The sequence below is a fragment of the Bradyrhizobium sp. CCBAU 11430 genome (assembly GCF_028128855.1).
Classification (GTDB): Bacteria; Pseudomonadota; Alphaproteobacteria; order Rhizobiales; family Xanthobacteraceae; genus Bradyrhizobium; species Bradyrhizobium ottawaense.
Map to the genome: position 1 here is coordinate 1 of NZ_LBJV01000046.1, position 55,769 is coordinate 55,769.

Annotated in this window: 53 protein-coding genes, 1 tRNA gene and 4 pseudogenes (1 of these 58 running past the window's edge); 25 read left to right on the forward strand and 33 right to left on the reverse strand. The window is 64.3% G+C overall.

Annotated elements, in window-relative coordinates; all coding sequences use genetic code 11:
- Positions 1 to 210: HGGxSTG domain-containing protein (locus XI04_RS12160; RefSeq protein ID WP_271623698.1), on the forward strand; the 210-nt coding region annotated here is incomplete at its 5' end.
- 157 nt (positions 211 to 367) lie between these two features.
- On the opposite strand, the gene XI04_RS12165 is transcribed toward XI04_RS12160, so the two are convergent.
- The 3 genes from XI04_RS12165 to XI04_RS12175 form a co-directional block, all read right to left on the reverse strand.
- The gene (locus tag XI04_RS12165) at positions 368 to 550 is read right to left on the reverse strand and encodes a hypothetical protein (RefSeq protein ID WP_028143145.1); all 183 of its coding nucleotides are present in this window, start codon (positions 548 to 550) and stop codon (positions 368 to 370) included.
- A 178-nt stretch (positions 551 to 728) separates the two neighbouring features.
- Positions 729 to 968: a DUF3606 domain-containing protein gene (locus tag XI04_RS12170; RefSeq protein ID WP_049801728.1), complete on the reverse strand. Its 240-nt coding sequence runs from the start codon at positions 966 to 968 to the stop codon at positions 729 to 731.
- A 252-nt stretch (positions 969 to 1,220) separates the two neighbouring features.
- A complete protein-coding gene (locus tag XI04_RS12175) occupies positions 1,221 to 2,639 on the reverse strand; it encodes a TAXI family TRAP transporter solute-binding subunit (protein WP_271610141.1) in 1,419 nt (472 codons plus the stop codon).
- A gap of 275 nt (positions 2,640 to 2,914) precedes the next feature.
- Here XI04_RS12175 and XI04_RS12180 point away from each other — a divergent pair, with 275 nt between their 5' ends.
- The 4 genes and pseudogenes from XI04_RS12180 (at position 2,915) to XI04_RS12195 (ending at position 7,986) form a co-directional block, all read left to right on the forward strand.
- Positions 2,915 to 4,156: an MFS transporter gene (locus tag XI04_RS12180; RefSeq protein ID WP_152103330.1), complete on the forward strand. Its 1,242-nt coding sequence runs from the start codon at positions 2,915 to 2,917 to the stop codon at positions 4,154 to 4,156.
- A 32-nt stretch (positions 4,157 to 4,188) separates the two neighbouring features.
- Positions 4,189 to 5,380: pseudogene (locus tag XI04_RS12185) on the forward strand (M20/M25/M40 family metallo-hydrolase).
- A 144-nt stretch (positions 5,381 to 5,524) separates the two neighbouring features.
- Complete coding sequence (locus XI04_RS12190; RefSeq protein ID WP_152103331.1) at positions 5,525 to 6,610, forward strand: mandelate racemase/muconate lactonizing enzyme family protein; 1,086 nt, start codon at positions 5,525 to 5,527, stop codon at positions 6,608 to 6,610.
- Between the two features lie 227 nt (positions 6,611 to 6,837).
- The gene (locus XI04_RS12195) at positions 6,838 to 7,986 is read left to right on the forward strand and encodes an amidohydrolase (protein ID WP_028143149.1); all 1,149 of its coding nucleotides are present in this window, start codon (positions 6,838 to 6,840) and stop codon (positions 7,984 to 7,986) included.
- Between the two features lies 1 nt (position 7,987).
- Here XI04_RS12195 and XI04_RS12200 read toward each other — a convergent pair whose 3' ends face one another.
- Positions 7,988 to 8,203, reverse strand: coding sequence for a hypothetical protein (locus tag XI04_RS12200; RefSeq protein ID WP_018322666.1), 216 nt, complete (start codon positions 8,201 to 8,203; stop codon positions 7,988 to 7,990).
- A gap of 91 nt (positions 8,204 to 8,294) precedes the next feature.
- Between XI04_RS12200 and XI04_RS12205 the strand changes: the two genes are divergently transcribed.
- Positions 8,295 to 9,017 carry a DUF72 domain-containing protein gene (locus XI04_RS12205; protein ID WP_038946928.1) on the forward strand — a complete coding sequence of 241 codons (723 nt, stop codon included), beginning with the start codon at positions 8,295 to 8,297 and terminating at the stop codon, positions 9,015 to 9,017.
- On the opposite strand, the gene XI04_RS12210 is transcribed toward XI04_RS12205, so the two are convergent.
- Together XI04_RS12210 and XI04_RS12215 are read right to left on the reverse strand one after the other, a co-directional pair.
- Positions 9,014 to 10,201 (reverse strand): CaiB/BaiF CoA transferase family protein, encoded by a 1,188-nt coding sequence (locus XI04_RS12210; RefSeq protein WP_271610129.1) that lies wholly within the window; start codon positions 10,199 to 10,201, stop codon positions 9,014 to 9,016. The genes XI04_RS12205 and XI04_RS12210 overlap by 4 nt on opposite strands.
- 84 nt (positions 10,202 to 10,285) lie before the next feature.
- Positions 10,286 to 11,638: a ferredoxin reductase family protein gene (locus tag XI04_RS12215; protein WP_271610130.1), complete on the reverse strand. Its 1,353-nt coding sequence runs from the start codon at positions 11,636 to 11,638 to the stop codon at positions 10,286 to 10,288.
- A 282-nt stretch (positions 11,639 to 11,920) separates the two neighbouring features.
- On the opposite strand from XI04_RS12215, the gene XI04_RS12220 reads away from it, so the two are divergent.
- Positions 11,921 to 12,397: a hypothetical protein gene (locus XI04_RS12220; RefSeq protein ID WP_244429084.1), complete on the forward strand. Its 477-nt coding sequence runs from the start codon at positions 11,921 to 11,923 to the stop codon at positions 12,395 to 12,397.
- 19 nt (positions 12,398 to 12,416) lie between these two features.
- On the opposite strand, the gene XI04_RS12225 is transcribed toward XI04_RS12220, so the two are convergent.
- The 5 genes from XI04_RS12225 to XI04_RS12245 form a co-directional block, all read right to left on the reverse strand.
- Entirely contained in the window at positions 12,417 to 14,702 is a 2,286-nt protein-coding gene (locus XI04_RS12225) for a heavy metal translocating P-type ATPase (protein ID WP_271610993.1), read from the reverse strand.
- Between the two features lie 33 nt (positions 14,703 to 14,735).
- Entirely contained in the window at positions 14,736 to 15,254 is a 519-nt protein-coding gene (locus tag XI04_RS12230) for an EF-hand domain-containing protein (protein ID WP_370156841.1), read from the reverse strand.
- A gap of 151 nt (positions 15,255 to 15,405) precedes the next feature.
- Positions 15,406 to 15,600 carry a DUF2783 domain-containing protein gene (locus XI04_RS12235; protein ID WP_028143156.1) on the reverse strand — a complete coding sequence of 65 codons (195 nt, stop codon included), beginning with the start codon at positions 15,598 to 15,600 and terminating at the stop codon, positions 15,406 to 15,408.
- Positions 15,597 to 17,234 (reverse strand): FAD-dependent oxidoreductase, encoded by a 1,638-nt coding sequence (locus XI04_RS12240; RefSeq protein ID WP_028143157.1) that lies wholly within the window; start codon positions 17,232 to 17,234, stop codon positions 15,597 to 15,599. Before XI04_RS12240 ends, XI04_RS12235 begins: the two co-directional genes overlap by 4 nt.
- Positions 17,235 to 17,262: 28 nt before the next feature.
- Positions 17,263 to 17,805, reverse strand: a complete 543-nt coding sequence (locus tag XI04_RS12245; protein WP_038946921.1) for a VOC family protein — start codon at positions 17,803 to 17,805, stop codon at positions 17,263 to 17,265.
- A gap of 124 nt (positions 17,806 to 17,929) precedes the next feature.
- Between XI04_RS12245 and XI04_RS12250 the strand changes: the two genes are divergently transcribed.
- Entirely contained in the window at positions 17,930 to 18,418 is a 489-nt protein-coding gene (locus XI04_RS12250; protein ID WP_038946918.1) for a MarR family winged helix-turn-helix transcriptional regulator, read from the forward strand.
- Positions 18,419 to 18,428: 10 nt separating this feature from the next.
- Here XI04_RS12250 and XI04_RS12255 read toward each other — a convergent pair whose 3' ends face one another.
- Positions 18,429 to 19,328 carry an MBL fold metallo-hydrolase gene (locus XI04_RS12255; protein WP_028143160.1) on the reverse strand — a complete coding sequence of 300 codons (900 nt, stop codon included), beginning with the start codon at positions 19,326 to 19,328 and terminating at the stop codon, positions 18,429 to 18,431.
- A gap of 38 nt (positions 19,329 to 19,366) precedes the next feature.
- Positions 19,367 to 19,992: pseudogene (locus XI04_RS12260) on the reverse strand (DsbA family protein).
- A gap of 113 nt (positions 19,993 to 20,105) precedes the next feature.
- On the opposite strand from XI04_RS12260, the gene XI04_RS12265 reads away from it, so the two are divergent.
- Positions 20,106 to 21,017: a LysR family transcriptional regulator gene (locus XI04_RS12265; protein ID WP_271610131.1), complete on the forward strand. Its 912-nt coding sequence runs from the start codon at positions 20,106 to 20,108 to the stop codon at positions 21,015 to 21,017.
- Between the two features lie 32 nt (positions 21,018 to 21,049).
- Here XI04_RS12265 and XI04_RS12270 read toward each other — a convergent pair whose 3' ends face one another.
- The gene (locus tag XI04_RS12270; RefSeq protein ID WP_028143162.1) at positions 21,050 to 21,229 is read right to left on the reverse strand and encodes a hypothetical protein; all 180 of its coding nucleotides are present in this window, start codon (positions 21,227 to 21,229) and stop codon (positions 21,050 to 21,052) included.
- A complete protein-coding gene (locus XI04_RS12275) occupies positions 21,226 to 21,450 on the reverse strand; it encodes a hypothetical protein (RefSeq protein WP_038946914.1) in 225 nt (74 codons plus the stop codon). The genes XI04_RS12270 and XI04_RS12275 overlap by 4 nt, the downstream gene beginning before the upstream one ends.
- A gap of 325 nt (positions 21,451 to 21,775) precedes the next feature.
- Between XI04_RS12275 and XI04_RS12280 the strand changes: the two genes are divergently transcribed.
- Both XI04_RS12280 and XI04_RS12285 read left to right on the forward strand, forming a co-directional pair.
- Positions 21,776 to 22,231 carry an Hsp20 family protein gene (locus XI04_RS12280; RefSeq protein WP_271623699.1) on the forward strand — a complete coding sequence of 152 codons (456 nt, stop codon included), beginning with the start codon at positions 21,776 to 21,778 and terminating at the stop codon, positions 22,229 to 22,231.
- Positions 22,232 to 22,335: 104 nt separating this feature from the next.
- Positions 22,336 to 22,653: a hypothetical protein gene (locus tag XI04_RS12285; protein WP_038946913.1), complete on the forward strand. Its 318-nt coding sequence runs from the start codon at positions 22,336 to 22,338 to the stop codon at positions 22,651 to 22,653.
- 349 nt (positions 22,654 to 23,002) lie between these two features.
- Here XI04_RS12285 and XI04_RS12290 read toward each other — a convergent pair whose 3' ends face one another.
- Positions 23,003 to 23,314, reverse strand: a complete 312-nt coding sequence (locus tag XI04_RS12290) for a hypothetical protein (protein WP_028143165.1) — start codon at positions 23,312 to 23,314, stop codon at positions 23,003 to 23,005.
- 43 nt (positions 23,315 to 23,357) lie between these two features.
- Positions 23,358 to 23,483, reverse strand: coding sequence for a hypothetical protein (locus XI04_RS12295; protein WP_256379438.1), 126 nt, complete (start codon positions 23,481 to 23,483; stop codon positions 23,358 to 23,360).
- Between the two features lie 674 nt (positions 23,484 to 24,157).
- On the opposite strand from XI04_RS12295, the gene XI04_RS12300 reads away from it, so the two are divergent.
- Positions 24,158 to 24,496 (forward strand): hypothetical protein, encoded by a 339-nt coding sequence (locus tag XI04_RS12300; RefSeq protein WP_271610132.1) that lies wholly within the window; start codon positions 24,158 to 24,160, stop codon positions 24,494 to 24,496.
- A 26-nt stretch (positions 24,497 to 24,522) separates the two neighbouring features.
- A pseudogene (locus XI04_RS12305) lies at positions 24,523 to 24,648 on the forward strand (signal transduction histidine kinase); the annotation flags it as partial.
- A 115-nt stretch (positions 24,649 to 24,763) separates the two neighbouring features.
- Here XI04_RS12305 and XI04_RS12310 read toward each other — a convergent pair.
- The 6 genes and pseudogenes from XI04_RS12310 to XI04_RS12340 all read right to left on the reverse strand — a co-directional run bounded on the left by XI04_RS12310 (position 24,764) and on the right by XI04_RS12340 (position 30,177).
- Positions 24,764 to 25,398 (reverse strand): annotated as a pseudogene (locus XI04_RS12310) (Crp/Fnr family transcriptional regulator).
- Positions 25,399 to 25,429: 31 nt separating this feature from the next.
- On the reverse strand, positions 25,430 to 25,813 hold the full coding sequence (locus XI04_RS12315) for a hypothetical protein (protein WP_028143167.1): 384 nt from the start codon (positions 25,811 to 25,813) through the stop codon (positions 25,430 to 25,432).
- Positions 25,814 to 26,944: 1,131 nt separating this feature from the next.
- A complete protein-coding gene (gene groL, locus XI04_RS12325; protein WP_271623700.1) occupies positions 26,945 to 28,594 on the reverse strand; it encodes a chaperonin GroEL in 1,650 nt (549 codons plus the stop codon).
- 141 nt (positions 28,595 to 28,735) lie between these two features.
- Positions 28,736 to 29,053: a co-chaperone GroES gene (locus XI04_RS12330; protein ID WP_028144218.1), complete on the reverse strand. Its 318-nt coding sequence runs from the start codon at positions 29,051 to 29,053 to the stop codon at positions 28,736 to 28,738.
- A 104-nt stretch (positions 29,054 to 29,157) separates the two neighbouring features.
- Positions 29,158 to 29,418 (reverse strand): DUF1488 domain-containing protein, encoded by a 261-nt coding sequence (locus tag XI04_RS12335; RefSeq protein ID WP_080670259.1) that lies wholly within the window; start codon positions 29,416 to 29,418, stop codon positions 29,158 to 29,160.
- Between the two features lie 684 nt (positions 29,419 to 30,102).
- A tRNA-Gln gene (locus XI04_RS12340) sits at positions 30,103 to 30,177 on the reverse strand.
- A 256-nt stretch (positions 30,178 to 30,433) separates the two neighbouring features.
- Between XI04_RS12340 and XI04_RS12345 the strand changes: the two genes are divergently transcribed.
- Positions 30,434 to 32,212: an acyl-CoA dehydrogenase gene (locus XI04_RS12345; RefSeq protein WP_028144217.1), complete on the forward strand. Its 1,779-nt coding sequence runs from the start codon at positions 30,434 to 30,436 to the stop codon at positions 32,210 to 32,212.
- Positions 32,213 to 32,377: 165 nt separating this feature from the next.
- Here XI04_RS12345 and XI04_RS12350 read toward each other — a convergent pair whose 3' ends face one another.
- Positions 32,378 to 33,616: an MFS transporter gene (locus XI04_RS12350; protein WP_271610133.1), complete on the reverse strand. Its 1,239-nt coding sequence runs from the start codon at positions 33,614 to 33,616 to the stop codon at positions 32,378 to 32,380.
- A gap of 215 nt (positions 33,617 to 33,831) precedes the next feature.
- Between XI04_RS12350 and XI04_RS12355 the strand changes: the two genes are divergently transcribed.
- The 8 genes from XI04_RS12355 (at position 33,832) to XI04_RS12390 (ending at position 43,071) form a co-directional block, all read left to right on the forward strand.
- Positions 33,832 to 34,590 (forward strand): enoyl-CoA hydratase-related protein, encoded by a 759-nt coding sequence (locus XI04_RS12355; RefSeq protein WP_271610990.1) that lies wholly within the window; start codon positions 33,832 to 33,834, stop codon positions 34,588 to 34,590.
- Between the two features lie 229 nt (positions 34,591 to 34,819).
- Positions 34,820 to 36,475 carry a bifunctional metallophosphatase/5'-nucleotidase gene (locus tag XI04_RS12360; RefSeq protein ID WP_038972683.1) on the forward strand — a complete coding sequence of 552 codons (1,656 nt, stop codon included), beginning with the start codon at positions 34,820 to 34,822 and terminating at the stop codon, positions 36,473 to 36,475.
- A 133-nt stretch (positions 36,476 to 36,608) separates the two neighbouring features.
- The gene (locus tag XI04_RS12365; protein WP_028144213.1) at positions 36,609 to 37,538 is read left to right on the forward strand and encodes a histone deacetylase family protein; all 930 of its coding nucleotides are present in this window, start codon (positions 36,609 to 36,611) and stop codon (positions 37,536 to 37,538) included.
- Between the two features lie 74 nt (positions 37,539 to 37,612).
- On the forward strand, positions 37,613 to 37,864 hold the full coding sequence (locus XI04_RS12370; protein WP_038950541.1) for an exodeoxyribonuclease VII small subunit: 252 nt from the start codon (positions 37,613 to 37,615) through the stop codon (positions 37,862 to 37,864).
- Between the two features lie 605 nt (positions 37,865 to 38,469).
- Positions 38,470 to 40,398: a 1-deoxy-D-xylulose-5-phosphate synthase gene (gene dxs / locus XI04_RS12375; RefSeq protein WP_028144212.1), complete on the forward strand. Its 1,929-nt coding sequence runs from the start codon at positions 38,470 to 38,472 to the stop codon at positions 40,396 to 40,398.
- A gap of 116 nt (positions 40,399 to 40,514) precedes the next feature.
- A complete protein-coding gene (locus tag XI04_RS12380) occupies positions 40,515 to 41,069 on the forward strand; it encodes a nucleoside 2-deoxyribosyltransferase (protein WP_028144211.1) in 555 nt (184 codons plus the stop codon).
- 27 nt (positions 41,070 to 41,096) lie between these two features.
- On the forward strand, positions 41,097 to 41,831 hold the full coding sequence (locus XI04_RS12385) for a TlyA family RNA methyltransferase (protein ID WP_038972681.1): 735 nt from the start codon (positions 41,097 to 41,099) through the stop codon (positions 41,829 to 41,831).
- Positions 41,824 to 43,071: a class I SAM-dependent RNA methyltransferase gene (locus XI04_RS12390; RefSeq protein ID WP_212476192.1), complete on the forward strand. Its 1,248-nt coding sequence runs from the start codon at positions 41,824 to 41,826 to the stop codon at positions 43,069 to 43,071. The genes XI04_RS12385 and XI04_RS12390 overlap by 8 nt, the downstream gene beginning before the upstream one ends.
- Positions 43,072 to 43,105: 34 nt before the next feature.
- Here XI04_RS12390 and XI04_RS12395 read toward each other — a convergent pair whose 3' ends face one another.
- Genes XI04_RS12395 through XI04_RS12415 form a run of 5 tightly spaced genes read right to left on the reverse strand, consistent with a single transcriptional unit; the run spans position 43,106 to position 48,039 of the window.
- Positions 43,106 to 43,957 (reverse strand): ABC transporter permease, encoded by an 852-nt coding sequence (locus tag XI04_RS12395; protein ID WP_028144208.1) that lies wholly within the window; start codon positions 43,955 to 43,957, stop codon positions 43,106 to 43,108.
- 2 nt (positions 43,958 to 43,959) lie between these two features.
- Entirely contained in the window at positions 43,960 to 44,808 is an 849-nt protein-coding gene (locus tag XI04_RS12400) for an ABC transporter ATP-binding protein (protein ID WP_028144207.1), read from the reverse strand.
- Entirely contained in the window at positions 44,805 to 45,851 is a 1,047-nt protein-coding gene (locus tag XI04_RS12405) for an ABC transporter substrate-binding protein (protein WP_271610136.1), read from the reverse strand. The genes XI04_RS12400 and XI04_RS12405 overlap by 4 nt, the downstream gene beginning before the upstream one ends.
- A gap of 41 nt (positions 45,852 to 45,892) precedes the next feature.
- A complete protein-coding gene (locus XI04_RS12410) occupies positions 45,893 to 47,107 on the reverse strand; it encodes a CaiB/BaiF CoA transferase family protein (RefSeq protein ID WP_212476194.1) in 1,215 nt (404 codons plus the stop codon).
- A complete protein-coding gene (locus XI04_RS12415; RefSeq protein WP_271610989.1) occupies positions 47,104 to 48,039 on the reverse strand; it encodes a hydroxymethylglutaryl-CoA lyase in 936 nt (311 codons plus the stop codon). Before XI04_RS12415 ends, XI04_RS12410 begins: the two co-directional genes overlap by 4 nt.
- Before the next feature lie 194 nt (positions 48,040 to 48,233).
- Here XI04_RS12415 and XI04_RS12420 point away from each other — a divergent pair, with 194 nt between their 5' ends.
- Complete coding sequence (locus tag XI04_RS12420; protein ID WP_244429205.1) at positions 48,234 to 49,040, forward strand: GntR family transcriptional regulator; 807 nt, start codon at positions 48,234 to 48,236, stop codon at positions 49,038 to 49,040.
- 95 nt (positions 49,041 to 49,135) lie between these two features.
- Complete coding sequence (locus XI04_RS12425) at positions 49,136 to 50,230, forward strand: Acg family FMN-binding oxidoreductase (protein ID WP_152103348.1); 1,095 nt, start codon at positions 49,136 to 49,138, stop codon at positions 50,228 to 50,230.
- On the opposite strand, the gene XI04_RS12430 is transcribed toward XI04_RS12425, so the two are convergent.
- Entirely contained in the window at positions 50,227 to 50,859 is a 633-nt protein-coding gene (locus XI04_RS12430; RefSeq protein ID WP_038950553.1) for a hypothetical protein, read from the reverse strand. The two genes, XI04_RS12425 and XI04_RS12430, sit on opposite strands and share 4 nt — an antisense overlap.
- Before the next feature lie 129 nt (positions 50,860 to 50,988).
- A complete protein-coding gene (locus XI04_RS12435; RefSeq protein WP_244611293.1) occupies positions 50,989 to 51,321 on the reverse strand; it encodes a VOC family protein in 333 nt (110 codons plus the stop codon).
- Positions 51,322 to 51,564: 243 nt separating this feature from the next.
- On the opposite strand from XI04_RS12435, the gene XI04_RS12440 reads away from it, so the two are divergent.
- On the forward strand, positions 51,565 to 52,338 hold the full coding sequence (locus XI04_RS12440; protein ID WP_271610138.1) for an enoyl-CoA hydratase/isomerase family protein: 774 nt from the start codon (positions 51,565 to 51,567) through the stop codon (positions 52,336 to 52,338).
- A 38-nt stretch (positions 52,339 to 52,376) separates the two neighbouring features.
- Here XI04_RS12440 and XI04_RS12445 read toward each other — a convergent pair whose 3' ends face one another.
- The gene (locus XI04_RS12445; RefSeq protein ID WP_028144198.1) at positions 52,377 to 53,012 is read right to left on the reverse strand and encodes a hypothetical protein; all 636 of its coding nucleotides are present in this window, start codon (positions 53,010 to 53,012) and stop codon (positions 52,377 to 52,379) included.
- Between the two features lie 198 nt (positions 53,013 to 53,210).
- A protein-coding gene (locus tag XI04_RS12450) for an autotransporter outer membrane beta-barrel domain-containing protein (RefSeq protein ID WP_271623701.1) crosses the window boundary here: on the reverse strand, positions 53,211 to 55,769 show its 3' portion. Its footprint extends 300 nt past the window's final position; 2,559 of the gene's 2,859 nt are visible here — the last part of the coding sequence; its start codon lies off the right edge, out of view; the stop codon is at positions 53,211 to 53,213.

A 55,769-nucleotide genomic window follows, 5' to 3' on the forward strand; every position in this document is an offset into this window, starting at 1 on the left:
CGCGGCGGCCTCGCCTGCCGCGCGCCGGCGGTGCGCGGCAAGCTCCGCTGCCGCATGCACGGCGGCGCGGCCGGATCGGGCGCGCCATGGGGAAACCGCAATGCCCAGAAGCATGGCGCCTTCACGCAGGAGCGGATCGCGGAACGAAGGACGATCCGAGAGCTGTTGGACGAGGCGGGGAAGCTGCTGGGGGAGCTGGATCCGGACTAAAAGGAAAGCAGGTAGATCGGAAGCGTCGAGGCGACAGATCGTTCAGAAGGACATGAGCGACACCGCCGCGCCCCCTGCCCACGACAATTCCAGGACGCACTCGCCCGCGCGAAGTGCTGCAGCGTCGGGCCGTATCACCGGCTCGCCGGCCGAAAGCTCAGTGCGGCGCGTTTGTCGGATCGACTGCAGAAATCTGCAGCCCTGCCTCATCCAGCGCCTGGGCAATCTGCTTCGCCAGCAGCTTGGCCTCTTCGGTCCCGATCTGCGTGTCGGGATGTCCCTTGAAGAACGCGCAAATGGTCGTGGCGATGATGGTATTCACCTGGTGCAAATCATCCATTTGATGCACGCGAAGTTGCGAACGGATTCACCCGGAAGAGGTGGCGCATCGCGAACGCACAGGAAGAGCGGTCAACGCAAGCCGAAGAACGACAGAATGGCTGCGATCACGACGACTAATCCTATGAGGTAAATCAGGCCGTTCATCGGAGTTCTCCTTTTCGATGGGGTAACCGAATCTATCCGGGGGACGTGAGTCCACCCTTGAGTCCATCCTTGGCGCTGCTCTGCTCCACGAGCTCGAGCTTTTCGAGCTGAACTTCCTTCTCTATGGCCGTCAGGGAGTTGCCGATCTTTTCGACGATCCTGACCAGATCGGCATCGGAGATCTTGAGGCGCTTTCGAACGGACTTGACCTGCTTTGCGTTCGCAAGATCAAGCGTCGTGCGAATGACCCGTGGCGGCCTTGAGCACAGCATGAGCAGGTCTCCTGACCAAGGTAAGAGCCGTGACGTCTCTTTTGTTCCGAATCTTCGTCAGACAACGCGTACTGAATGACGGAATAGACGAGACGACGACGATAGGAGGCGCGATAGACAAGGGATGCGTGTCGGCGCAGAGAACTTCGACCGCGTCGACAGCGGGTCTCACAAGCGTAAGTTGATCTTCCCGGCTACGCCCTCGGTCCCGCCTTGGCATTGTAGACGAATTACGTCGCAGTGCCGGTCGTCTCAACCTCGCGGCGCGCTCGCCGCGCCTCGAACGGTCTCGAAGTTGGCGGGCTGCAGCGCGGCTCGTCTCTCCGCGATGGCGTTGCTCAACAGGCCGAGCACCAGACCGAATGCTGCGAGCTCCTCTTCCTCGATAGCGCCGTCGTCGTAGCATTCGAGCGTTTCAGCTATGATGGCGTCGGCCTCGCGCTGCAGAACCAGAAGCTCCTGGCTCGATCCCGCGGTTCGCGCGCTGGACACCATGGCCAGGATTCTCTTGCGGTGGTCGGTGGTCTCCTCTCTTTCGTCGCGATTCAAATAGCGACGCAACCAGGCAGCGGCCGAGCCGATCCCGGAGAGAAGCAGGAGCCCGAACCAGAAGTAATCGCCGTATCGGTCGAGGAAAGTACGTTCGTTTCCGTCGATGACAGCCGCCGCTCCCCGATGCACCGGCAGCTCCGTGTCCTTGTCGACATCAGGCTTGGTGATGTGCGCAGCGCCCGGGACCTGCCTTGCAATCGCCTGGCGAACGGCAAAGAGCTGACGGAAAAAGGCGGCGACTGTCGTTTCAGGCAGAGACTTTCTCGCGACGATGAGGTGGCTGACGCTGACCGTTTCAACCTTGTCACCCGGCCAGGCCGGATCCGCATTGAAGACGCTGGGCGGAATTTCCTCCGATTCATACCGTGGATGCTTCAGGGCGATCGCTTCCGACGTCTCGATGGCGAGAAATTTCGGCTCGCCGCGCAGGCGCGCCGTTGCAGCCACGGCATCGGACGTGACTTTGCTGTCGAGCGGCCCGACCGCCATGAATGCATCGATGGTAAGATCGCGTGCCAGCTCCTCAGTCTGGTCCGTGCCGAAGTGTGTCACGACCACCTTGTCCGCTTCGACTCCGGAGGCGCTCAGGATGACGCGTAGCAACGCGGCGTTCACCGGGGTCCGGCCGATCACGCCGACGCGGCGCCCTGCGAGATCGGCGACCTCCTTGATTCTCGGCGCGAGCTTTCTTTTCGAGCCCTTGCCCGCAGATCCAGACGGAGCCCACAGCACGACGAAGTTCTTGCGCACGACGGCGACGGTCTGCGCCTCGGCAGGCATGTCCAGGTCGCCCCGGCCGACGGCGAGGTCGGTCTTGCCAGCCCCAAGCAGCGCGAGAGCCTCCACCGCTCCGTTGGTCTCGATCGGAAGCAGCCTGATCGTCCGACTTTCGTCGCCGAACGCATCGGCCATCGCCTGAATGACTTTGTAGTCGTCGCTGCCTGGTGGTCCAACGGCAATGCGGAGGGTGTCCGGCCGCAACGTATAATAGAGAGCGCCCGCCGCGGCGCCAAAGACAAGGAATCCCACGGCGAGAACCAAGAGCAAGGAATTGCTCCTCCTCCGCTCTCGGCGGGCCGCCTCGCTGGTCGTTTGACTTGTACTCTCGGATGAAGACATTGCCGCCGCTGGCCGCAGGTGAAGGCGCGTCCTGCCTGGCAGGATGCCACGTTTCCCCAAGGACAACGTCTGGCGGCCGTCCTGGTTCATAACCGCCGCCTGAGGCCGGCAATGCGATCAGGCGCGTCGTCGTGACGGCCCGCAGACAGGCGGCAAACGCCGTGCTGATTGCCGGCTGAAGCCACAATCCGGAATGAGGGGGGCGCGCTGCCGCCATTGGCGCCCGCCCCGCCATCATGTATCCCCACCCGAAACCCCCTCGGGACGGGACGCCCATGGCCACCAACGACGACGCGGGCATCGCCACCCGCGCGCTGATCTTCGCGCTGCTCGCCCTCGCCTGCGGCCACATGCTCTCCACCTTGCTGCGCACCATTCCGGCGGTCAGCCTCGACCTCATGGCGGCCGATTTCCATATCGAGCCGCAGGCGCTGGCGAGCCTCACCTCGATCTATCCCTTTGCCTTTGCCGCGGCTCAGATCCCGGTCGGGGCGGCGATGGACCGGTTTGGCGTGCGGCCGGTCTCGCTGAGCCTGCTCGCGGGGACCGTATTCGGCGCGGTGGCGTCGGGCTTTGCCACGGGGGCTGCGAGCTTTGCGGTCGGGCAGTTCATGCTGGGCGTTGCCACGTCCGGCATGCTGATGTGCCCGATGACGCTGGCGGCCAAGCAATTGTCGGCGGCACGCTTCGGGCTGTGGTCGGGCGCGATCCTCTCGATCGGCAATATCGGCATGCTGTTGTCGTCGAGCCCGCTCGCTTTCGTCGTCGACGCTTACGGCTGGCGCGCCGGGTTCTGGATGTCCGCGGCTGGCGGCGTCGCAGTCGCGCTCGCCGTGTTCGCGCTGGTGCCGCAGCAGCCGGCCGAGCACAAGGACGATTCCTCGCCGTTGTCGCAGATGATCGAGGTGCTCAGGCTCGGCCTTTCACGTCCGTTGCGAGGGCTGATTGCGCTCGCGCTGGTGTCGCTGGCAACTTCGCTGGTGCTGCGCGGCCTGTGGGGCGGACCGTGGCTGATGGACGTCAAGGGCTTGTCGCGGGTCGAGGCCGGCAACCAGCTCGGCGCGTTCACGCTGGCGATGATCGCAGGGCCCCTGTGCATCGGCATGATCGACCGCAGGCTCGGTCGTCGCCGCGCGCTGGTCGCGGTCACGCATATGGCCGGGGCGCTGCTGCTGGCGCTGATGGCGCTCGGGGCGCCGCATTACCCCGTGTCCGTTTTGTTCGGCGTGCCCGTGATGCCGCCGCAATACGACCTCGTCCTGTTCGTGCTGATCGGCCTTGCGACCTCCGCCCAGCCGCTGCTGTTCGGCATGTCCCGCCAACTCGTCGATGCGCAAGTGGCGGGCAAAGCGCTGGCGGCGGTGAACCTCGCCTTCTTCCTCGGCGCGGCGCTGATGCAGTCGGTGACGGGCGCGGTGGCGGCACTCGCCGGCCTGCCTGCGGTGCTGCTGTTCATGGCTGCCATGCTGGCATTCGGCGTGCTGATCTTTTTGACTTACACCTCGCCGCGTTCGTAGGATGGCGGGCCGGTCTGCCAAAGGAAATAATCATGCCCGTCGATACCAAAGCCGCCACCGACCGCCTCATGCGCTTCCTCGCCGTCGAGGGCGTGACCGGACAGGAGGCGGCGATCGGGCGTGAGCTCATGGCCGCGCTGAAGGAGAGCGGCGTGCCGGCAAAGGCGATCCGGCTCGACGACGCCAACACCCGCATTCCCGTGCCGACCGAGACCGGCAACCTGATCGTCGACCTGCCCGGCCGCGGCGCGCTGCACAACCAGCCGCGCATCATGTTCATGACCCACATGGATACCGTGCCGCTGTGTGCCGGGGCCAAGCCGAAGAAATCAGGCCGCAAAATCGTCAACTCCGCCAAGACCGCTCGGCGGCGACAATCGCTGCGGCTGCGGCGTGCTGGTGACGCTGGCGGCCGAGCTCGAGAAGCATAAGCTCGACCATCCGCCGATCACGCTGTTGTTCTGCGTGCGCGAGGAGAGCGGGCTCTATGGCGCGCGCCACGTCAAGCTGGACGAGCTCGGCTCGCCCGTGATGGCCTTCAACTATGACGGCGGCTCGGCCTCCAACGTCGTGATCGGCGCGGTCGGCGCCGATCGCTGGACCGTCGAGATCATGGGGCGCGCCTCGCATGCCGGCGTCGCGCCGGAGCGCGGCATCTCCTCGACCATGATCATGGCGCTCGCGCTCGCCGAGGTGAAGGCCGGCGGCTGGTTCGGCAAAGTGGTGAAGGGCAAGCGGCAAGGCACCAGCAATGTCGGTCCCGTCACCGGCGGCGAGGGCCGCCCCGCGGGCGATGCCACCAACGTCGTCACCGACTACGTGCATGTCCGCGGCGAGAGCCGCAGCCATGACGGAAAGTTCTTCAAGGAGATCACCAAGGCCTACAAGGCCGCGTTCGAAAAGGCGGCAAAGAAAGTGACGAATGCGCAGGGCAAGTCCGGCAGGGTCAAGTTCAAGGCCGAGACCGACTATTATCCGTTCCGCATGAAGGACAGCCAGCCCATCATCAAGCGCGCGGTCGAGGCTGTCTCCGCAGTCGGCGGCACTCCGAACGTCCGCACCGCCAATGGCGGCCTCGATGCCAACTGGATGGTCCGCCACGGCATTCCGACCGTGACCTTCGGCGCCGGCCAGAACGAGGCACACACGATCGACGAGTGGATCAATCTCGACGAATACGACCGCGCCTGCGCGCTGGCCGTGCAACTTGCAACGATGCGGTGAGTTTCCGTCTGTAGGGTGGGTTAGCCGAAGGCGTAACCCACCACTGTTCGTCTCCGTGGAAGCACAAGTTACGCCGAGCACATGCGCTTTGCGCATCTGCTCGGCTAACCCACCCTACGAAACAAAAACAAAAAGGGAGGCCACATGCCGCACATCGCAAATATCGAGACCGGGCTCTACCGGATCCCCCTCCCCGTCACGCTCTCCGACTCCACGCATGGCGAGATCGTCGCGTTCGAGCTGATCACCTGCCGCATCCGCGATGCCGACGGCGCCGAGGGCGTCGGCTACACCTACACCGTGGGCCGCAACGGCGGCGCTGTCGCCGACATCCTCAAGCGCGAGATCCCCGCGCTGATCGAGGGACGCGAGGCCGACGATACCGAGGCGATCTGGCATCACGTCTGGTGGGCGCTGCATTATGGCGGCCGTGGCGGGCCCGTGGTGCTGGCGCTCTCCGCGCTCGACATCGCGCTGTGGGATTTGAAGGCGCGGCGCGCCAAGCTGCCGCTGTACCAATTGCTCGGCGGGTTCGACGCGCGCGTGCCGTGCTATGCCGGCGGCATCGACCTCGATCTCTCCGTGGAGGCGCTGCTCAAGCAGACCGACGGCAATCTCGCCAAGGGCTTTCGCGCCATCAAGATGAAGGTCGGCCGGCCCGATCTCAAATCCGACGTCGCGAAGGTCTCCGCGATGCGACAGCACCTCGGCGACGGCTTTCCGCTGATGGTGGACGCCAACATGAAATGGACGGTCGAGGAGGCGATCCGCGCCGCCCGGGCCTTCGTTCCCTACGACCTCACGTGGCTCGAGGAGCCGATCATCCCCGACGACGTCGCCGGCCACGCGCGCATCTTGCAAGCGGGCGGCGTGCCGATCGCGGCGGGCGAGAATTTGCGCTCGCTGTGGGAGTTCAAGAGCTACATCGCCAGTGGCGCGGTGTCCTATCCCGAGCCTGACGTCACCAATTGCGGCGGCGTCAGCGCCTTCATGAAGATCGCGCGGCTGGCGGAAGCATTCAACCTGCCCGTCACCAGCCACGGCGCGCACGACATTACCGTGCACCTGCTCGCGGCCTGCCCGAACCGATCCTATCTGGAGGCGCACGGCTTCGGGCTCGACAAATATATCGAGCACCCGCTGGTGCTGCAGGAGGGCAAGGCACAGGCACCGGACCGGCCCGGGCACGGCATCAGCTTCGACTGGTCGGGGCTGGCGAAGCTGGCGTGACACCCATTGGCCGTCATTCCGGGGCGCGACGAAGTCGCGAGCCCGGTATCCATCGGCCCCAGAGGTTGCTGCACGATGGATTCCGGATTCGCGCCAAAAGGCGCGCCCCGGAATGACGAGGGAGAGACGGCGCGTGGCTGCACGCAAGGCATTCCAACGCGCTTGATGCATGCCGCAGATTATCCGCTATGGTGGCGGCAACCGAAATTTTGCGAGAGACCGCTGCCTTGACACCCGAGCTGCACCAGAAACTGACCGCGTGGCGCCGGCACCTTCACGCGCACCCGGAGCTGTCGCTTCAGGAGAAGGAGACCGCCGCTTTCGTGCAGGACAAGCTCACCGAGCTCGGGATTCCCTTCGAGGCGGGCATCGGCGGCCACGGCATCGTCGCGACCTTGACGCGCGGGCATGCGCGCAGCCGCGTCGGCTTGCGCGCTGACATGGATGCACTGCCGATCACCGAAGATACCGGGCTTGCCTACGCCTCCGGGACATCAGGCGTGATGCATGCCTGCGGCCATGACGGACACACCGCCTCGCTGCTCGGCGCCGCTGCGCTGCTCGCCGCCGACAGCAGCTGGAGCGGCACGGTCGATTTCATCTTCCAGCCGGCCGAGGAAGGTTTTGGCGGCTCGCGCGCGATGGTCGCGGCCGGGCTGTTCGACCGCTTTCCGATGGAACGGGTGTTCGGCTTTCACAATTGGCCGGGCCTTGCCGCCGGCACCATCGCCGTGCATGACGGCGTCGTCATGGCCTCCGGCGGACGCATCACCATCACCATCGAAGGCCATGCCGGCCACGCCGGCATGCCGCATCTGACGCGCGATCCGGTGATGGCGGCCGGTCATCTGATCGTGGCCCTGCAATCAGTGGTCTCGCGCAGCGTCGATCCGCTCGACACCGCCGTGCTGTCGCTCTGCACCATCGAAGGCGGCACCGCGCCGAACCAGATCGCCGGACGCGTCACCATCCGCGGCACGCTGCGGTACCACCGCGAGGCGGTCAAGGACACCATCCTCGACGGCATCGAACGGACCTGCGCCGGCATCGCGACCAGCTTTGGCGTCAAGGTGACGCCCGAGATCGTCTGGGGTGTGGGTGTGGTGATCAACACGCCCGCTGAAGCGGGCCTTGCGCGGATCGCCGCCGAGAAGGTGCAGGCCGAGGTGCGGCGCGACCTCGCGCCCAGCATGGCCGGCGAGGATTTTGCCCACTATCTCCAGCAGCGGCCGGGCGCCTTCGTCTGGATCGGCAACGGCGAATTGCGCGACGGCGCCGAGCTGCACGGCCCGCGCTACGATTTCAACGACGCGATCCTGCCGGTGGCGTCGAGCTGGATGGCGGAAGTCGCCAAGACGGCGCTGGCGTCGAACTAGTTCACGAGATCTCGCGGGGCAACTTCCAATCCGACCGCGGTGCGAACGTCTCCTCGACGGGCGCCACGTGATATCCGGCAGGGAGAAGCCGGCCGCCCTCCTCGTCCGCGACCGGAACGTCGGTCACGAGGCCCTCGATCAGGGCGGCTTCCCACACCTCCTTCTCGGTCGGAAAGGGATCGCCGATCTGCTTGTTGCCTTCGAACAGCGCGTACATCGGTTGCGGTCCTTGGTTGGCGGGTTCACCAGCAACGTATCGGCTGCCTGGACGTTCCTCTCCGGCAAAGGCAACGGAGGGCACGGAAACAATGGCGCGCGTTCTGGTCGGAACTTCGGGCTGGCATTACGACTCCTGGCGCGGCCCGTTCTTCCCAGAAGGCGTGACGCTGAAGCAGCAGCTGCGCTACTACGCCGGACAGTTCGACACGACAGAGCTGAACGGCGTGTTCTACCGCACGCCGACGCCTGACGCGGTGAAAGGCTGGCGCGAGCAGACCGGCCGCGATTTCGTCTTCGCCTGGAAAGCGTCGAAATTCATCACGCACTGGAAGCGCCTGTCGGAGCGCTCCGTCAACAGCCTCGAGCTGCTGGAGGACCGCATCTCTCGGCTCGGCGGCAAGGCCGGCCCGATCCTGTTCCAGCTGCCGCCGCAATTCCAGGCGGATGCGGACCGCCTCGCGTCCTTCTTCAAGCTGTTGTCACGGAAACGGCGTTACAGCTTCGAATTCCGGCATCCGAGCTGGTATCAGCCGCGCATCCTCAAAATGCTGGCGGACGAGAACATCTCGCTGTGCCTGTCCGACCATCACGACGCGCCGGCGCCCTGGAAGCGCACCGCGGATTTCGTCTATGTCCGCGGACACGGGCCGGGCGGGCGCTATCACGGGCACTATACCAGGGCGACGCTGGCGCAATGGGCGAAGCGCATCAAGTCGTGGAAGCGGCAGGGCTGCGACGTCTATGTCTATTTCGACAACGACCAGAAGAGCGCGGCGCCCGCGGACGCCAAGGCGTTGAAGCAGCTGCTCTAGATGACACCGCTTTGCCGAAGCGCCGCGATCGCAGCCGCGTCATAGCCGAGTTCGGCGAGGACGCGATCGGTGTGCTCGCCGAGCGTCGGCGGGCGGCTCGTGATGTTGCCCGGCGTTTCCGACAGCCGGACGGCGGCACGCGTCATCGGCGCGGGCTTCGGCAGGCCGGGATAGTCGACGTCCTGCAGGAAGCCGGCGGCGCGGATGTGCGGATGATCCAGCGCCTGTTGCGGTGAGAGGACCGGCCCGGTCGGAATCATGGCCTGGCCCAACGCATCGACGGCTTCCTGCGTGGTGCGCCCGGCGCACCAGCGCGCCATCCGCTCGCTGATGATGGCGCCATTGTTGCCGCGGCTGATGTCGTCGGCAAAGCGGGCATCGTTCAGCCACACCTCCTCCTCGCCCATCAGCCGCGCCCAGCGCTTGAACAGCGGATGCCCGGTGACCTGGCACAGCACCCAGCCGTCCCGGGTGCGGTAGATGTCGGCGGGCGCTGCGGTCTGGCCGAGATTGCCCGTCGGCACGCGATTGACGTTGATCACGGCCTGCTCGATCAGCGTCGCGTTGGTGAAGGACAGCGCGGTTGCGAGCAGCGCGCCCTCGACGATCTGCCCGCGCCCGGATTTGCCGCGCTCGATCAGCGCGGCGAGCGTGCCGAACGCACAATGCAGCGCGGTGCCGAAATCGACCCAGTTCACCGCGGCGCGGTACGGCGGATCGCCAGTGCCGGTCATGTACACCGACCCCGACATGACCTGCCCGACCCCGTCGAAGCCGACCCGGTCGGACCAGGGCCCCGGCCCGCCGAACGCGGTTGCGGTCGTCAGGATGATGTCGGGCTTGATCGCCTTCAAGGACTCATAGTCGAGCTTCATCGCGCGCAGGGTCTGCGGCGGCAGATTGGCGACGACGACGTCCGCGGTCGCAACCAGGCGACGCATCACCTCCTGTCCCTCCGGCTTCATCGGATCGAGCGTGATGCACTTCTTGTTGCGGTTGACCTGGAGGAACAACGCGCCCTCGCCGCCTTCGCCGACCGGCGCGACGAACCGATCCTCGCTGCCCTCGCGCTTCTCCACGCGAATGACCTCGGCGCCGAATTCGGCCAGCAATGTCGCGCAATAGGGCCCGGCGATATAGCGCCCGAAATCGAGCACCCGCACGCCCTCCAAGACTCCTCCCATCGATCCCTTCCCCGTTGTTCTCTGCAGATTACAGGGACTGGCTGCGAGGGCAAGTTGGGAAGCGGGATGCACGTGCGACTTTCATCATCGCATCGCGAACAGCTCCTGATGAAACCGCTGTTCGACGGGGAAGCCGTGCGCGCTAAGGTCTCGTCTGAGCGCTTCCCCGAAACCCGCCGGACCACAGAACCAGATGCTCGCTTCGCGCCATTGCGGCACGGTTTCGCGAATGCGTTCGCCGGTCAGTCGTCCGTGACGGGCGTCGATGAGGACGTGGAGACGAACATTTGCCGAGCGCGCGTCTGCTGCGAGCTTGCCGAGGGCTTCCTCATCCACATCAGTGGTGGTGTGAAAGAGGTCAACCGCCTGCGCGACGGAGCAACCCGGAATATCCTTCGGCATGGCCATCTGTTTCATGCGGGCAACGAAGGGCGTGATGCCGATACCACCGCCGATCCAGATCTGGTGCGAGCAATCGTCATCGAAGGTGAAGCAGCCATAGGGCCCTTCCACCTTCACCTTCTGCCCGACACGGAGCTTCTCCCGCAGCCGGCTGGTGTGGTCCCCGAGTTCCTTGGTGATGAAGATGATCCTGGGCTCTGCAGCATTCCAGCACGATGCGATCGTGTAGGGATGCGCGCCCTCGGAGACATCGGACGTGGCGAAGGCGAACTGGCCCGGCCTATGCCCCGGCCAGCCATGGGGCACCTCGATCTCGGTCTCGATTGCCCTGACGCCGGGATAATATTTGAGCGCGGTGATCCTGCCCTGGACCTGGCGACGGGCGCCAATGCGCCGCAACAGCGCGACAGCCGCCGCCCATGTCCCGAACGCAAGCAGCGCCCCCACGATCCAGCCGAGCGGCGACATCCAGTAGCTGAACTTCATCAGCGTGACGGCGTGAAACACCAATACCAGATACGCGACGGCGAGGAACCGATGCGTCTTGTAGAAGAGCCGATAGGGGAACATTTGAATGAGCGCCAAGGCAATCAGCACGACGGCGCCGTAGAAGGCCCACTCGCCCAGCCCCTCCGCCGGTCCATGCAGGCCCGCAAGGAAGGCCTCGATGGGATTCTCGATGGTGGGTCTTTCTCCACGCTGCGGTCGGGTCAGCAAACCCCAACCGACCGCCCATTTCGGGGCATTGGCCCAGAGCCAATGGATAATGGCAGTCACGAGGGCAGCGATACCGAGCCATTTGTGCAAGCGGTACATCTTGTCGAGGCCACCCAGCCACGCCTCCGGCCAACGTGGTCGCAGCGCGAGGATCATCGCCATGCTCATGCAAACGATTGCCAGGACGCCGCTCAGCTGCACCATCCTCTCGCGAAGTGGGAAGAAGGGGCCCGGCCCAAATGGCTGGGGCTCCGCAATCAGCCACAGGAGGACGAGAACCGCCAGGCCGCCCCAAAATACCCGTTTGAGCTTCTCCATGCCGTCGTTGCCTCACAACGTTACGGCGCCAGCTTGACCTGATCGCGCCGCGTTGCATTGAGCTGACTCAAGCCGGATCGTGATGAGCTGCAGGGCCTGGTCGAGGCTGAGCGTGAAGGATTCTCTTTCAGCTCGTCGCCTGACGACCGCCTGAAACCGCCCCGCGACGCATCCTGCGTCGCGGGGCCGCAGCTCATTCCGTTCAAGACTTTGCTCCAGCGCAAACTCCTGAATGCCGCAATCTCCCACCTGAGAGCAAAGAAGCTCTTCGGAGGAAATCCCGTGATCATCTCAACCAAATCGCTCATACCCGCAGCCCTCGCGCTCTGTCTCGTCCTGGGGCAGTCTGCTCTCGCCGCCGGACCACACACGCATGAAGGACCAACCACGACCGCCGGGCCGGTGCTCAACCACGGCAAGAAGTGGCCGACCGATGACGTCTTGCGCCGCGGCATGGACGACATCAGCCTTGCCATGAGGCAATCGCTGGCACCCATTCACGGCAAAGTGTTTACGCCTGCGCAATACGAGGCTCTGGCGAAGCGAATCCAGGCGCAGGTCGATGACGTCGTAGGAAACTGCAAGCTGCCCGAGCAGGCCGACCAGCAACTTCACCTTGTCCTCGAGCAGATCATCGACGGCGCGGCCAAGATGAAAGCCGGGACCAGCCGCGATCAAGGAGCCAATAAGATCGTGCGGGCGCTCGCTCAGTACGGCAAGTATTTTGACCATGCCGGCTGGCAACCGCTGGAGCATTGAGGTCGATTGCCGCTGCCGCCTATGCGGCCACGGCCTCGTAGATGTCCTCCTCCTGGGCCGTGTGCATGCGCACCAGCGTTTCGATCGCCTCGATCACGCGCTGAGCGTCGCGAATGAGGTAGCGGTCGATCTTCTCTGACGGCAGATCCTCCGCGATCCGGGCGAGCAGCCGCGCGAGATGCAGTATCTCGCGATGCGCACGGCTCATGGCAGAGAGTCCGTGGCGGTCGCGCAGCACCTCGTTGAGCTTCGGATAGACGCTGTCTTCATCCTCGCGTTCGTGCATCACGACGCTGCCCTGGACCAGTCGGTGGGCCTCGCCAATCAAAGTCGCGGCGGATTCGGGCACCGCATCGTCCAGCGCATCGACGATCTGCCGCAGGCGGTCGAGATCCCTAAGCAGGGCCTGATGATCGTGATGCAACGTCAGCCCCTGCTCCGCGGTGAGGCGCGGACCGCCCCTGACGAGGGGCGGATTGAGCGCCCGCAGCGCGTTCAGGATGACGGCAACATCGATCACCTCCTGAACGATCGCGGCGGGGACGGGATCGAGCCAGCCAAGGCTGGCCGCGACCATGGCTACCAATGACAACCCCATCCCGACGAAGATGCTTTGCAGGGCAATGTGCCGCGCGCGCTGGGCGATGATGATCGCTTCGCCGACCCGATCGAGCCGATCCGTGAGAATCACCACATCTGCCGCCTCGGAGGAAGCGCTTGCACCGCGTGCACCGAGCGCGATCCCCGTGTCAGCCACGGCCAGCGCCGGGGCGTCATTGATGCCATCGCCGACCATGATGGTCGGATGCAGCCGCTGTTCGCTACGCACCGCTTCGACCTTGTCCGAGGGAACGCGATCGGCCAGCACGGCATCGAGATCGAGCGCCGCTCCGATGGCCTGCGCCGCCGCGGCGCGATCACCCGTGACCATCACCATCCGCGCGATGCCGGCGTCGCGCAGCAGCCGGATCGCGCGTGGCGTGTCGGCCCGCAATTCGTCGGCCAGCAGCAGCGCGCCGATCAGGCGGCCGTCCACCGCGACGAGGACGATCAGCGCCGAGCGCCACGAGGCACGTCGAATCGCCCGCAACGCCCATGGCGACAGCTCGGCTCGCGAGAGAAGCATCTCTCGCGAGCCCGCCACGACTTGGCGTCCGTCGATCTGGCCGCTGAGGCCGGAACCCATGGTCTCCTTGACATGTTCCGGCGGCTTCAGCTTGAGCCCCTTGGCGAGGGCCGCAGCGACGACGGCCTTCGCAAGCACGTGATGCGAAGCTTGCTCGAGCGACGCCCCGAGCGTGAGGACCTCATCCGGATCCTCGCCCGGCGCGACTTCTACGGACAGCAACCGCGCTCCGCCCACCGTCAGGGTACCGGTCTTGTCGAAGAGCACGGTGTGCGCATGGGCCAACGCCTCCAGCGCCTTCCCGCCCTTGACCAGGATACCGCGGCGGGCCGCTTGCGCCACCCCGGCGATGAAGGCGACAGGTGCGGCCAGAATTAAGGGACACGGCGTCGCCGCCACCAACACGGCAAGGCTGCGGGTTACGTCGCCGGAGATGTGCCATGCCACGAAGGACATGACGAGTGTCACCGGCAGGAAGATCAGCGCATACCGGTCGGCCAACCGCACAAAGGGAGCTCTCGCTGTTTGCGCCACAGTCACCATGCGCACGATGCCCGCATAGGTACTCTCGCTGGCCGCCGCGGTCACGGTCAATTGGAAGGTCTCGCCCGCATTCAGAGAGCCGGAAAGAACGGCGCTTCCGCGGGTCTTCTCTATCGGAATCGGCTCGCCAGTCACCGCGGACTCGTCGATCGCAGCGAAGGCCGACGCAACGACACCATCGACCGGCACGATCTCGCCGGCTTTAACCAGAAGCTCTTCGCCGACCGCGACGTCCTCGATCGGAACATCCTCGATCCGCTCGCCGGACTTGCGATGGACCTGCCGCGGCGCCCGATCAACCAGGGATCGCAGATCGTGCTCCGCCCGTGCGATCGCGATCTCCTCCAGGACATTGCCGCCGGAATACATCAGCGCGACCACGGCGCCTGCGAGCGGCTGTCCGAGCGCCAACGCCGCACTCATCGACAGCAGCGCGATCGCGTCTACTCCGACGCGGCCTCTCAGCAGGTCCTGGACGATCGAGGCCGCCAATCCTGCAATCACGGGCGCCGTGCCGAGCGCCCAGGCGAGATCGGCCAGATCAGGTCGGCCCGCGGCTCGCGCGAGAATACCCGCGGTCAACCCTGCGATTGCGATTGCAACCAAAGCCCATCGCAAGACCCGATCAAACGACATGGCTTGGCGCACCCGCCCTCCGGTATCCGCTCGCTATTGCTGCGGGACGGAGCTCTTGCTCCTGTGCATGAACGTCATCATCTCTTCGAAAGTGAGCTTCCCGTCCTTGTCGCGATCCATTGCCTTGAAGATCCGTTCGTGAGCGACTTGAAACTCGGGCAACGAGAGGGTCCCGTCACCATCGGCATCCATCAGCGCGAAGATGATGCGGAAGACGACCGGCGGCTCCATGGCGTCACTGCCCGAGCCATGCCCCTTCATTCCTTGTCCCATCATTCCGCGCCCCATCATTCCCATCATATCTCCACCGCGCATCGGACTCTGCCGCTCGGCGGACGGGCTGGCAGGAGAGCTCGATTGCGGCGACGCCGGCGTCTGCTCCTGTCCGGGATGATGGCCCTGATGGTCCGCCGGCGATTGAGCCAACGCCGGCTGGCCCAAGGTGACGAACAGCAACGCTGCAGCAATGGTTCGACCTAGCATGGTGCTTCCTCCGGCCTTGGTGTGGGGCCTAAGAAAGTGTCGAACTTCACCGATTTTACCTTGAGCCAAGTCAAGAAAGCGGCTTCTGCCCAGATGGCTTTTCGGCGCGACTGACCTCGGTGCCGCATTCACCCGGCGAGATCGCCCAAAACGGAACCTGCCGCCGGTTCTGCCGGCTGCTTTCTGCGATCTCCCGATCCCGAGGCGGAGTTCCCGCGGCCTAGCTGCCGCCCCTGCGGGCGCAGCCAATCGCCTCCGTCAGGACCTTGCGGTCGCCGATGTGATTGGCGAGCAGCAGGATCAGCCGTGCGTTCATCCGCAGCGCCTGCTCCTCGTCGAGGTCGCGCTGACTGTTGATCAGTTCGGCGTAGAAGTCGTCGGGATCGGCGATGTTGGGTGACAAATTGAGCGTCATGCTGCCAGCTCCTTCCGTCCGGTGGTGTCGTGCCCGGAGGCCCGCAACATCGCATCCGCGATGCTTGCCTCGTCGAATCCGGTCCAGCGTGCGGCGACGTATTGATCGGGGCGGAACAGGTAGGTGGTTCCGGGCGAAGCGCCGTAGCGCGCGGCAAGCAGGCCGGAGGGATCGGCGATGTCGCGGCCGACGACAATGAGCTTCGCTTTGAGCGGCCCCACCGCGATCTCGGTCTTGTCGGTCTCCTTGCCAAAGGCCACGACCGTGAAGCCATCGCCGAGACAATGGAGGAACCAGGCGGGCTTGCCATCCACCGTGATCGGCGCATCGGCCGCATTGGTGCCGGGCCGCACGCCGCCCATCATCGCATTGCCGTCAGGCGTATTGAGCGCCGACGTCGCATAGGGCGTCGGCGTCGAGAGCCGGCCGCTGTTGACCAGCGGGCGCGCAAAGCCGTGATGGCGGGCGAGCTCCAGCACCGCGTCACGGAAATAGCGGCTCACTCTCGTCTTCGGCGTGATGAAGTCGGTGGCCCGCGTCGAGTTCAGGATGTTGTCGTCCGCGGCATAGGCGCGCTCCTCGTGATAGCTGTCGAGCAGTGCTTCCGACGCTTCGCCGCGCAGCACCATCGCGAGCTTCCAGGCGAGATTGTCGATGTCCTGGACGCCGGTGTTGGCGCCGCGCGCGCCGAACGGCGAGACCTGATGCGCGGCGTCGCCGGCGAACAGCACCCGGCCCTGGCGGAAATTGTCGATGCGCCGGCAGGCGAACTGATAGATCGAGACCCATTCGAGCGCGAACTCGGTCTCCTCGCCGAGCATGGCGCGGATGCGCGGGATCACCCGCTCCGGCCTCTTTTCTTCATCGGGATCGGCGTCCCAGCCGAGCTGGAAGTCGATGCGCCAGATCTTGTCCGCCTGCCGGTGCAGCAGCACGGACTGGCCGCGGTGGAACGGCGGATCGAACCAGAACCAGCGCTCGGTCGGGAAATCCGCCTTCATGGCGACGTCGGCGATCAGGAAGCGGTCCTGGAAGAACTGTCCCGTGAACTCGGCGCCGACCATCTTGCGCACGTCGGAATTGGCCCCGTCGCAGGCGATGACCCATTGCGCCTCCATGGTGAAGATGCCGTCGGGCGTTTCCACCGCCAGCGTCGCATGGTCGGCGGCCTGCTTCAGGCTGATCAGCCGGTGCTTCCAGCGCAGCTCGATCAGCGGATTGGCCCTGCATTTGGCGACGAGGATCTCCTCCAGATGATATTGCTGCAGATTGATCATGGCCGGCCATTGGTGGTCGGCCTCGGGCAACAGATCGAACTCGTAGGACAGCTGGTCCTGGAAGAAGACCCTCCCGACATTCCAGCTCACCCCGCGGTCGACCATGGGCGCCGCGCAGTCGAGGCGGTCCCAGATCTCGAGCGGACGCTTGGCGTAGCAGACCGCGCGCGAGCCGATCGAGACGGTGTCGTTGTCGTCGAGCACCACGACCGGCTGGCCGCGCGCGGCGCAGTCGAGCGCCGCGGTCAGGCCGATGGGACCCGCGCCGATCACCACGATCGGATGCCGCTTCACGATCCCCTCGGCCTGCTCCAGAGAGCGCCGGTAACCGAACTTCGGATAGATGTAGCTCGCCATGTTCGCTTCCTGATGCGCGTGCCTGGGATCAATGCGCGTCCGCGAATTCCTTCTCGTGCATCCAGGCGGTGTGGCGCGGCGGGCGCTTGGTGCGCGACCATTCCTCGACCATCTCGTGCGCGACCGACTTCATGCGGTCGATCTGCTCGGGCATCGCGGTCCAGGCCGCGATTTCCAGGCGATGGCCGCTCGGGTCACGGAAATAGATCGACTTGAAGATGGTGTGGTCGGTGACGCCGACGACGTCGAGGCCGGCGGCCTCCGCGCGCGCCTTGGCCTCTTCCAGCTCGGCGAGGTCCTTGACCTGGAAGGCGATGTGCTGGGTCCACTCCGGCGTGTTGGGATCGCGGCCCATCGGCGGCGAATTCGGCAGCTCGAAGAAAGCGAGGATGTTGCCGTTCCCGGCATCGAGAAAGATGTGCATGTAGGGATCGGGCGCCTTGGTCGAAGGCACCCGATCCTCGGCAATGGCGCCGAGAAGATCCATGTTCATGACGGTCTTGTAGAACTCGACAGTGGCCTTGGCGTCGACGCAGCGATAGGCGACGTGATGGATCTTCTCGATTTTCATGGCGTTTCGCTCCCTGGACTTGCGGTTGCGAAATTAGTATCAGGTGTTACTATTTCCTGAATTTGATCTGGATCAATCCACTTCGAGGAATTTTTCGGGTGGATCGGCGGACGGGAATCGCGTGATGGGACGTTCGAGCGTGGCACGCGGGGAAGCGGCCAAAGTCGCAGCGGCGCAGGATGGCGTCGAGCTGGACCTGCAGCGATATTTTCCGTACCGGCTGGCACGCCTCGCCGAGCAGGTGTCTCTGGCGGTTGCCGAGGTCTATTCCGAGCGCTTTGCGTTGACACGGCAGGAATGGCGCGTGCTCGCCATCCTCGGCATGCGCCCGGAGATTGCGACCAAGGAGATCGGCCCGCTGACGACGCTCGACAAGATGCAGGTCAGCCGCGCCGTGCAGGGCCTGGAGGCGCGCGGCATCGCCGGCCGCAAGCACCATCCCGACGACCGGCGCGAGCTGATAGTCTCGCTGACCCCAGCCGGTCGCGCGCTTTATCGCAAGATCGTGCCTTACGCGCTGGCGCGGGAGACGAAGCTGCTTGGGGAGCTGACCGCCGAAGAAGTGGCGGTGCTCGACCGGGTGATGCGCAAATTGTCGGCCGCGCTGGCGTAGCTTCTCCCGCTCAACCCCACTTCATCTCGCCCTTGGCAACCTTGGAGCCGATATCGAGCGCGACGCCCATGCCGAGATTCGGGAAGCGGGCTTCCATGGCAGCCTTCAGCGCAGCGCTGTCAGCCGCCTTCGCCAACTCTTCGTCGAACGCGAGCAGATACGTCCTGGTGTGCTCGACAGCGGAAAGATCGACGGCGACGCCCGCCGCCATGTGACCCGGCACGACCAGGGACGGCTTGCGGGCCGCGATCTTGTCGAGGTTGGCGACCCAGGCTGCGCGCTGCTCCTTGGTCGGCGTATCGGCGGTCCAGACATGCACGCCGGAGAAGATCATCACGCCGCCGAACACGGCATTCAAGGACGGAACGAAGAGATAGCGGCGGTTGGCGAGACCTTCGGCGTTGACGATTTCGATCGCCTCGCCGTCAACCGCAAGAGAAGCCCCATCGAACGCTTCCGGCAGCACGACATCGGCGAGCGTCTGTGGACCGTTCTCCTTGAGCTGCGGTCCCCAGACGGCGAGCTTCTTCTCCACATTCGCCTTGATGGCCGCGAGCGTCGCGGACGCCGCCAGCACCTTGGCATTCGGGAAAGCCTCGCGCACCGGCTTCAGGCTGAAATAATAGTCGGGATCGGATTGGCTGATATAGATGGTGGTGAGCTTCTTGCCACTCGCCTTGATCGCCTCGACGAGCGCGCGTCCGTCCGGATAGGAGAAGCCGCCGTCGATCAGCACCGCCTCGGTCGGACCGGAAAGCAGGACGGGCGCACGGAAAAATCCATTGGGGCCTGCGGGAAAATGTTTCCAGCTCAGCTTGACTTCCGCGGCATGGCCGACGTCGGCGGCCGCGAACAATGCGGCGGCACCCGCGGCAAGGCTGGTCCTCATGATCTGTCTCCTCGACAACATGGCTCTCTCCATTGAACTCTGAAAATCGGTTTGGGTGATCAGGCGGCACGAAGTTGTGCGGCCAGCAGATCGAACCGCCCGAACAGCATGCTGCCGTCGAGCAGCCTCCGCCCGGCGCCCTCGCCGACCACCAGAGCCGGCACGCCACCGGCCCCAAATCGCGTCATGTCGGCGCGCGCGGCCGCGATCCGCGTCTGGTAAGCCGCGATCAATGCATCGTCAGGCGCCCGCACGCGGCGTGCCGCATCGGCCAGTTGCGCGCCCTCGAGCCGACGACTTGAAGGCTGGAATTGTCGCGGCCATCGACGTAGCGGGCGCGCTGCAAGAGCTTGAGCGCCTCGAGCTCACGGGCCGGATCACCCAGGCCCACGGCGACGACGCCAAGGGTCGCTGCCGCCGAGTCGAACAGGCTGCCGGTATTGCCGAGAATGCCGGTGCGATAGGCCTCACTGAACGGCTGGCCGGTCAAGCGTGCGATGCGCTGGTCGTTCTGCCAGGCATAGGCGGCAAAATGCTGGTCCATGGTCCGCGCCGCAGGGCCCGCAAACAGGCCGGTCGGTGCCAGCACCAGGGTGGCATCGCCGTGCGCGGCAAGCTGCTCCAGCACCGGCGAGGCGCCGTAGCACCAGCCGCAGAGAGGGTCGAAGAGATAGGTGATTTGCATGATTTCGGGCCGCCAATGTTCGATGCAGAGAAACCTAGCGGCCGATCATTATTTGATAAATATCAGATAATGGTACATATTGTTTGTTATTAGCTAACAATGGCGACGACCGCATGGAAGCGATCAACCTCAACCGCCTCGCTTATTTCGCAGCCGTGGTCGATGCCGGCTCGTTCACACGCGCTGCCGAGCGCCTCGGCATCACCAAGACCGTCGTCAGCCAGCAGGTGGCACGGCTCGAAGCAGAATTGAAAACGGCTTTGCTGCTGCGGACCACCAGGAGGGTCGAGCCGACCGAAGCCGGCCGGTTGCTGCATGCCCGTTGCGTCATGATCCTGCGCACGGCGGAAGATGCCGTCGACGAGCTCGCGCAGACCAATGCCGAGCCGATGGGCATGCTGCGGGTCGCCGCGCCGAACGACTATGGCGCAACGATGATCGCGCCGCTGGCGGCGAAGTTTGCGCGAAAATATCCCGCTTGCAGTGTCGAGCTGATCCTGTCGGACACGCGAACGGACCTCCTCGCCAACCAGATCGACCTGTCGATCCGGGTCGGCTGGCTGAACGATTCAAGTCAGCAGGCCAGGCGGATCGGATCGTTTCGGCAATTGCTGGTGGCCGCACCGGACGTGGCAGCGGCGTTCCAGAGCAAGACGCCCGACGAGCTTGCGGCTCTGCCGTTCATTGCCAACGGCGCGCTCGACGAGCCGCTGGTCTGGCGCTTCACCAGACGCGATATCGACAGCCGCACGATCCGCATGCGGCAGTCGATCTCGATCAACACGACGCCTGCGGTGCTGGGCGCAGCCCTCGCCGGCGGCGGACTCTGCGTGCTGCCCGACTACCTGGTCGCGGAGCATTTCAAGTCCCGCCGGCTGGTCCATGTCCTGCCATCCTGGAGCTTGCCGGCCGGCGGGATCCATGCCGTGTATCCCGCGGCCCGGTTCCGGCCGCCGAAGATCACGGCGTTCGTGGCCATGCTGGTGCAGGAAGGCCGCGTGCTCGCCAGCAAATTTCCGGAATGAAAAAATTTCCGGAATGACACATGCGCGCCTGTTCACGCCGCCGATCGATCCGGCAGGCCGCCCCGCAGAGCGTCAAGCAGGCGCTGCTCGCGCTCGATCCGGGCGCGATAGAGCTCGCGTTCGCTCTCGCTTCTGGCACCGGCCAGCAACACGCGATAGTGCCCGATCACCTTCTCGCTGCCGCTGATGAGGAGGTTGCGGACGTCACTCATCGTTCCACTCCGGTCGTGGCAATCGCCGATGGCGCGTTTGGAACGGTGAATGCGGCCGGGAAGGCATCGGCGGCGAGAGCCTCGAGCGCGGTCTGCTCCTCGGCGAGGCGTCGTTCGATAAACTGGCGCTCAATGTCCGACAGCTCAGTCTTGAGCAAACGTCGATAACGAGAGAGGTTGTTGCGGTGCGCGCGGATGCGGGCGAAATCCTGATCGAGCATCGTCGTCACTCCTGACGGTCTTTCACGGTCCTTTTCGAATTAGCGGTGTCGGAAGAAGCATCTTCCGGCGCAAAAAATATTCAGGGTTGTTTTGCTGTCAAGATCCTCTTTCGCCGCTTCCTTGACGCCGCCGGGGTCCCCGAAAAAAATTTTGCGCGTCCCTCTTGCAAGGGACTTGTGGCACTCTAAGTCGTTTTTCGCCGCGAGAGCGGTGTGCCGGATGCCCGATGGGTCCGGCGCGGGCGCCGGGTCGGGGCCTTCGGATCCGTTTCCGATTCCCTAACGGCGCTCCTTCGTATCCATCTTGCTCTTTGGAGGACTTGGTATGAGGACCACCTTTGACTTCGCGCCGCTGTGGCACTCCACCATCGGCTTCGATCATCTGGCCGACCTCGTCGACAGCACGCTGCGCCAGGCGGGCGAGGACAATTATCCCCCCTACAACATCGAGCGCTCCGGCGAAGACCAATACCGGATCACGCTGGCCGTGGCGGGCTTTGGCGTCAACGACATCAGCGTGACCGCCGAACAGAACGCGCTCACCATCGAGGGCCGGAAGCCGGACAGCGCCACGCGCGAATATCTCTATCAGGGTATCGCCGCGCGTCCGTTCCGCCGCGTGTTCAATCTCGCCGACTACGTCCAGGTCAAGCAGGCCGTTTTCCAGGACGGTCTCCTGGTCATCGATCTCCTGCGCGAGATTCCGGAGGCCATGAAGCCGCGCCGGATCCAGATCGCGGGTGCTGCGTCACCGCAGATCGAGCAGAAGAAAGCGGCTTAGGCCGGTCGAACGCGTTCGACAGCGACCACCATGGCGGATGGCGACCGGATCGCCATCCGCCGATCGGACCATCCCTTCGAAAGGAGTGTAGAGGGAGACAAGTGATGACCAATGCCAATGCGACCACCGGCGGTGTCGGCGCGCTGTTCCATCCCGCTGCGCATTATGCTTCGCCGAGCGCCGTCCTCGACGATGGCAAGCTCTCGACAGCGGAGAAGCGGATCATATTGTCATCGTGGGCTTCGGACATGTACGCCGTCGAATCCCATCCCGCGCTTCGCGAGATTCCCGGCATGGATCGGCCGATCCGGCTTGCGGACATCCTCACCGCGCTGCGCAAGCTCGATGACGACGACGACCCGCCGCCCGGCGGCGGCGTCCCGATGCGGCTGCGGCGGCCCTGGGCCGCCGCAACGCCGTAATCGAGACCAGCCAAAGGATCTGTACAAGGCCGGCTTCGCCAATTTCAGGGAAGCGGAGCTTCTGGCTGGGGCGGGAGGGATCGAACCTCCGAATGGCGGAATCAAACTCAGTTTGATTATCTAACGGTTTCAAGGCGCGTTTGGAAAAAATGGCCAAAACGCCTCTAGCAATTCCAATAACTTGGCGGACGTTTCCAAATAAGGAAGCAACCTTCACAGGGAGGATCAGTCCCGAAAAACCTGAGGCAGCAGATTCTCCCTTTGTCGGGACGACGGCGAGCAGGAGAGCAGTGGCTGCAGATGCTACAATTACCGACATCCCAAACAGACGGAGTGGGCAAACCGGCGGCTAGCTCTTTGATTCGCGGACTCGTCGACCTTGTCGGGCAGGCCGCACGTTGATCTTTGCAAGTTCGCGACGCTCGGCGTCCGACAACTGCCAATCCTCGCACTGACCGCAGAGCTGCCAGAAGACGTCATATAACTTGCTTCGAGCGACCTTGACGATTTCGGTGTCGTCGAAGTCGCGAGAGTTCAGGAAGATTGGCAAGGCAAAACTGGTCTGATCGCTTTCGAATTGAAACGTCAAACGGATGTCCTCGGCTCGTTCGTTCGGCGAAATCATCTCGATGCGTGCGACGCTTATCTTGAATTTGCCCATTGCCTCACCGGGTCGACTTTGATCGATCCTTCCATATGAAATATCACTTGCCACGGGCCAGTTCTTCCTGCCGCCATGGTCGCCGCCTCGGCTTGATCTCGATCGAGATCAGCACCAATGCAGCCGCGACAATCACCAGAATGCCAGCGAGGCTGAGCGCGATCTGCATCGCTAGCTCATCGGAGATGCTGGACAGGGCGATGTGGCTGGCAGGCGCCAGCAGAACGCCGCGCTTTCGATCTCCACCGTCATCCGCCGCGTGTAGGCGCTCGGCGCGGCCACATCCCCCTCAAGGTCGACACGTGCATCATTCTCTGGACGCCATCGCGTCGCTTCCTGAGCATCAGATGGATCGATCGAACTGATCGTTACCATCTCGAAGAGCCGCAGAGCGGCGGCGCGCAGGTGCCGGTCAGCGCTGCGGACGACACTGCTTCGATCGCCGCCCGCGTACCGCCGACGTCAATCAAGCTTGCATGAACGGTGCGCCTCTTTTGCTCGAATTGCTATCCCATTCTCGGGCTTGTCGAATCATTGACGAGATGCCTGCTCGAGTTCGATCGGGCAGGCGAGCACCGTCCCATCGTCTCCTGCTCTCTCGCTCAACGCGCGGAAGAGCGGCAGCCTCCTCGGCGACAGGATCTCAGACGGACAGCCTGTCTTACCATCCCGCAGCGAATCCCATGGATCGACAGAACGGAACCAGCGCCGAGCCGCGATTGCCGTGGTTCTGTCTGTCAGCACCCAGGCGGGTCGGTTGGACGCAGGGCAAAGCCTGTCCGCGCACTGCTTTGGCAATCTTATTTATGCCTGAGGCTCGTTGTTCGGCCCTTCGATCCCCATATGTCCAAGTCTACCCTGGTCAGCCGTCGAGATTGGCCGGAGCGCGCGGAGACTTCCAACGAAAGGGCTCTGCATATGTTCAAATCTCAGCAGCATCGCGCAAGAACAACCGCGTCCGGCGAACTCGTCAAGGGTTCGACCAGCGCTGAGGAAAGCCACAAATTCAAGAGCTGGCGTGCCGGCTTCGTCTTGTTGACGGCGCACGGGCACAAGAATGAAGTCGGTCGCAACGAGCTGCCTTCAGCAAAGGATACGCCTAGCAATGCGAGATCGGGCGCCGCCGCTCTGTCGCGGTGGGAGAACGAGGGAGGCTCAGTTCGCGACGAACTGCCGACGTGACTAAACGCGGAAAAGTTGGAGGACTCGCCGCGTTCAACCGGCAACATCCTTTTATCGAGGTTCTGTTCTCGGACATTGCGGAAAGTGGCGAGGCCTTAGATCTAAGTGAGCTCGTGCGAGAGGTTTTGCCGGCATTTCACAGGCTGACTTGAGATCTGCACCGCGAGCTTGCCGCGAAAAAAAAGCACCGCCGAACAGGACTCGGTCGTGATATCAAGTGGGCTGATGTCACGCGTTTGGCCCGGCGCTTGGTTTGGCCGCGCGGGATCAGTCCTTCCGGTCTATCTCGGATTTGTCGCGCAGAACCGCGTTCAGAAGCGCGCTATGAACCTCGATCTTTCCATTGTAGCTGATGAAGCCGAGCTTGCGGAACTTGTTCATGAAGAAGCTAACCCGTGATCGGGTCGCACCGATCATCTCGGCCAGCGTTTCCTGGCTGATGTTGACGCCAATGGGCTGAGAGCTGGCTTCCTTGCCGAAATTGGCCAGCAGAAGCAACAGGCGCGCCAAGCGTTTCTCGCTCGAATTGAAGAGTTGGTCGATCAGGTCTTCTTCAATCCGGCTATTGCGCGCGAGCAAATAAGCCATGAACAATTGAGAGAACTTCGGCTTGCCTTCGAGCGCTGCAATCATCGCCGTCTTCGATATTCTCGTGATGACACAGGCCTCCGTTGCCGTGGTAGTGGCAATACGCAATGGATGACCATTGAGGCAGCCCTCGCCAAAGAATTGTCCCGGCTCCAGAATCCCGACGACGCTTCCTTACCTTGGTCCGAAACGACCGTTAGCTTGATCTTTCCCTCTTGAATATAGAATACCGCGTCCGCGACATCTCCCTGCGCGAACACGTTCTGACCTTTGCCAAATTTCGAAATCGATTTTGCTAGAGGCGGGCGCGTCACTGCGCAGATTTCCGCCGCGCGACTTGCCTGACTATCCACGCAGCTCCACAGCTTTGTTGCTACCAAGCGATTCGGCACAAGCCTTTGCAACCGCCGAGTTTGGCTCAGTGCTTCCCGGCATCGTGGCCCAACCGCCTTTTTCGACGAACTTGCTCTGATCCCATGCATAGGTCGCCTTCTTCATTTCGACCAGGTTCGCCGACGCATCAGCGGCTTGTCGAAACTTCTCAACGCAGATGGGTGTGAGAGCTGCGACGACAGCCGTAGCAGCACTATTCTTCGCGATGGTCTCGGCGGACCCACCCGTCACCCAGCCGCCCCAGCCGAACCCCACGATTGCCAGAGCAATCGCTCCGGCCACAGCTCCCCACAGTGCCGGCCGCACGGCAGCTTTTGTCTCCCTGGAGATTTCCATGATTTTCACCTTGAGTCAGAGGTATGTTGAGCTTCACCCGTTAAGGAGGCTAGACACGTCGAGCGATCGGCGTCTGTACCAAATTGCTCACACAGCGCGTGCGGACACTCGTTGGATGGCCTGGATGCATCTAATCCGGTCGGTTCGCTGCAGTCAGCGCCTGCGGCTGGCGCCCTATGTGGCGAGTATCTGTCACGCGATGCGCCGGAGCTACACGGCCTTTGTGAGATTCCCGGCTCTTTGCAGTTGAGCGCGGCGGTGCCCAACATTTTCGCCCGCTTTGTTCAAGGGGGCGCCCTAATTTCCGGTTCCGCGGGTCCTAGGAAACGGCCTCAGTGCGGGTGGCATCTGAGGCCGCTTGAAACCTTCCGCCGGGCATTGGGCAAAATGTCGACCGGTCGGCCGGCTTTGCTTTCGGAGATAAGTCACCGATTGCTGAGGACCAAGAACTCCCAAGGTCAATCGTTCCGTCCATTTGAAATATTGAGTGTCCTGACCAGGACTGGACTGAATATTCGAAAGGCTCGGGGTTGCCGCCTCCGCCAGACGTTATGAAATGAAAGAGGCCGCCAACTGGGGCGGCCTAGTACTCGTCCTTGTCGCTGTGATGAAGGTTGAAAGCTCGATCGTACCTGTCGCGGGCTTCGGTACCAATGCTGTATCGGCCGGGCCACCATGAATGTGGTGGACTGTAGTTGTCCTTCTCAGCGTCTTCTTTAGCTTTTTCGTCCAGTTTTTGAGGCGTCCAAAACGACATTGATTGATCTTTACCCACACCTTGGTCCTCCAAGTGGGACGACAATCCTCGTCCAGAGCTAATTTGACTCCTGGCCAATTCAAGTTAGGAGACTTGACCTTGAGATTGGCAATTCAACTCGGTGCCGGACGCAGAGCTAAAGGCGTTTGGCCACGACGATCACCCGAACGTGGGCAATCTGATCGGCTATTCCCATCGCAAGCTCGGCAATTCCAAGTTCTCGGAGGGCTGGTACGAGCTCAGGCTGAAAGCCGTACTGACGTGTCAGTATTGCGGCCTCTGGCAAATTGAGCAGGGCAACCGCGACCAGGCGCAAGAAAATGCAGAAAGGCCGGCATCGCTGCCGGACCTTTCTTTTTCTTTGAACGCTGCACTTAGAAATCCATACCGCCCATGCCTCCCATGCCGCCGCCACCCGCGGGCACGCCGCCGCCGGCGTTCCTCTTCGGTACCTCGGCCACCATGGCTTCAGTGGTGATCAACAGAGCCGCGACCGAGGCCGCGTTCTGGATCGCCACGCGAACCACCTTGGTCGGGTCGATGATGCCCTTGGCGACCAGGTTGCCGTACTCACCAGTCTGCGAGTCGAAGCCGTAGGAGTACTGCTCCTTTTCCAGGATCTTGCCGACGATGACCGAGCCGTCTTCACCGGCGTTGATCGCGATCTGGCGGGCCGGCGCGGACAGCGCCTTGCGCACGATCTCGACGCCGGTCTTCTGGTCATCGTTCTTTGTGCGCAGCCCCTTGAGATGCTCGGAGGCACGCAGCAAGGCGACGCCGCCGCCCGGCACGATGCCTTCCTCGACCGCAGCCCGGGTCGCATGCATCGCGTCATCAACGCGATCCTTGCGCTCCTTCACCTCGACCTCGGTCGCGCCGCCGACGCGGATCACCGCGACGCCGCCAGCGAGCTTGGCCAGACGCTCCTGGAGCTTCTCACGGTCGTAATCCGAGGTGGTCTCCTCGATCTGCGCCGTGATCTGGGCCACGCGCGCCTCGATGTCGGCCTTCTTGCCGGCGCCGTTGACGATCGTGGTGTTCTCCTTGTCGATCATCACCTTCTTGGCGCGACCGAGCATGTTGAGCGTGAAGTTATCGCACTTGATGCCGAGATCTTCCGAGATCGCCTGGCCGCGGGTCAGGATCGCGATGTCCTGCAGCATGGCCTTGCGGCGATCGCCGAAGCCCGGAGCCTTGACGGCCGCGACCTTCAGGCCGCCACGGAGGCGGTTCACGACGAGGGTGGCAAGCGCCTCGCCTTCGACGTCTTCTGCGATGATAATAAGCGGCTTGCCGCTCTGTACGATTGCTTCCAGGAGCGGAAGCAGTTCGTTCAGGCTGGAGAGCTTTTTCTCGTAGATCAGGATATAGGCGTCGTCCATTTCAACGCGCATCTTGTCGGCGTTGGTGACGAAGTAGGGCGAGATGTAGCCGCGGTCGAACTGCATGCCCTCGACGACCTCGAGTTCGGTCTCGAGCGATTTGGCTTCCTCGACGGTGATGACACCCTCGTTGCCGACCTTCTTCATGGCGTCGGAGAGGAACTTGCCGATCTCCGCATCGCCGTTGGCCGAGATGGTGCCGACCTGGGCGATCTCCTCGTTCGAGGTGACCTTCTTGGAGTTCTTGACGAGGTCGGCGACCACGGCGTCGACTGCCAAGTCGATACCGCGCTTGAGATCCATCGGATTCATGCCCGCGGCAACCGCCTTGGCGCCCTCGCGCACGATGGCTGCGGCCAACACGGTCGCGGTGGTGGTACCGTCGCCTGCGGCGTCGGCCGCCTTCGAGGCCACTTCACGCACCATCTGTGCGCCCATGTTCTCGAACTTCTCTTCGAGCTCGATTTCCTTGGCGACGGTGACGCCGTCCTTGGTGATCCGGGGAGCACCGAACGACTTGTCGAGGACCACGTTGCGGCCCTTCGGACCGAGCGTTACCTTTACCGCGTTGTTGAGAATTTCGACGCCGCGCAACATGCGGTCACGGGCATCGACGCCGAATTTGACTTCTTTGGCTGACATAGTGGTCTCCGTTTTCAACCGGTCAGATCCCAAAGACCCGCGCAACTGGCGAGCTCTCGAGGGATGAGATTTGAATTGCGGGCCTCATCCTTCGAGAACCCGGCTACGCCGAATCCCAGGGTAAGGAAAACTGACTGGCGCTTACGCGGCCTTCTTCTTGGCAGCGGGCAGATCAGTGAGAACGCCCATGATGTCGCTCTCCTTCATGATCAACAGCTCCTGGCCGTCGATCGTGACCTCGGTGCCCGACCACTTGCCGAACAGCACGCGGTCGCCGACCTGCACGTCGATCGGGATCAGCTTGCCGGCTTCGTCGCGGCCGCCGCGGCCGACGGCGGTGACTTCGCCCTGGGAGGGCTTCTCCTTGGCGGTGTCCGGAATGATGACGCCACCAGCGGTCTTGTCTTCGGCCTCAATGCGCTTGACCACGACACGGTCATGGAGCGGACGGAATTTCATGCGATTCTCCCTGGCTTTTTTGATTGTTTCTGGATTGGCAGTCGTAACGAGCTACGTGCTCGTAACCGGAGTCTTCCGCGTCCATCAAGACGTCAGTCTTCATTTCAAAAATTAGCGGCGATCAGATCGTAAGAACCCCTGCTGCCGCGGACGTACACCCTGGCAGCGGCGGCACAGATCACATCACGGTTGGAATCGAATGCGTTCAGGAAACCCGTTTCATTGGGGTGAGCGTCCGGTTGAAGTCGCCTCAGCGCGTCTTCCTCTATGAAAAACGATGCCTCTAGCGCGCTATCGTATCCCCAAAAACGCACGGCATGCCGCGTTCGGTCATATGAACGACTATAATTTGGAAACTCGATCATGGTGGGTCCGATCAAGTCCGCGCAAGGGCAAAAGATGTCGAAAGCGATCAGGCTGCGCTAAGCTGTAAATGGCTACTCTGGAATCGGACTACAACCTGCCCACGACATTAAGTTACGACCGGCCTCGCTATTCGGCGGAGCGTCACCATATCCCTCATATCACAGAGCGTCCCTGGCTATTATCGGTGACTGAGAGTGTTGCGCTCCCGCCGTTTTGAAAAGGCGGTTCCAAATGTCGAATATCGATAGATTCAGTGTTAGTGGGTGGCTCGTACCTCCGGTATTGCTGCCGATCTTTTTCGGCCTGTTGATCGTCGCTGAATAGTTATTCAATGGTAGTCCCCCTCGGCGGACCCGCGCCATCGACTCAAGCCAACAGCGAGTTGGCTCCGATGAAATGACTAACGAGCTGAATGTCAGGGCGGCGGCCCTTGGTGCGATCCTTTCACAAGCTACGACCGTCACGCGTACTGCGCTCAATCCAACAGGTGATCAGCTCGTCCTCAGGGACCGAGCGATCGTTGTGCGAAAATCGCGGACACCGTCCGGTGACCGATTTCGAGTTTCTGGAAGATGTTGTGAGTGAATCGTGGCGAACAAAGATAGCGAGGTCTCCAACGGACGGCGGAATCCACCCTTTCCAAATGGAGCAACGGCGACGGCAATTAATCGAGCAACATCAACTGGCTGGGGCGGGAGGGATCGAACCTCCGAATGGCGGAATCAAAATCCGCTGCCTTACCGCTTGGCTACGCCCCAACAGGCGACCTGGGGCCGGCGGAAGAACTGGCTACCGCAGATTCCCTTGGTCGCAGCCGGTCTATAGGGAGCGGCGCAGCATTTCAACCGCCTGGAGGGGCAAAATACCACAGCCCCGGGATCGGCCGCGCTACACTCTCTTTATGGGCCCGCGACGGCCCCGTTCTGACCGCCACCGTCCGGCCCCTCCCGCCCCATTGAGACCTCCCCCATTTCATGGGAATAGGGCGCCAAGACCTGTCCACGGGAGTGAGCCATGACCTACCGCGCGCCGATTTCTGACATGCTGCTGTCGCTCAATCACGGCGCCGGCCTCAAGGCTGCGGTGGAGGCCGGTCATTACGGCGATTTCGACGCCGACATCGCCGCGGCCGTGCTGGAGGAAGCCGGCAAGTTCGCAACCGACGTCCTGGCCCCGCTCAACAAGGTCGGCGACGAGCACGGCATCAAGCTCAGCGACGGCAAGGTGACGACCGCGCCGGGCTGGCCGGACGCCTACAAGCGCTGGACCGAGGGCGGCTGGAACGCGGTGTCCGGCCCGGAGGATTTCGGCGGCCAGGGCCTGCCGATCGCGATCAATGCTGCGTGTACCGAGATCTGGAGCGCCTCGAACCTCGCCTTCGGCCTCTGCCCGCTGCTGACGGCGTCGGCGATGGAGGCGCTGGACGCGCATGGCAGCAGTGAGCTGAAGAAGATCTATCTCGAAAAGCTCGTCTCCGGCGAATGGACCGGCACGATGCAGCTCACCGAGCCGCAGGCCGGCTCCGACGTCGGCGCGCTGCGCACCCGCGCCGAAAAGCAAGCCGACGGCACCTATCGCATCAAGGGGACGAAGATCTTCATCACCTATGGCGAGCACGACATGACCGACAACATCGTGCATTTCGTGCTGGCGCGTCTGCCCGATGCGCCCGCCGGCACCAAAGGCATCTCGCTGTTCCTCGTGCCCAAGTTCATGGTCAATGCAGACGGCTCGCTGGGGCAGCGCAACGACATCTATGCGAGCGGCGTCGAGCACAAGCTCGGCATGCATGCCTCCCCCACCTGCACCATGACCATGGGCGATCATGGCGGCGCCATCGGCTTCCTCATCGGCGAAGAGAACCAGGGCATGCGCTGCATGTTCACGATGATGAATCAGGCGCGGCTCGGCGTCGGCCTGGAGGGCGTCGGCGTCGCCGATCGCGCCTATCAGCAGGCTTTGTCGTATGCGCAGGAGCGCAAGCAGGGCCGCGCCGTCGGCAGCAAGAGCGACGGCTCGGACGCGATCTTCGTGCATCCCGACGTCAAGCGCATGCTGATGCGGATGCGGGCGCAGACCGCCGCCGCGCGCACCATCTGCTACGCGACCGCGGTCGCGATCGACGTCTCGACGCGCGCCAGGGACCCCAAGGTGCGTGCAGATGCCGCCGCGCGCGCGGCGCTGCTGACGCCGATGGCCAAGGGCTATTCCACCGACATCGGCAACGAGGTCGCCTATCTCGGCGTGCAGGTGCATGGCGGCATGGGCTTCATCGAGGAGACCGGTGCGGCCCAGCATTATCGCGATGCCCGCATCACCGCGATCTACGAAGGCACCAACGGCATTCAGGCGATCGACCTCGTCACGCGCAAGCTCGCGGCCAATGGCGGCGCTGCCGTCTGGGCGCTGCTCGACGAGCTCGCAGCGACGGTGAAGAAAGTCGAAGCGTCGAACGATCCGGCTTTTGGCACCACGGGCGTCAAGCTGCGCGAAGCGCTGGAGGCCTTGACGCGCACCAGCAAATGGCTGCTGGAGCGCGTGACGTCCGCGCCGAACGAGGCGCTTGCCGGCGCGACACCCTATCTGCAGCAGTTCGGCTCAACGCTCGGCGGCTGCCTGCTCGCCTCCGAGGCGCTCGCCGCCAAGGCCGACGGCAACACGGACGCCGCGCGCTACGTCTCGCTGGCACGCTTCTTCGCCGAGAACATCAGTGTGCAGGCCGGCGCGCTCGAGCGCACCGTGACCGAGAGCGCGGAATCGGTCGCGGCGGCGGATGCGGTGCTGCTGGGGTAAGTTGGCCGCTCGTGTCCCGGACGCGCTGCAACGCGTAGCGTTGCTGCGCAGAGCTGGGACCCAACCCAAGGAAGCGATCGCGGTGACATGGGCCCCGGCTCTGCAGCGCACCGCTGAAGGAGCGTTGCGCTGCGTCCGGGGCACGAGAGTGCAAACCTGCGCTGCCTACGAAGCTGCGAGCTTTGCCGTTCTCCCCGGCCGCCACAACACGATGCCCGCCGCCACGAGATCGAGCGCGACGCACATCGCAAACGCCATCGTGTAGTTGCCGGTGAAGCTGCGCACGAGGCCGACGATGCCCGGACCGAAGGCGCTGACGACGCCGCTGATCGAGGTGCCCAGTCCCATTGCGGCAGCGAAGGCGGCGGCGCCGATCTCGCGCTGGATGATCAAGGGCGGAAACGTGATCATGTTGCCGATCGAGAAGCCGTAGACGGCGCAGCACACCAGCAGCACGGTCGGGCTCGTGCTCTGCACGAGAACGAACAACGCCGCCGCCTGGCTCGTCATCGACGCCGCGCAGGCGAGCCTGGGATCGAGCCGGTCGACGAACAGGCCGAGCGACAGGCGGCCGACCACCGCCATCGCCGCCATGATGGTGACCGCGCCGCCTGCGGCCGGGCGGCCGATCAGCGGCTCGAGAAAACTCACCTGGTGGATGATGAATCCCATCTGCGCCAGCAGTGCGATCGCGATCGGCAGCACCATGGTCCAGAACGCCGCGTTGGCGAGCAGCGCTTTGCGGGAATGACTTGGCGCGGCCGCGCTCTCGCCGGAAGGGCGTCCGCCCGAAGCCGGCGAGGTCCCGGCAGGCCAGCCGATGAAGGTCACGACCACCGGCAGCACCAGCACCATCATCGCGAGCGTGGCCGCCAGCATGGCGGAGCGAAATCCGATGCTGCCGGTCAACGACAGCAGCAGCGGAACGAGGATGATGCCGCCGCAGGTCGCGCCGTTGAACGCGAGGCTGAGCGCGAGCCCGCGCCGGCGTTCGAACCAGGAGTTCAGCACGGTCGCGATCACCACGGTGCCCATGCCGGTCCAGCCGACCGACATCAGCGCATAGGCGAGATACAGCTGCCAGGGCGTCTGCATCAGCGCCAGCAGCACCGTCGAGGCGCCGAGCGCCGCCAGGCCGCACAGGATCAGCGACCGCAAGCCGATGCGGGCGAGCAGATCGTCGGTGAAGATGACGAGGACGGAGGTCAGGAGAAACGAGAAGGTGCTGGCCGCGGAGACCAGCGTGCCCGGCCAGCCATGGGCGCGCTGCAGCTCGGCGAGATAGACGCCCTGGCCATACAGGCCGAAGCCGAACATGAAGAAGGCCATCAGGAAGCAGGCCAGCACGACGCGCCAGCCGCGGTAGTGCAGCGAGGATTCGTCGACGCGGGTTGCGGCAATCATCAATCGGGCAATCGGGCAATCGGGTCACATGGAACCGCGCGGGATCGTGCACCACAACCACCGGTTTTTCAAATGAAACATTGTAGCCAATTGTTGCGGCGCGTTGGCGTCGAAAAGGTTGACTCAGCGCATTGGCACGCCTGCGGGATCATGTAGGCTGATGCTCGGCGAGACTCGCGAAGCGGCGAGCATCGCGGCGCGCGCAGGGGGCTCTCATGCCGAATGGCAATATCGTCGTCACCGAAGAGCGCGGAACGCGTGTCATCACCCTGCGCCGCCCGGGCAAGAAGAACGCGATCACCCAGGACATGTACCGGGAGATGAGCCACGCGATCGACACCGCGCAGAACAACCCCGACATCCGCTGCATGATCATCACCGGCGGCTCAGGCGTGTTCACCGCAGGCGATGATATCGACGATTTCATGCGCGCCGACACCGCGCGCCCCGAGACGTTGTCGGAAGGCGCCAAGTTTCTCTATTCGCTCGCCCTCAACGTCAAGCCGATCATCGCCGCCGTCGACGGCGCCTCGATCGGCATGGGCACCGTGATGCTGTTTCACTGCGACTACGTGCTGGCCTCGAACGCTGCGACCTTCTCCGCGCCCTACATCCATCTCGGCCTGGTGCCGGTCGGTGCCGCCAGCCTCTTGATGCCGAACACGATGGGATATCAGCGCGCCTTCGCGATGCTGATGATGGGGCGGACTTTTTCCGCCGCGGAGGCTCACGCGGCAGGCTTCGTCAACACCGTGGTGTCGCCCGGACATACCGAGGTCGAGGCGCGCAAGGTGGCGCGCGAAATCTGCCGGCTACCGGCCGAGGCGGTCGCAACCTCCCGCAAATTGCTGCGCGCGCCCGCCGAAGAGCTCACCCGCCGCATCGACCAGGAAGGCCATCTGTTCGGCGAGCGGCTCAAGTCGGAGGAAGCGGTGGCGGCGTTCAATGCGTTTGCGAACCGGAAGAAGAAGTAGCGGCGCTCTTCCCCTTGTGCGAGACGGGCGATGGTCTGTCTCCGCGAGTTCGGCACCGTAGGGTGGGCAAAGGCGCACTTGCGCCGTGCCCACCATCAATCCTGAAGTGCACGAGAGGCGTGGGCACGCTTCGCTTTGCCCACCCTACGATACTGAGGTCGGGAAGAAGACCTGCACGTTCACGACAATCCTTCGTGAAATCTTCGCGCGGACCGACTAATCTTGTTCCATGCGATACCGATCCATCCTCGCCGCCCTCACTCTCGCCTTCGCCCTCCCCGCCTCGGCCCAGACCGCCGCGCCGGTCGAGCTGCGCGTGCTCGCGATCAACGATTTTCACGGCAATCTGCGGCCGCCGCCGGGCGGCATCCGCATCGCCGATCCCGAGGACGGAGCCAGGAAGGTGATGGTGGCGGCCGGCGGCGCCGAATACATGGCGACGCTGGTGAAGCAGCTGCGCGAGGGGCACAAGAACACGATCTTCGTCGCCGCCGGCGACCTGATCGGTGCGAGCCCGTTCCTGTCGGCGATGTTTCACGACGAGCCTTCGGTCGAGGCGCTTTCGCTGATGGGTCTAGCGATCAGCTCGGTCGGCAATCACGAGTTCGACGAGGGCAAGACCGAGCTGCTCAGGATGCAGAACGGCGGCTGCCATCCGGTCGACGGCTGCCAGGGGCCGCATCCGTTCACGGGCGCCAAATTCCGCTATCTCGCCGCGTCCACCATCGAGACCGCGACGGGCAACAGCGTGCTGCCGCCCTACGATATCCGGGAATTCGACGGCATCCCGATCGCCTTCATCGGGCTGACCTTGAAGGAGACCGCGGGCATCGTCTCGCCATCCGGCATCGCCGGGCTCGAATTCCGCGACGAAGCCGCGACGGTGAATGCGCTGGTGCCGCAGCTGAGGGCGCGCGGCGTCGAGGCGATCGTGGTGCTGATCCACCAGGGCGGCGAGCCCGCCGGCGACTACAATGAATGCCCTGCCATTACCGGGCCGATCGTCGACATCGTCAAAAAATTCGACCGCGCCGTCGACGTCGTCGTCAGCGGCCACACCCACCGCGCCTATGTCTGCGACATCGACGGGCGGCTCGTCACCAGCGGCGACAAATACGGCACGCTGGTCACCGCGATCGATCTCAAGCTCGATCCCGTAACCCGCGACATCGTCAATGCCAAAGCCGAGAACGTCATCGTCGCCAATGCCTCGCTGGCGAAGGACACGGAGCAGACCGCGCTGATCGAGGCCTATGACCGGCTCTCGGCGCCGATCGCCAACCGGCCGGCCGGATCGGTGACGCAAACGTTGTCACGCGTGCCGAACGAGGCCGGTGAAAGCGCGCTCGGCAACGTCATCGCGGACGCGCAGCTTGCTGCGACCAGGGACGCCAAGGATGGCAGCGCTGTCATCGCACTCACCAATCCGGGCGGCATCCGCACCGACATCGTCCCGAAGGAGAACGGCGCGATCTCCTTCGGCGATGTTTTCGCCAGCCAGCCGTTCCGCAACCGCCTCGTCACGATGACCCTGACCGGCAACCAGCTCAAGGAGATGCTCGAGCAGCAATGGCTGGACCCGAAGCGGCCGCGGATTCTCCAGGTGTCGAACGGGTTCAGCTATGCCTGGGATGCGTCGAAGTCATTCGGCGAGCGCGTGATCGCCGACAAGATGATGCTCAACGGCAAGCCGATCGAGCAGGCCAGCGGCTACCGCGTCACCCTCAACGATTACCTCGCAGTCGGCGGCGATGGTTTTACCGTCGCCAAACAAGGCACGGCGCCGCAATATGGCGGCTACGACGCGGACGCGCTGTTCGCGTTCTTCCGGGCGCACGGACCGATCGGCCCGCTGCCGCTGAGCCGCATCCTGCGGGTGAATTGATCCGGATCAAACGGGCCAGAATGGGACGACCCTTTGCCATTCCCGTTCAAACGCATAGATTGGGATTTGCATTGCGTTTTGGCGCCGGATGCGCCAAGCGACGTCGAAAGCCCGCATCCATGAGGCCGACCTGATGAGCACGCTTCTCCTTTCCCACAAGGCCTGCCTCGACCATGTCACGCCGCCGGGACACCCTGAAAGGCCGGATCGCCTGCGTGCGGTGGAGGAAGCGCTGTCGCATGAGCGCTTCCAGTTCCTGGTACGCGACCAGGCGCCGGAGGGCGATCTCGATCTCGTCACGCTGTGCCACAACGAGCACTACGTCACCGAGCTGCGCCACATCGCACCGAGCAGCGGGCAGGTCTATATCGACGGCGACACCTCGATGTCCCCTGGCACGTGGGAAGCGGTGATGCGCGGCGTCGGCGGCGCGGTGGCGGCGACCGAAGCGGTGATGGCGGGCGAGCATCGCAACGCCTTCGTCGCGGTGCGCCCGCCCGGCCATCACGCCGAGATCGGCAAGCCGATGGGCTTCTGCTTCTTCGACAACGTCGCCATCGCCGCCCGCCACGCGCAGCGCAAATACGGCATCAAGCGCGCGGCCATCGTCGATTTCGACGTGCATCACGGCAACGGCACGCAGGACATCTTCTGGTCGGACCCGACCGTGATGTACTGCTCGACGCACCAGATGCCGCTGTTTCCGGGCACCGGCGCCACGGGCGAGCGCGGCGACCACGACACCATCGTCAACGCACCGCTCGCCTCCGAGGACGGCGGGCCGGAATTCCGCTCCGCGTTCGAGAATTTGATTCTGCCGCAGCTCGAAAAATTCAGCCCCGAGCTTGTCGTCATCTCCGCCGGCTTCGACGCGCATTATCGCGATCCGCTGGCTTCGCTGAATTTGCGCGCGGAGGATTATGCCTGGGTGACGCGCAAGCTGATGGATCTCGCCGACAAGTCCGCGGGGGGGCGCGTTGTTTCGGTGCTCGAGGGCGGCTATGACCTGCAAGGACTGAAAGAATCTGTTACGGCGCATGTCGGCGCCCTGATGGGCGCCTGACGACGCCCGCCACATTAAGCCCGCAAAACCCGCCTTCACTGCAAGGAAAGCGAATCGGGCAATCGGAAACGGATATGGCCGAAAATACTCAAGTCGACGTCTCCAGGCTTACCTTCGAGCGCGCGATCGAGGAACTCGAAACGATCGTGAAGCGGCTCGAGGACGGCAAGGTGCCGCTCGAGGAATCCGTGACGATCTACGAGCGCGGCGAGGCGCTGAAGCGCCGCTGCGAGGAATTGCTGCGCCAGGCCGAGGCGCGCGTCGACAAGATCACCAGCGATGCCAGCGGCCAGGCCACCGGCACCGCGCCGCTGGACGTGCAGTAGGAAAGCCGAGACTTTCCCGCTCAGTCTTCTGATGGCAGCCCCGAAACGTCATCACGTGGCCGCCCGCATCGATTTCACGATCGCACGGCGCTATCCCGCTGAGCGCCGCGGTTCCGTGCAGGCGGATCGGATGCCGCCCCTTCCGGAAATCGGTCCTTCAGGACCAAAAAAAGATCTCATTCAGGCGAAAAAGCCTGCCAGGGGACCCGGCAAGGCTGGAACCCATTGTCCCGGGCCACGGTTAACCACTCTGGCCCGCCGGTTGCATCTGCATACCCCCAATCGGTCCTGCGGGTTGGCTTTGGCCCAAGCTTTGGTGTAAAGCTGCGCGGAGTGTGGCTTTTTGCAAGCCTTGCGTGGGCAGAGAATTCCGACGACAAGCGCTTCAAACTGCTAATGAAATTGGCTGGGACGGACGAAGCCGATCTAAGTGACAGGGATCACAGAGACTGAACCGGAGCGCACTTAAGCTTACCTAAGCTTGAAGACGGGGCCTTGCCCCATGCAGGTGGCTCCGACGGTTTGAGGACTCGCGCTGCGCCGATATTGTGCAAACCCATCGCGCACCGGAATGACCTTCCGGCGCTGACAAATTGGAAATCGCCGTGAACGCATACAGTAAAACGCCGCTTCTCGACACCATCCGGACGCCGGACGACCTGCGCAAGCTCAAGATCGAGCAGGTTCGCCAAGTCGCCGACGAGCTGCGGCAGGAGACCATCGATGCCGTCTCGGTGACCGGCGGTCACTTCGGCGCGGGCCTCGGCGTGGTCGAGCTGACCACCGCGATTCATTACGTCTTCGACACGCCGCGCGACCGGCTGATCTGGGACGTCGGCCATCAGGCCTATCCGCACAAGATCCTCACCGGCCGGCGCGACCGCATCCGCACGCTGCGCACCGGCGGCGGCCTGTCCGGCTTCACCAAGCGCAGCGAGAGCGATTACGATCCGTTCGGCGCGGCGCATTCCTCGACCTCGATCTCCGCCGGCCTCGGCATGGCGGTGGCGCGCGACCTCTCCGGCGGCAAGAACAACGTTATCGCCGTGATCGGTGACGGCGCGATGTCGGCCGGCATGGCCTATGAGGCCATGAACAACGCGGGTGCGATGAACTCGCGCCTGATCGTCATCCTCAACGACAACGACATGTCGATCGCGCCGCCGGTCGGCGCCATGAGCGCCTATCTGTCGCGGCTCTACTCCGGCAAGACCTATCGCACGCTGCGCGATGCGGCCAAGCAGATCAACAAGCGCCTGCCCAAGATCATCGCCAACCGCGCCAACCGCGTCGAGGAATATTCCCGCGGCTTCATGATGGACGGCGGCACGCTGTTCGAGGAGCTCGGCTTCTACTATGTCGGCCCGATCGACGGCCACAATCTCGACCATCTGCTGCCCGTCCTGAAGAACGTCCGCGACATGGAGACCGGCCCGATCCTGGTCCACGTCGTGACGCAGAAGGGCAAGGGCTACGGCCCGGCTGAAGCCTCCGCCGACAAGTACCATGCCGTCGTCAAGTTCGACGTCGCGACCGGCACCCAGGCCAAGGCCAAGCCGAATGCGCCGGCCTACCAGAACGTGTTCGGCCAGAGCCTCGTCAAGGAAGCGCAGAAGGACGACAAGATCGTCGCCATCACCGCGGCGATGCCGTCGGGCACCGGTGTCGACATCTTCAACAAGGCCTTCCCCGACCGCACCTTCGACGTCGGCATCGCCGAGCAGCACGCGGTGACCTTCGCCGCCGGTCTTGCCAGCGAAGGCTACAAGCCGTTCTGCGCGATCTACTCGACCTTCCTGCAGCGCGGCTACGACCAGATCGTGCATGACGTCGCGATCCAGAACCTGCCCGTCCGCTTCGCCATCGACCGTGCCGGCCTCGTCGGCGCCGACGGCGCCACGCATGCCGGCTCGTTCGACAACGCCTATCTCGGCTGCCTGCCGAACATGGTGATCATGGCGGCGGCCGACGAAGCCGAGCTCGTGCACATGGTGGCGACCCAGGTCGCGATCGACGACCGTCCGAGCTCGCTGCGCTATCCGCGCGGCGAAGGCCGCGGCATCGAGATGCCCGAGGTCGGCATTCCGCTCGAGGTCGGCAAGGGCCGCGTGATTCGCCAGGGCAGCAAGATCGCCCTGCTCTCCTTCGGCACGCGCCTCGCCGAATGCGAGAAGGCGGCCGATGAGCTCGCAGCCCACGGCCTGTCGACCACGATCGCCGACGCGCGCTTCATGAAGCCGCTGGATACCGAGCTGGTGCTCAAGCTTGCCCGCGACCACGAGATCCTGATCACGATCGAGGAAGGCTCGGTCGGCGGCTTCGGCTCGCATGTCGCGCAGTACCTGACCGATCAGGGTGTGCTCGACACCGGCATGGTCAAGTTCCGCTCGATGGTGCTGCCCGACGTGTTCCAGGACCACGACACCCCGGCCGCGATGTACGGCCGCGCCGGTCTCGACGCCAAGGGCATCGTCGCCAAGGTGTTCGAGGCGCTCGGCAAGGACGTCAAGGCCGAGACGGTCAAGCTGGCTTGATCGTGGCTTTCTTCACCTCTCCCGCTTGCGGGAGAGGTCGCGACAAAGGCGCGGGTGGGGAAGCGCAGTTTCGCCGCGATTCGAAGCTTGCCTGAATTTCTCCGAAGCAGTCAGTCATGAAGATCTATCTGGCAGGCCCCGACGTGTTCCTGCCGGATGCAATCGAGATCGGCCGGCAGAAGGTCGCGATCTGCGGTCGCTACGGGCTCACCGGCCTCTATCCGCTCGACAACGCCATCGACCTCACCGCGCCCGATGCCGCACGGCAGATCTTTTGCGGCAACGAGGCGATGATGGATGCGGCTGACGCCATCATCGCCAATCTCACCCCGTTCCGCGGCGCAGGCGCCGATCCCGGCACCGTCTACGAGCTCGGCTACATGGCCGGCCGCCGCAAATTGTGCCTGGCCTATTCCAACGACGGCGCCGCCTATGCCGACCGCCTCGGTCGCTTCATGGAGGTCACCTCCGAGGACGGGCGGCTGGTCGATGCGCAGGGGCTGACGGTCGAGGATTTCGGCCACGTCGACAACCTCATGATGATCCATGCCCTGGAGCTGCACGGCTGCCCGCTGGTGACGCCGGCCGCGATGCCAATCGACGTCTGGCACGATCTGGCCGCGTTCGAGACTTGCGTCCGGATGGCGGCCGCGCGATTGATCGCTACATAAGCGACAAGCCCTGTCCTGGAGAGTCGATTGTCCCCTGCCCGCAAGCGCGCAGATGTATTGCTGGTCGAGCGCGGCCTGTTCGAGAGCCGGGCGCGGGCGCGCGCGGCGATCGAGGCGGGCCTCGTCACCGCCGACGACAAGCCGGTCGCCAAACCGTCGGAGACGATTGCCGAGGACGCCGTGATCCAGGCCGAGCCCGCGCACCCCTACGTCTCCCGCGGCGGCGTCAAGCTCGCCGGCGCGCTGGAGCGGTATCCCATCGAGATCGAGGATCATGTCTGCCTCGACGTCGGCGCCTCCACCGGCGGCTTCACCGAGGTGCTGCTGGCGAACGGCGCGAGCCTGGTGTTCGCCATTGACGTCGGCACCAGCCAGCTGCATGCCTCGCTGCGCGACCATCCCAAGATCGTGTCGATGGAGGCGACCGACATCCGCAGCTATGACGGCAAACGGCTGCCGGCACGGCCCGATGTCGTCGTCATCGACGTCAGCTTCATCTCCCTGAAGACCGTGCTGCCCGTGGCGCTGTCGCTGGCGGCAGCGCCGATGAGCCTGCTGGCGCTGATCAAGCCGCAATTCGAGGCTGACAGGAAGCACAACAAGAAGGGCATCGTCCGCGACGCCGCCGTGCACCAGGAGATCTGCGACGACATCGCCGCCTTTGCCGCCTCGCTCGGCTGCACCGACATCGAGATATTCCCCTCGCCGATCACGGGCGGCGACGGCAATATCGAATTCTTCCTGGGCGCGCGTCGTGGTTGAGCGCATCAGGATCGATCATGTCGGCCATCGCGGCGACGGCGTCTGCCTCGACGCCGGCGAAGCGATCTACGTGCCCTACACGCTGGGCGGCGAGACCGTTGAGGTCGATCACGTCGTAGGCAACCATCCCGACCGCCGCAAGCTGCTCGCGGTCGACGTCCCGAGCCTCGAGCGCATCGAGCCGTTCTGTCCGCATTTCGGCGTTTGCGGCGGCTGCGCCATCCAGCACTGGTCGACCGAGCCATACCACGCCTGGAAGCGCGGCATCGTGGTGGAGACGCTGGCGCAGGCCGGCATCGATTGCGAGGTGGCGCCGCTGGTCGATGCTCATGGCGCCGGCCGCCGGCGTGTCACGCTGCACGGCCGGTTCGGCACGCATGACATCCTCAAGGTCGGTTTCTCCGCGACGAGCTCACACGACGTCATCCCGATCCATCGCTGCCCGATCCTCGATCCCGCACTCGACGGCGCGCTCGACGCCGCCTGGGCGCTGGCGGAGCCGCTGACGTCCAAAATGCCGGTGACCAAGCCGCTCGACATCCAGATCACCGCCACCGCCAACGGCCTCGATGTCGACGTGCGTGGCTCCGGCCCGCTGCCGACGCCGCTCGTCACCGCGCTGTCGCGCGTCGCCGAGCAGCACCGCCTGGCGCGGCTGACGCGGCATGGCGAATTGGTGCTGCAACGCCTGGCGCCGACAATAAAGATGGGCCGCGCAGAGGTGACGCTGCCGCCGGGCTCGTTCCTGCAGGCGACCGTCGCGGCCGAAGAGACGCTGGCAGCGCTCGTCGCGGAACGCATCGGCAAGGCCAAGGAGGTTCTCGACCTCTTCTGCGGCGTCGGGCCGTTCGCCTTGCGGCTCGCCGAAAAAGCGCGCGTCACCGCCTATGACAACGACGCCGGCGCTGTCGCAGCGCTGGCAAAAGCGGCGCGCACGCCGGGCCTGAAGCCGATCAAGGCCGAGCCGCGCGATCTGTTCCGCCGCCCCCTGGTGCCGCCGGAGCTGCGCGGCTTCGACGCCGTGGTATTCGACCCGCCGCGCCAGGGCGCGCAGGCGCAGGCGCTGAAGCTCGCCGCGAGCAAGGTGCCCGTCGTGGTCGCGGTGTCCTGCAACGTCGCAACCTTTGCCCGCGACGCGCGGCTGCTGATCGACGGCGGTTACAAGATCGACGCCGTAGTGCCGGTCGATCAGTTCCGGCACACGCCACATGTGGAGCTGGTGGCGCGGTTTAGCCGGTGACGTTGCACGCGCCCGCTCACCCTCGTCCGGGCCGCTATGCTGACGGCTCGAATTGCGGCTGCCATCGCAACAAATAGGACTGCAGCGAGCGCACCGCGATCGCCAGCAGGATGCCGACGAACATCATGACGAAGATCGCGACCATCATCTCGCTGGCATTGGCGCGCGCCTCCGCTTCGATGATGAGCTTGCCGAGGCCGCGCTCGGCGCCGATGAACTCGCCGACGATGACACCGATCAGCGCGAAGGACACCGCCGGCAAAAGCGAAGCGAACACCCAGGCGAGCGCGGACGGGATCACGACGGTACGCAGCACGGTGAATTCGCTGGCGCCGAGCAGACGGGCGGCCGCGATCTGGTCGCGGTCGACCGCCCGCGTTCCCTCGAACGTGTTGAAGAACACCACGAAGAAAACGACGAGCCATGCGGTCGCGATCTTGGAGAGGTCGCCGAGGCCGAAGATCAGGATGACGAGCGGCACCAGCGCAATGCGCGGTATCGAGTTGAGCGCCACGATGTAGGGCCCGAACACGCGGGCAAGGAAGTCCGAACGGCCGAGGATCAGGCCGGCCGCGATGCCGCTCGCTGAGCCGAACAGAAAGCCCCACCAGGTATTCTTCAGCGTGACGAGCGTGGCGAGCCACAGATTGTTGTCGTTGCCCCTGATGCAGGCGGCAAAGCCGCCGGCGTCAGAGAAGCAGCCGAGCCGCAGAAAGCTCTGCCAGATCAGCGACGGCTTGGCGACGAAATAGGGATCGAGGATTTTGGGCACGTAAGCCCTCGGCAGCAGCGCCTTGCTCCATTCGAAGCCCCACTGCCAGATGACGAGCACGGCTGCGAGAATGGCCAATTGCCAGAACAGGATTACGGTGCGGCTGTTGGACATGGTCAGTCGGCCCTGGTGCGGCGGAATTCTTCGCCGAGGGAGTGCCAGATGTGAGAATAGAGGCGGCCGAATTCGGCGCTCTCGCGCACGGAAACGGGATCGCGCGGCCGCGGGATGGCGACGTCGAAGTCCTCCTTCAGGCGCCCGGGCCGCGCCGAAAGCAGGATGATGCGGCTCGCCAGCGTCAAGGCCTCGCCGAGATCGTGCGTCACGAACAGCACGGTCTGCCGCTCGCGCTCCCAGATCTCCAGCAGCGTCTTGTGCATCTCCAGCTTGGTGTGGGTGTCGAGCGCGCCGAACGGCTCGTCCATCAGCAGGATCTCAGGCTCCAAAATCAGCGTGCGCATCAAGGCGACGCGCTGACGCATGCCGCCGGACAGCATGCGTGGAAAGCTCTGCGCAAAGCCCGAGAGCCCCGCCTTCTCGACCGCCGCAGCGACGCGCCCGGCGCGCTCGGCCTTCGGCAATCCCGCGATCTCCAGCCCATAGCCGATGTTCTGCTCCACGGTTCGCCAGGGAAACAGCGTATCGCGCTGGAAGACATAACCGACCCTGGGGTTGACCTTGCCGGTCTCGACGGTGTCCTGATCGATCAGGATACGTCCACCCGAGCGCGGCAACAGCCCCGCCACCATGTTGAGAATGGTGCTCTTGCCGCAGCCGGACGGGCCGAGCAGCGCGACGAACTCGCCCTGCTTGACCTCGAAGGAGACGTCATCCACTGCCACGAACTCGTGGCCGGACGCGTTGAAGCGCTTGGCAAGTCCCTGCACGGCGATGCGGGTGCGTGCCGCTGTCGCTTCATCCTCGTCGCGCGCGAGCGCAAGACCCTGGCCCGGCGCGGCGATCATTTGTACTTCGCCCTGGCTGCCTGGAGGAAGCTCATGTCGACGACATCCTCGTATTTGGTCTCGGGAATATCCGTGCCCTTGCGGTACCAGGGCTTGGCGCCGCGTTCGAACGCGGGCTTGTCGATGACACCGTCATAGGCCCAGGTCGACTTGTCGAAACCGAGCTCGGCGCTGACCGCATCGGGGTCGATGCCCGAGAAATACTTCGGCGTGACCAGCGCCTGCACCTCCGCGAGCGGCGCAGCTTTCACGAACGCCATGGCGCGGTAGATCGCATTGACATAGGCCTGCACCAACGCCTTGTCCTGCTCGACCGTGTCCTGGAGCGTGTAGATCACGAGCACGGGCAGCGCGCCGCCGAAATCCTTCTCGAACACGCCCGGCTTGGACGTGTCGTAGATCGTCCTGCCAAAGACCTTCTTTTCGACCTCGACGATCCAGCTCGGCGGCGCCATGATGGCGTCGAACTGCTTGGTCTGGAGCGAGGGGAACATCGTGTTGGGCCCCCCGCCCGCGACCCAGTTCACCCTATCACCGAGCCCGCGCGCCTCGAACACATAGGTGCCGAACACCCAGGTGCCGGAGCCGATGGCGGTGGCGGCAACGATCGGCTTGGCACCGTCAGGCCGCTTGTAGTCGGCAAGCTTCTCGACCGAATTGATCCCGCTGTCGTAGAGGTCCTGCCGGACCATGATGTTGGCGTAGGAGCACACCATCTCGGTGGCGAGCAGGATCTTGCAGGGCTTACCGCGGGCGCCGAGCTGGAGCGGGTGGCTGGCATCGCCGTGCGCGAACAGTGCCTGCCCCGCCGCCAGCGTCTGGCGTCCGAACGTCCCGGCATTGCCGGTGACGAGCTTTGAATCGAGCCCCTCGTCCTTGAAGTACCCCTTCAGCTCCGCAATCATGCCGATGGCGTAGACAGGCGACACCGGTCCGAAGGCGAGCGAGACCTGCTTGCTTTGCGCAAGCAATCGTCCCGGCAACAGCGATGCTCCGGCCAATGCGGAGCCCGCGATCAGCGCCTGGCGCCTGGTAATGCTCATATGCTCCTCCTCCCTTGTCTCTTGTCCGATACGCCGATCGGTCAGGACGGCGCGACCTTGATCGTCCCTGCCTGTCGCAGCGTGTCGATCTCGTCCGGAGACATGCCGATCTCGCTCAGGATCTCGCTGCTATGCTCGCCGATCCCAGGGGGATCATAGCGGTTGGGCAGCCGCCTTCCGTCCATGGAAATCGGCAACAACGGCGTCTTGGCCTCGTTACCGTCGGGCAGCCGAATGGCGGTCAGGCCGCCGGACTGGTTGAGATGCGGATCATCGAAGAGATCGCCGGGCTTGTTGACCGGCGCATAGGGAAGATCGAGCTGCTCGAGGCGCGCGGCAAGATCGGCCTTGTCCCACTGCTTGAAGATCTTCGCGATCTCGGGGATCAGCCAGCCGCGATGATCGACGCGGTCGTTGCTCGTTGCAAAGCGCGGATCAACGAGCCAGGCTTCACGATCGAAGGCGCGGCAGAACGCCTCCCATTGCTCTTCACCGACGATGGTGACGAACAGCTTCGAGCCGTCCCTGGTGTCGAAGAGATCGTAGACCGGCCATGGGCTGTCCTTGATCGAATACGGGATCGACGGCTGGCCGCTGACCACCTCGCACATCATGGCCTGCGCCATCAGGAACACGTTGTTCTCGTACAGCGCGCTCTGGATGTAGCGCCCCCGGCCGGTGCGCTGCCGCTCGGCCAGCGCAGCCTGGATCGCGATCACGCCGAACATGCCGCCCATGACATCGTTGACCGAGGCCCCGGCACGCATCGGGCGGTCAGGCAGGCCGGTCATGTAGGCAAGGCCCCCCATCATCTGCACCACCTCGTCGAGCGCGAGGCGGTTCTCGTAGGGGCCGGGCAAATAGCCCTTGAGCGAGCAATAGATCAGGCGCGGCGCGAAGGCCGCGACGCTCTCGTAGTCGAGGCCGATCCGCTTCAACAGGCCCGGCCGGAAATTCTCGATCAGGACGTCGCTGTTCTCGATCAGCCTGCGTGCGACGTCCTGGCCTTCCGCGGTCGACGTATCCAGCGCGATGCTGCGCTTGTTGCGGCTGTAGGTGGCGAAGAAACCGGCGGCTGGGCCCTTGAAAGTGCGGGTGCGGTCGCCCTTGGGCGGCTCGACCTTGATCACGTCGGCACCGAGATCGGCGAGGATCAAGCCGCAGCTCGGCCCCATCACCATCTGACTGAACTCGATGACACGAATGCCGGCGAGCGGGCGAAGCTCCGATGCCGTCTCACGCGCAACCGGCGTCATGCCGCGCTCCGCAGGACTTTGGGAATGCCGGCCTCGTGCAGATGCCCCGACAAGTGTTTTGCCGGGATATGTCGGGCGAGAATCTCGCGCGTCTGCATCAGACGGTCGAGGTCGATGCCAGTGGAGAGGCCCATGCGCTCCAGCATGAACACGAGGTCCTCGGTGACGATGTTGCCGCGCGCACCGGGGGCAAAGGGGCAGCCACCGAGGCCTGACACGGCGGCGTCGAAGCGGCGAATGCCGGCTTCGAGACCGGCGACGGCGTTGGCAAGGCCGGCGCCGAGCGTATCGTGCAGATGCAGCCGCAACGTCATTTGCGGCCCGACCTCGCGTCGCACAGCTGCAACGATCTGGCCGATCAGCTTTGGGGTGGCGTAACCAACGGTGTCGGCAAGCCCGATCTCGTCGGCACGGGCCTCGGCAAAGGCGCGCGCCACCCGGCACACCGCCGCTTCACTGACCTCGCCTTCGAGCGAGCAGCCGAAGGAGGTGGAGATCGCGCCCATCAGCTGCGGCCGCTGCCCCACGGGCCGAGCGTCGATCGCGGCGCGAACCGCGCGAAATCCCTCGATCTGCTCATCGACCGTGCGGCGAACATTGGCCTGGTTGTGCGTCTCGCTCGCCGAGATGACGAAATAGATGGCGTCGACACCGGCGGCGATGGCACGCTCGGCGCCCTTCACGTTCGGCACCAGCGCACCGATGGCTGCCGATTTGTGCGTGAGCGCGTGCGCCATCACCGTATCGACATCGGCGAATTGCGGCACGACCTTTGGCGGCACGAACGAGCCGGCATCGATCTCGCGCACGCCGGCAGCAGCGATCGTGTCGATCAAGGCGCATTTGGCTTCGGTCGGAACGAAGATGTCGAGATTCTGCAGACCATCGCGGGGAGCGACCTCGCAAATATGGACATCCGGCGCGCGTGCCATCGGGCTCTCCCTCGGTCGATTGTATATTGTTGCATAAAAGAACAATCCATGGGACAGTCTGTCAAGCCCTAAACTTTGCGTGCACTGCAATGACTGCATCCGACAGTTCCCGACAGCGCGGCACCCGAACCGACGGTTCCGAACGCGCCGAGCACCTCGCCGGCCTCATCATGGCGTTCGCCCGGCGCGAAGGCATGAAGGCCGGCGACCGCTTGATCGAACAAAGGCTTGCCGACGCGCTGGACCTTTCACGCGCGCCGATCCGGCTCGGCCTCAAGGCTCTGGAGGCCGCGGGGTTGGCGCGCGGCGAGCCGCATCGCGGCTTTGTGCTGGCCAAGAATCCCACCAGCGGCGCAGCCCAACCGGCGCTCGCCGCAGTCAGGCGCAACGAGCAGGTTTATGCGTCCGTCGCAGGCGACGTGCTCGCGAGCCGGCTGCCGACCGACGTTACCGAGGCGGAGCTGATGCGCCGCTATGACGTCACGCGGGCCGAGCTGCAGCGGCTGCTGGACCGGATCGCCGCCGAGGGCTGGATCGCACGTCTGCCGGGCTATGGCTGGCGTTTCGCAGAGACGGTCTCGAGTCCCGAATCTCAAGCACAGGCCAAGGCGTTTCGTGCGGTGATCGAGCCGGCGGCAATCGCGCAGCCGGGTTTTGCCCTGCCGCAGGAAGTGATCGTACGTCTGCGCGAGCGCCAGCAGCGCGTCTTCGAAGGCGAGCTCGAGAAGATGACGATCGGCGAGATCTTTCACTCCGGCTGCGAATTCCACGAAGACATCATCCGCGGCGCCGGCAATCCCTTTTTTCTCGAAGCGCTCAGGCGCGTGAACTCGATCAGACGCCTGTTCGCCTATCGCAGCTTCGCCGACCGCGACGGCATGCGGCGTCACGTGCGCGAGCATCTGCGCCTGCTCGACATTCTGGAAACCGGGCGTTATGCCGAAGCGGCGGAACTGATGGCCAAGCACCTGCAGCGGCCCCTGGTGGCGGGCTTGTCGTGATGCTCAAGCCAGGATTCCCTGGACCCGCCATCCGATCTTGATTCCGCTCAATCGTTCTGGCGCCCGTTGGTGCTAGAGGCTTGCTGTGCAAGGGCATGGAGCGGACGTTTGTGGTTGACCGGCGACAGTTCATCGGGGCCGCGCTCGGGTTGCCCGCGGCTGCGATCGGCGGCTTCCCTGCCGCAGGGGCAACGATGACCTATGACGAGGCAGTGACGACGTCTCGGGCTCCGCTGCAGGCCGTGCCGAGGGATCGCGAGCTCGTGCGCTTTGCCATCCTCGCCGCCAACAGCCACAACACCCAGCCGTGGATCTTCTCCGCTCGCGGCAACGAGATCGCGATTGCACCGGACTTCACGCGCCGCTGCCCGGCCGTCGATCCGGACGATCATCACCTCTTCGTCAGTCTCGGCTGCGCCGCCGAAAACCTCATCCTCGCCGCATCCACGCTGGGCTGGCGCGCCGATCCGGTCATTGACGGCGACCGGATCGTGATCGCGCTTGAGCAGGCCCCGCCGGCCGCATCGGCGTTGGCGGCCGCGATTCCGGTCAGGCAATGCACCCGCGCGGCGTTCGACGGCAGGCCGGCCGCAACCGAGTCCTTGCGCCAGCTCGAAAGCGCCTGCCGCGAACCTGATGTCGCGGCCATCCTGATGACCGAGCGCGCCGCGATCGCCGGGGTCACCGACTATGTGCTCGAAGGCAACTCCGTGCAAATGCGCGACAAGGCCTTCATGCGCGAGCTCGTGAGTTGGATTCGCTTCAACGAGACGGAGGCGCTCGCGACCATGGACGGGTTGTTCTCGCCCGCCTCGGGAAACCCGTCTCTGCCGTCATGGCTGGCACGGCCGCTGCTGAAGTTCTTCTTCACGGAGCGCAGCGAAAACAAGAAGTACCGGGAACAGCTCGCCAGCTCTGCGGGCGTCGTCGTGCTCGCGGCGGATCGCAGCGATACATCGCACTGGATTGCGGTCGGCCGCGCCTGCCAGCGCTTCGGCTTGCAGGCGACCGCGCTCGGGCTCAAATATTCCTTCGTCAACCAGCCGGTCGAGGTGGCGGCGCTGAGGCCGCAATTCGCGGCCTCAATCGGACTGGGCGAGCGGCGTCCCGATATCGTGATGCGTTTCGGGTACGGCCCGGACCTGCCGAAATCGCAGCGGCGTCCGCCGGAGCTTGTGATGCGATCCTAACGCCGAAGGCCGCCCAGGACCGGCGACTCGCCGGGCAGCATGTTCGATCTGATATCGCTGTCCATGCGACCCGAGTCCTGCTGGATGAAACCGGCGCCGAACGACAGACTGAGGTTGGAGGTCGGTTTGAACTCGACGCCCGCAAATGCGCTGGTGCCGGGTACCGCGCCCGACGTCAGCGGCGCCACCGAGCTGCCGATGCCATTGCCATATTTCAACGTCTCGAAGCCGGCAAAGAACGTCACGGGCAAGCCGCCAGCTGTCTTGGTGGTGTAGCCGAACTGCGTGCTGTCATAGGAGAGCGCGCTGAAATTGCCGGCAAGTCCGCTCTGACTAAGCCCGGTCTGACTCTGCCCGGTCTGACTGAGCCCGCTCCAATTGAGGTTGCCGCGCTGGCTGCCGACGAAGAAGCCATTCGCAAAATTAGTGCGCCCGCCTGCGTCACCGGCATTGAAGCTTGGAAAATTGCCGTAAGGATCCGAGCTCTGGCCATCGCTGCCGCCAAAGCCAAACGGTCCGCCCGGTATGACATACCTCAGCGGTGCAACTTGCGCATCAACGGAGGTGCCGCCGAGCCAGAGCACGGCGAAGATAGCTGCAAGACCGCATGAAGTTGCAAGGCGGGACATTCAGGTAACCTTCGAAAACCTCGCAAATCATACCCTCCGGCGATGAGGAATGCCAGCAAGGCTGCGCCGGCATCGCCTCAGCCGGGTTCCGGGATACCCATGCCGAAGGTGAGCTGATTGCCATCGGCATCAACGATGTCGAAATCGCGCATGCCGTAATCGCGATCCTCCGGCTGGTTGATGGCCTGGCGCCACGGCCGGACAATTCGGCATAGAGCTGGTCGACGTCGCGGACGAAAATGCAGAGGCCGCCCTGCCCGGGCAATCGTTTCGTCCTGGCCGCTGCAAGCAGATGCAGAGCGACAACGTCGCGGCAGAGGCAGGCATAGGACAAGGGCGCACACCATATTCGAAGGTGACCTCGAACCCGAGCACGTCGCGGTAATAGGCGAGGCTCGCGGCGATGTCGGAGACGACGAAGACGGTGGCGGAGCCGGCCATCATGGGATGTTCGTCGGTCATCTGTCCTCTCCAAGTCGCGAGCAATCTCCCGCACGCAGCCTAGCATGCGCGCCCGAGGTCTTGCACGGGTCGCGCCGCAACGTAAGCTGGTCATGAAGCGGGCCCTCTTGCCGCTGACGATCCCGCATCTGACGGAACGGACTGACGATGTCTGGCGGCTGATCGGCGATGGCCGCCCGCGAAGTCTTGCGCAAGATCGAGGGGCAGTTGAAGGCGCTGCCCCAATGAAGCATGGAGAACTCGGTGACCTCTGACAATCCCGTCGCCTACGAATGCGTTGGCAACATCGCCCGCATCACGCTGTGTCGCCCGCCCGTCAATGCGCTGAGCCTCGAGATGATCCGCGCAGTTGTTGCCGCCTTCCGCCGCGCTGCGGACGACGACGGCGCACGCGTGGTCGTGCTGGCGAGCGCAATTGCAAAACGTTTTTCGGCGGGCCTCGACCTCGACATCCTGCTTGGCAGATCCGGCGCCGAGATCCGGGAATTCCTCCAGGCGCTCTATATCGACCTTTACGATGCCCAGTACGGGCTCGGAAAGCCCTCGATCGCCGCGGTCGGCGGTGCGGCGCGGGGCGGCGGCATGACCATGGCGGTGTCCTGCGACGTGGTGCTGGCAGCCGAGAGCGCGACGTTCGGCTATCCCGAGATCGACGTCGGCGTCATTCCCGCGATCCACTACGCGCATCTGCCGCGCATCGTCGGACGACACCGCGCCTTCGAGCTGCTGTTCACCGGCCGGGTCTTCAGCGCCATGGAAGCACGCGATCTCGGCGTGGTGAATCGCGTCATCGCGGATGCGGAGCTCGAGGCCGAGGTCGCGAAGCTCGCTGCGCAGTTCACCGGCAAATCAGCCGCGGTGCTGCGCATGGGCCGCGCGGCCTTCATGCGCCAGATCGATCTCGACTATCGCCGCAGCATTGCAAGCGCCGTGGACGATTTCTGCATCGTCGCGACGTCGGATGAGGCGCAGGAGGGCTTGAGGGCGTTCGTGGAGAAGCGGACGCCGAATTGGTGAGGACAGCAGGCCCGGCGCGTGTTCGGGGCGCCGCGCGTTCAGGCGGTCCTGTCGACGGAGGACGACGTGTCGGCCGGCGGATATTTCGTCACCGGCACCATGAAGGATTTCGTGCCGACCTGGTAGATGACCTTGCCGTTCTGCCCGTCATCGGTCGCGATCTGCGTCTGCCCGAACATGATGACGTTCTTGTAGACGTAGCCGGTGCCCTGGCGCGTGACGCCGTCGGTGGTGACGCTGACCTGCGCTTCCTTGCCATTGACCGCGAGCACCTTGAAGCTCGCGCTCTTGCCGTTGGCGCTGGAATAGCCGCCCCAGCTTCCCATGAGGCGGCTGTCGGAAGCCGGCGGGGCCTGCTTCTCGAGATTCGCGGTCTGCTTGCCGGCGCCCCCGAAGGAGAACAGCATCACCATGTTCTTGCCGTCCTTGGTGCCGACCGTGACCCCGCCAAAAGTGATAAGTGTGCCCTGAACCTCGGCAAAGCCGCGCTCGGTGTGCCCGTTATGGGTGTACTCGACCTGCGCCCGGGCGCCGCGGATGTTCACGACCTTGAAGCCGACGGGCTGGTTGTTGCCCACCCAATTGCCCTTCCAGTCGCCGACCAGAGCACTCTGGTGATACAGCCGCTCGTTGGCGGGCGAAATCTGGTTGGTGCTCGATGTGACGGTGGCCATTGGACTGCTCGGAGACAGGTCTGACAAACCCGCTTTCGTTCGCCTCAGCAGATGTCAGGGTGCTGGCTCGAAACGGACAGAAACCACGCGATTAGGGACACGCGCCGGTTAACGATCGATTAATTTCAACTGCCGGGTGCGGTGGGGCAAATGATCTCATCTTCGGTAGGCGCGGGCATCGTCCGGACAACCCGAGTTCTAGAAGGCGAGCCTCAACCCGCCGCGCCCGCCATAAACCACACTCGAGTCCGACGCCTTCAGGTAGTCGCCAGAGACGAAGAAGCTGGCCGCGCCTCGGCTGAGCTCGAGGCCGCCTCCGCCCAGAACACCCCAGATCGTGTCGGCGCCCGGCGTTGCGAACGGAATGGCCTGGCCGAGCAGCGTGGCGTTCACCGCCGCACCGCCCACCCGTTGCGCGCCGAGCACGCCAACGCGGAGGCTCCCGGTGATCACCGCAAAGTCGGCGCTACGGATCGTTCCCGATAATTTCAGCTCAGCGCGCTCCTCGAGCTCCGACAGCCGGCGTCCGCCCACCGTCAGACTCGCCGTCGAAGCGCTCTCGTTGTAGCCGCCGAGGTTGCCGGCGAGATAGCGGATGCGTCCCACCGGGGTCAGCCGCCACGTCGTGCCGCCCATCTCGCCCAGCTCGATGTGACGCCCGAGACCGAGTTCGGGGATCGCGTACAAGCCGGCGTAGTCGCCCAGGGCAGTCTCGATCCCGGTCGGCGCCAGATTGTTGCTGACCACGCGGGAGCTATGTCCTGACAAGCGGCCGAGCTGGATCATCATGTCGAGGAAGGTGTCGCCGAACGTGCCGCGGGCGAAGGCGCCGCCGAACGCGACATCCGAGCTGACGCCGTTGAGATTGAGATCCTCCGTGCTCCGCATGGCGCCCGCGCCGACGAACGCGCCGAGACGAAAGAACGGATTGGCCTGCCAGTCTCCGCCGATGAAACCGCCCTGGAAGCGATTGACGGTGTGGAGCAGCGGGCCTGTTGCCGATTGATCTCGCTCGCCGGCGAAGCCGCGCGCCCACATGCTCACTCCGCCGCCATAGACGGCCGTCGGCCCCTGCGGCGTCATCACCGCGGCGAAGGCCTCGCGCGCGCCCTGCGCCGGTCTGACCCCCGTGGCGTAGCTCATCGCCGGTCTCGCAGCGGGCGGAGGCGGCTCCGCCAGCGGCAGCGCCGACGTCACCGCCGCGGAGAACGCCAGGATGTTGCGGTTGGTCGCCGCGAAAGGCGTGGGATCGACCGTGACGACCCGCGATCCCTGCACGATGTAAGGCCCCGCCGAAGTGACGGTCACGCCCGCGAGCGAGTTGAAAGTGTAATTGAAGTTGCCACCGCGGAAATCCACCCGATCGGCGCCGCCGCCGAGATCGATGCGGCCGATGATCCGGGAGCCGGCGAACGAAGTGAGCGTATCGGCCGCAGAACTTAAGGAAATCGCCAGGCTGCTGATATTCGCCGCCGCTATCAGGCCGGCATTGCTGATATCGGCCCTCAACGCATAGATCGCCGAAGCGCCGGGATCGCTGACCGACACCGTGCCGGTGTTGAAGAGCGTGAGATCGACGGTTGTGATCGCAATGCCCCGCCCCGCGATCGTGCCGGAATTGTTGATCACGGCGATCCCGGCATCGATCGCAACCGAGTTGGAGAGGATCGCGCCGGAATTGTCGATAGTCGCCGAGCTCACCGAAACGGCGGAGACGCTTCCCGAGACGGTGCCGCTATTGACGAGCTTGACGCCGGAAAACGAAGCGATGCCGTAGGAGCCGCCGGAAATGCTGCCGCTGTTGGTGATGTCGCCGGCCCCGACCAGGTTGATGGCCCGCAAATTCCCGACGATCGAGCCGGAATTGACGATGGTCGCGCTCGCGGCACTGAGGCCGTCGGAATTGCTGCGCACCAAGCCTGAATTCGTCAGCTTCAGGCTGCCGCTGAGATCGATGCCGGGGCCGCCGGTGGCGGTGATGGAGCCGGAGTTGGCGATGGTGGCCGTGGCGCCGTGAACACCTGACGTCACGCCGCTGATCGATCCGGAATTGGCCAGGGTGAGGGCCGTAACATCGATCGCCGCCGCGGTGGCCGCGGCGATCGAGCCCGAATTGGTGATGGCGGCGGTCGGTGCGAAGATCGCCGTCGTCTGCCCGCTGATCACGCCCGAATTGACCAGCGCGAGGTTGACGAATGCATCGATGGCGGTGCCGCCGGTGCCGCTGATCGTGCCCGAATTGACGATGTTGCCAACGTTGGTGAAGATGCCGAACTGGCCCGAAACGCTGCCGGAATTGTCGAGGTTCAAGGTGAAGCCGGAGGTCCCGATGCCGATGCTGGCGCCACTGATCGTGCCGCGATTGGCGATCGTTGCGCCCGCGGAATCGACGGCGGTGCCGCCGGACAGGATTGTGCCGCTATTGTCGATCGTCGCGCCGTTCACCGACAAGGCGGCATTGTCGCCATACACCAATCCGCGGTTCGCGAGCTTGACGGTGGAAAACGAGAGAATGCCGTAATTGCCGGAAATGTTGCCGCTGTTGGTGATGTCGCCAAAGCCGCTCAGGCTGATCGCCTGGCCGGACGTGCCGACGATCAAGCCGGAATTGGCAATGGTCGCAGTCGCCGCGTGGACACCGTTCTGGCTGCCTTGCACGGATCCCGAATTGGTCAACGTCAGGCTGCCGCTGAGATCGATGGCGGTGCCTCCGCTCGCGAAGATCAGGGCGGAATTGGTGATCGTGGCCGTGGCGCC

Excerpts from the sequence above, each read along its gene's own strand:
- XI04_RS12165 (WP_028143145.1), bottom strand. The coding sequence starts at position 550 with ATGGATGATTTGCACCAGGTGAATACCATCATCGCCACGACCATTTGC.
- XI04_RS12170 (WP_049801728.1), bottom strand. The coding sequence starts at position 968 with ATGCTGTGCTCAAGGCCGCCACGGGTCATTCGCACGACGCTTGATCTT.
- XI04_RS12175 (WP_271610141.1), bottom strand. The coding sequence starts at position 2,639 with ATGTCTTCATCCGAGAGTACAAGTCAAACGACCAGCGAGGCGGCCCGC.
- XI04_RS12180 (WP_152103330.1), top strand. The coding sequence starts at position 2,915 with ATGGCCACCAACGACGACGCGGGCATCGCCACCCGCGCGCTGATCTTC.
- XI04_RS12190 (WP_152103331.1), top strand. The coding sequence starts at position 5,525 with ATGCCGCACATCGCAAATATCGAGACCGGGCTCTACCGGATCCCCCTC.
- XI04_RS12200 (WP_018322666.1), bottom strand. The coding sequence starts at position 8,203 with ATGTACGCGCTGTTCGAAGGCAACAAGCAGATCGGCGATCCCTTTCCG.
- XI04_RS12205 (WP_038946928.1), top strand. The coding sequence starts at position 8,295 with ATGGCGCGCGTTCTGGTCGGAACTTCGGGCTGGCATTACGACTCCTGG.
- XI04_RS12210 (WP_271610129.1), bottom strand. The coding sequence starts at position 10,201 with ATGGGAGGAGTCTTGGAGGGCGTGCGGGTGCTCGATTTCGGGCGCTAT.
- XI04_RS12215 (WP_271610130.1), bottom strand. The coding sequence starts at position 11,638 with ATGGAGAAGCTCAAACGGGTATTTTGGGGCGGCCTGGCGGTTCTCGTC.
- XI04_RS12225 (WP_271610993.1), bottom strand. The coding sequence starts at position 14,702 with ATGTCGTTTGATCGGGTCTTGCGATGGGCTTTGGTTGCAATCGCAATC.
- XI04_RS12235 (WP_028143156.1), bottom strand. The coding sequence starts at position 15,600 with ATGACGCTCAATTTGTCACCCAACATCGCCGATCCCGACGACTTCTAC.
- XI04_RS12240 (WP_028143157.1), bottom strand. The coding sequence starts at position 17,234 with ATGGCGAGCTACATCTATCCGAAGTTCGGTTACCGGCGCTCTCTGGAG.
- XI04_RS12245 (WP_038946921.1), bottom strand. The coding sequence starts at position 17,805 with ATGAAAATCGAGAAGATCCATCACGTCGCCTATCGCTGCGTCGACGCC.
- XI04_RS12250 (WP_038946918.1), top strand. The coding sequence starts at position 17,930 with ATGGGACGTTCGAGCGTGGCACGCGGGGAAGCGGCCAAAGTCGCAGCG.
- XI04_RS12255 (WP_028143160.1), bottom strand. The coding sequence starts at position 19,328 with ATGTTGTCGAGGAGACAGATCATGAGGACCAGCCTTGCCGCGGGTGCC.
- XI04_RS12265 (WP_271610131.1), top strand. The coding sequence starts at position 20,106 with ATGGAAGCGATCAACCTCAACCGCCTCGCTTATTTCGCAGCCGTGGTC.
- XI04_RS12270 (WP_028143162.1), bottom strand. The coding sequence starts at position 21,229 with ATGAGTGACGTCCGCAACCTCCTCATCAGCGGCAGCGAGAAGGTGATC.
- XI04_RS12275 (WP_038946914.1), bottom strand. The coding sequence starts at position 21,450 with ATGCTCGATCAGGATTTCGCCCGCATCCGCGCGCACCGCAACAACCTC.
- XI04_RS12280 (WP_271623699.1), top strand. The coding sequence starts at position 21,776 with ATGAGGACCACCTTTGACTTCGCGCCGCTGTGGCACTCCACCATCGGC.
- XI04_RS12285 (WP_038946913.1), top strand. The coding sequence starts at position 22,336 with ATGACCAATGCCAATGCGACCACCGGCGGTGTCGGCGCGCTGTTCCAT.
- XI04_RS12290 (WP_028143165.1), bottom strand. The coding sequence starts at position 23,314 with ATGGGCAAATTCAAGATAAGCGTCGCACGCATCGAGATGATTTCGCCG.
- XI04_RS12295 (WP_256379438.1), bottom strand. The coding sequence starts at position 23,483 with ATGCAGATCGCGCTCAGCCTCGCTGGCATTCTGGTGATTGTCGCGGCT.
- XI04_RS12300 (WP_271610132.1), top strand. The coding sequence starts at position 24,158 with ATGTCCAAGTCTACCCTGGTCAGCCGTCGAGATTGGCCGGAGCGCGCG.
- XI04_RS12315 (WP_028143167.1), bottom strand. The coding sequence starts at position 25,813 with ATGGAAATCTCCAGGGAGACAAAAGCTGCCGTGCGGCCGGCACTGTGG.
- groL (WP_271623700.1), bottom strand. The coding sequence starts at position 28,594 with ATGTCAGCCAAAGAAGTCAAATTCGGCGTCGATGCCCGTGACCGCATG.
- XI04_RS12330 (WP_028144218.1), bottom strand. The coding sequence starts at position 29,053 with ATGAAATTCCGTCCGCTCCATGACCGTGTCGTGGTCAAGCGCATTGAG.
- XI04_RS12335 (WP_080670259.1), bottom strand. The coding sequence starts at position 29,418 with ATGATCGAGTTTCCAAATTATAGTCGTTCATATGACCGAACGCGGCAT.
- XI04_RS12345 (WP_028144217.1), top strand. The coding sequence starts at position 30,434 with ATGACCTACCGCGCGCCGATTTCTGACATGCTGCTGTCGCTCAATCAC.
- XI04_RS12350 (WP_271610133.1), bottom strand. The coding sequence starts at position 33,616 with ATGATTGCCGCAACCCGCGTCGACGAATCCTCGCTGCACTACCGCGGC.
- XI04_RS12355 (WP_271610990.1), top strand. The coding sequence starts at position 33,832 with ATGCCGAATGGCAATATCGTCGTCACCGAAGAGCGCGGAACGCGTGTC.
- XI04_RS12360 (WP_038972683.1), top strand. The coding sequence starts at position 34,820 with ATGCGATACCGATCCATCCTCGCCGCCCTCACTCTCGCCTTCGCCCTC.
- XI04_RS12365 (WP_028144213.1), top strand. The coding sequence starts at position 36,609 with ATGAGCACGCTTCTCCTTTCCCACAAGGCCTGCCTCGACCATGTCACG.
- XI04_RS12370 (WP_038950541.1), top strand. The coding sequence starts at position 37,613 with ATGGCCGAAAATACTCAAGTCGACGTCTCCAGGCTTACCTTCGAGCGC.
- XI04_RS12380 (WP_028144211.1), top strand. The coding sequence starts at position 40,515 with ATGAAGATCTATCTGGCAGGCCCCGACGTGTTCCTGCCGGATGCAATC.
- XI04_RS12395 (WP_028144208.1), bottom strand. The coding sequence starts at position 43,957 with ATGTCCAACAGCCGCACCGTAATCCTGTTCTGGCAATTGGCCATTCTC.
- XI04_RS12400 (WP_028144207.1), bottom strand. The coding sequence starts at position 44,808 with ATGATCGCCGCGCCGGGCCAGGGTCTTGCGCTCGCGCGCGACGAGGAT.
- XI04_RS12405 (WP_271610136.1), bottom strand. The coding sequence starts at position 45,851 with ATGAGCATTACCAGGCGCCAGGCGCTGATCGCGGGCTCCGCATTGGCC.
- XI04_RS12410 (WP_212476194.1), bottom strand. The coding sequence starts at position 47,107 with ATGACGCCGGTTGCGCGTGAGACGGCATCGGAGCTTCGCCCGCTCGCC.
- XI04_RS12415 (WP_271610989.1), bottom strand. The coding sequence starts at position 48,039 with ATGGCACGCGCGCCGGATGTCCATATTTGCGAGGTCGCTCCCCGCGAT.
- XI04_RS12420 (WP_244429205.1), top strand. The coding sequence starts at position 48,234 with ATGAAGGCCGGCGACCGCTTGATCGAACAAAGGCTTGCCGACGCGCTG.
- XI04_RS12425 (WP_152103348.1), top strand. The coding sequence starts at position 49,136 with ATGGAGCGGACGTTTGTGGTTGACCGGCGACAGTTCATCGGGGCCGCG.
- XI04_RS12430 (WP_038950553.1), bottom strand. The coding sequence starts at position 50,859 with ATGTCCCGCCTTGCAACTTCATGCGGTCTTGCAGCTATCTTCGCCGTG.
- XI04_RS12435 (WP_244611293.1), bottom strand. The coding sequence starts at position 51,321 with ATGACCGACGAACATCCCATGATGGCCGGCTCCGCCACCGTCTTCGTC.
- XI04_RS12445 (WP_028144198.1), bottom strand. The coding sequence starts at position 53,012 with ATGGCCACCGTCACATCGAGCACCAACCAGATTTCGCCCGCCAACGAG.